We start from the raw sequence: 57,671 nt of genomic DNA, 5'->3' as shown, positions 1-57,671 counted from the left end.
CTTTTGCCCTTTATGATTCTGCCTCTGTACTCTGTGTTTGAGGATTTGCGGCAAGATGTTCTGCTCGCCTCTCACGATTTGGGCGCGGGCCGCTTGGCAACGTTTAAAAATATAATTGTACCCTTGACGCTGCCGGGTGTACTGGCAGGCGTTATGCTGGTATTGCTGCCTGCCATGGGGCTATTTTTTGTGCCCGATATTCTGGGTGGCTCACGCAATTTGCTAGTGGGTAACGTAATCAAAAACCAGTTTTTGGATGCCCGTAACTGGCCGTTCGGCGCGGCTGCCAGCATCGTATTGACCCTCACCATGGCTTTGTTGATGTTCGCGCACCGGCTGAGTAAGCGACGCTTGGGCGAGGAGGATGCTTAATGCGTTGGCTTGCCCGTAGTTATTTGGCGCTCGTGTACTTGCTGCTGTACGTGCCGATTGCGGTGTTGATTGTGTTTTCTTTTAATGACTCGCGCACCGGGTACAATTGGGGCGGCTTCAGCCTGCGCTGGTACGAATCACTATTCAACAACCACGCCATGGTGCAGGCCATGTGGAACTCGCTTTGGCTGGCGCTGACAGCAGCTACGGTGTCTACCTGTATTGGCGCGCTCACGGCTTTGGCTTTGCACCGTTACCGCTTTCGTGGCAAAAAAGTGCTGAATGGCATGCTCTTTGTGGTGATGATGTCGCCTGAAATAGTGTTGGCCATTTCACTGCTCGGCCTGTTCCTGTTGCTGGGCTTGAAGCTTGGTTACGTATCGCTGCTACTGGCTCATGTAACCTTCTGCTTACCGTTTGTCGTGATTACCGTTATGGCCCGACTTAGCGGTTTCGATGAACGTTTGCCGGAAGCAGCTCGGGATCTCGGTGCCAGCGATTTCACCATGACCCGAACGGTTCTGATACCCGTTATTATGCCGGCGTTGATGGCCGGCTGGCTGCTCGGCTTCACGCTCTCCATGGACGACGTGGTAGTGAGCACGTTTGTGAGTGGCCCCAGTTACGAAATTCTTCCTCTGCGCATCTACTCCATGGTGCGTGTGGGGCTCAAACCCGAAGTAAATGCACTTGGCACTCTGCTACTGGTGTTCTCACTGGTCATGCTGATGTTGTCGCAATGGATTCTCTCAAGGAGCAAACAATGAAAAAACTCGCACTGGCTGGCCTGTTGGCCTTGGGTCTGACAGGCTGCAGTTCTGACGATCCGCAGGTACTGAACTTGTATAATTGGTCAGAGTACATGCCGCAGGAAGTGCTGACCCGCTTTGAGGAAGAAACCGGCGTCAAGGTGGTCTACACCACCTACGACAGTAACGAAGCCATGTATGCCCGGCTAAAACTGCTAGATGAAAGCGCCGCTTACGATCTAGCGGTGCCATCGACCTATTATGTGAGCAAAATGCGTAATGAAGGCCTGCTTTTGCCTATAGATCACAGCAAAATCAGTGGCTTTGACCAGCTCGACCCCGAACTCACCGGCCTGAATATCGATCCTGAAAACCAGTATAGCGTGCCCTATTTGTGGGGAACGACGGGCATTGGTGTCGATACTGCCGATATTGAAGGTGAGCCAGTGACAGCTTGGGAAGATCTTTGGGATGAGCGCTTCAAGGGGCGGGTGAACCTGACCAACGATATGCGCGAAGTGTTTCACATGGGCCTGCGCGTTCTGGGGTACTCAGGCAACAGCACTGACCCGCAACAAATTGAAGAGGCTTATGAAAAGCTGACCGAATTAATGCCCTCTGTGCGCACCTTTAACTCAGATGCGCCCCGTATGCCGTTCCTAGAGGGAGAGGCTGATGTGGGCATGATCTGGAACGGCGAGGCTGTTATGGGTAAGGACAGCATGGAGGCGCTGGAATATGTATATCCGAAAGAGGGCGTTATCGCCTGGTTGGACAGCTTTGTGATTCCCAAGAACGCTAAGAACCCGGAGGCTGCGCACCAGTTCATCAGCTTTGTGCTGCAGCCGGAAATCGCGGCGTTGATCAGCGAAGATATTGGTTACGCTACGCCGGTGTTGTCAGCAAGAGAGCTTTTGGGTGATGAAGTCGCCGGGGATCGAGCCAGTTACCCTAAGCCAGAAGATATGGTTAACGCTGAGTTTCAGGCCGATATTGGTGACGAAGCTTTGCAGGTATACGCCAAGTACTGGGAAAAACTGAAATCCGGTCTTTGATGCCGGGTTCCCGCATTTGAATGTGCAGGGTCGCCATCCGACCCTGCTGTTTGAGTTTTTTGTACTTCCAACTGTCTTTGGTTTGTACACGTAGAGGCATTGATGTTCTATACTTTCGAGTGTAGTTCATAACGGCAGGACTCTAGTGTCAATGCCCGCACACTTTTTGAAAATCCTGATTATCTTGCTCGGTGCTCTTTGCGGGTTTGAATCTGCTGCTGTTGCAGCACCACAGCCCGTGACTGAAGGCTGGGAATACCGCTGGGGAGACCTTCCTTACAAGGACTCAGGCGTACCAGACTGGTCGGTTGCGCAGCAACCCGAGCAATGGCAGGCTATTGATTTCCCTTCTAATCCGCCCGGCCGCAATGGCCGCGACCAAGTGTGGTACCGGGTAACGCTTCCGGCCGGTGACTGGCAAAATCCTGTTCTATATATTCTCAGCGTCGATCTGATTGTTCAGGTTTGGCTGAATGGTGAAAAGATCTATCAGTACGGCACTTTCGACAAAGATGGACGTGGCGAATTTGAAGGTTGGCCCTGGCATGAGATTGTGCTGCCGGAGGGTTACGAGAACACACCGTTATATTTCCGAGTGTTTTCTAATTATACGGATATTGGTCTCTGGGGCGAAATCAGTGTGATGGATCACTCCGAGCTTGTTCTTTATGTGCTCAAGAACTCTCTGGAAGCCTTATTCGTTGCCGGGTTTACGCTACTGGTGGCCTTGCTTGCTCTGATGTTATCGCTGCTTCAGGGAGGCAGAAAAACCTTTTCCAGCATTGCCCTGTTCGCACTGGCTTCCTCGGTTATGCTTCTTGCCGAAAGCCAGGCTAGCCTGCTCGTTGTTCCTGCTCCGCTGCTTTGGGATTATTTGGCCGCTGGAAGCTACTATCTCCTGCCCGTAGCGCTGTGGCTGATGTTTGAACAATGGCTGGCGGATCAGCGGCTCCGGGCGATTAGCTGGATTTGGCAACTACATCTCGTTTATGCGGTTGGTGCGATCAGTTTGGCTTTGGCAGGTGTTATAGACCTGTCGTCCACTTTCCCTCCTTTTGATGCTTTGTTCCTGCTATCCCTATGTTTGATGACATTCATCACAGTGCCCCATATTGGGACAATGACCAGAGAACAACAGGTTCTTGTGCTGGCGTCCGGTGTTTTTAGTGCGCTTTTGGTTGTTGATATGGCTGTGGCCCACGGGGTTCTACCTTGGGGGCAGGTGCCCGTGAGCTATGGTTTGCTGGTTTTTACCTTGGCCGTTGTGACCATTTCGCTACGATATTATGCGATGACCCAGAGGGCCTTACATGAATTGACGGTGACGCTAGAGCAACAGGTGGCCGAGCGAACCGCAAAGGCTGAAGCACTTTTGCAGCGAGAGCAGGCAAGGGCCAGCTTGTTGGCATTCGAAAATGAGAAAAGCCGAGTGTTTGCAGCGGTTATTGCGGAACTGCAGACCTGTGTGAGCCTCGATCAGGCATTTCAGCTGCTCACTGAAGCCATGCCTCGCCTCTGTGATCCCATTAAAGGCATGATATATCGACGAACGGACAGCGGCGGTTACGTGCGGCTTGCTCAATGGGGGTACAACGGTGTGCCTCCTAAGTTGGAATTGGAACTGGCGACGCTCGACAGGTTTCCAGCTCCGGTTCGGCAGCTGGCCAGCACGGTTGAAGAAGCGGAGGCGGCCTGCAAAACCTGTCAGGGGTTGGTGTGCTTCTCCATCAATGTAGAGTTCATGAGCCACGAAACCACGCCGGAAGGCTTGTTGCTTCTGGAAGCCGACAGCATCAACAGTTCCGCGAGCACGGACGATGGCGCAGCAAGACTAATATCCTCAATCAAGTTGGTAGCGGAGCGTATTGGCGTCACGCTCTCGGGTATTTCGCTCAGGGAAGATTTACAGCGTTACTCCTATGAGGATGCTTTAACGGGGCTTAAAAACCGTCGATATTTCGATCAACTATTTGAGCACGAAGCCTCCGTGGCTTTGCGCAAGAATTCGCCTCTGTCACTGTTGTTATTGGATATCGATTACTTCAAGCGTTTCAATGACACCCATGGCCATGAGGCCGGTGACGTGGCATTGCAAACCTTTGCTTCGCTTTTAGAGTCTCGTTTTCGTGGCAGCGATGTTGTTTGCCGCTATGGTGGCGAGGAGTTCGTTGTCATTCTGCCTGCCTCCGATTTAGCAGGTGCCAGAGAGCGCGCTGAACAGCTGCGTGAGGCCGTGCGAAATGAGCCGGTTGTCTATGAAGGGCAAAATCTGGGCTACCTCACCATTTCCGTTGGTGTTGCTTCATGGCCGGGTAGTACCGATAAACCTCGGCAACTGTTGCGGCTTGCAGACCAAATGCTCTACCGAGCGAAAACAGGCGGGAGAGATAGTGTTGAGGTGTTCTCTGAACTCTAGCCGGCCAGCGTAGGGCTGATCCGGCTAGAAAAATACGGCCTAAACCACCAGTACCGGGCATTTGGCGTGCGCGGCGACACGGTGCGAAACACTGCCGAGAAACATCCCGTCTTTGTCGCTGTGGGTGCCTCGGGTGCCGACAACAATTAGATCAGCTTCTTTGTCTTGAGCCAATTTTATAATCACCTTGGAGGGGCGCCCGGCTTTTACAAAGCCGCGAACATGGGTTGCGCCATGATCCTTCGCCATCTCCTTGGCGTGATTGACCACCTCTTTGGCGTACTCTGATAACACCTTATCCGGAATGTCCATGTCATCGGGCCTGCCGATGGACAGTGATGCTTCAAACAGGCTGTGGTGCTTATACACGCAGAGAATGAAAATCTCTGCCTCCGGTATAAGCCTTTGCAGTTCAATGGCCTTGTCCAAAGCTCCAAGAGACGTCTTGGAGCCGTCCACCGCCACCAGTATCCGTTTGAACATGGTTTTCTCCTTAAAAATCCAGACCCGGGTGCGCGTTAGTCTGCAAAGGCAAGATCACGCAGGAAAAGGGCAATCTGCGGAAACGCAATAATCAGACCGGCCGCTACGATCAGCATGATGATAAACGGCGGCGTACCCCGGATAACTTCCAGATAAGGCCGTTTGAAGATCGCGATGGCGGTGAATATATCGCAGCCGAAAGGCGGCGTTGCCGAGCCGATTGCAACCTGCAGAGTTATGAGTACACCCACGAGTACCGGGTCCAGCCCTGTTGCCTGAATGGCAGGAGCGAAAATCGGCGTCAGTACCAGAATGACGACGATCGGATCCACAAACATACAGGCAACGAAGAAGGCCACACAGATAGCGATCAGTACGCCTATCGGACCCGCTTCGTTTACACCCACCGACTCCAGAATGGCCTGAGGGATTTGCGCAAAGGAAATGATCCAGGAAAAGCCGTTGCCTACAGCCACCAGAATGAATACGACAGCGGTAATCAGGCCGGTAGATTTGGCGATCTTGTAAATCTCACCAAGCTTTAGCGAGCGGAAAACAATGAATTCCAATAAGAAGGCATAGAGAACGCAAACGGCAGCCGCTTCGGTTGGGCTGAAAATACCGCCGTAAATACCACCAACAATGATAACCGGGAAAAACAATGGCCAACTGGCATCGCGCACGGAGAGCGCGCGTTCGCGCCAACTTGCCTTGGGCTCTGTGGGCACGTTGTTTTTGTAGGCGTAAAACAGGCAGTAGAGCGAGAACATAAACAGAATTAGGATGCCGGGGCCAACACCCGCAATAAACAGCTCCGCAATGGAGGTTTGTGAGATAACCCCGTAAATAATCATGCCGATGCTAGGCGGAATCAGGAAGGCAATGTCACTGGAGTTGATGATAAGCGCCAGTGTAAAGGAATCGGAATAGCCAGCTTTGAGCATTTTTGGGCGCAAGGGCGAGCCTACGGCCACTACGGTTGCCTGAGTGGAGCCCGAAACTGCACCGAAGAGTGTGCAGGAAGTTGCGGTACTAATCGCCAGACCACCTTTTATATGGCCAATAAAGGCCATAACCATGTTGATGAGTCGGTCTGCGGATTGGCCGCGGGTCATGATATCTGCGGCAAGAATAAACATGGGTACTGCAATGAGTGAGGCCGGTCGAATCCCCCCCATCATCTGCTGAATGAAGGTGCCCATCTGGCCAAAGCCGTCGAACATCATTACAAAGCCAACGACAGCGGCGGTCGTTAGCGGGATCATCATCGGGAAGCCAAGCAGTAGCAGCCCGATCATGATGAGCATTAAAATAGTCGCCATAGGTATGCCCTTTTTTTATCGTTTCCGGAGCGAAACCGGATCAGACTTCCGATTCTGAATCTGCGTAACCATCGATAACACCGGTTGAGAGATAAACATCTTCACTGGTGAAGTTCTTGACGGCGGTAAGGAGGTATTGAATACCGGTCACCGCGAACCCCACGGGAACCCAGATATAAATCCACCAGATTTCAAACCCCAGTGCAGGCAAAATACGGCCCCGGCTATACAGTGTTTCTATATAACCGTACGAGTGGTAGCAGAGGAAGAACATCACCGCTGACGTGAACAGGGCAATAAAAATCATAAGCACTTTGCGGCCCTTGGTAGGGAGCGCGTCGTAAACGGCAGACATACGTATGTGCCTACCGTAGCGAGCGGCGTAGCCAATGCCAGCAAAGGTAACCAGAATAATCAGGATGCGGTTTATCTCACCGGAGAAGAAGAACCCCTCTCCAAATACAAAACGCGCAACAACGTTAACGCAGGTGTTGATAGCCATGAGGATGATGCCAGCAGCCAAAATCACGGCCTCGGCATTGGCAATCCACCCGTCTATGGTTCCCAAAAACCCGGGCAGACCGGACTCAAAAGTAGCGGTGTCGTCTTCTAACTCCGGGATGTTTTCGGACATGGGTTCTGCTCCAGATCATGTCGCTCCCGACCGGACATTGAGGCTTGGCGGGGCGGGGTTAGTTCATTGGAACGTCCGCCGGTGGATACCGGCGGACGGAAGAAGTGCAGTACTGGTATTAGTTGCTCTGCACGTCTTTTAGGTCTTTCTTAAACTGGTTAAGCAGGTCTTTACCGCCCTGACCAGTCATCTCAATGAACTTCTTCTCAACCTGTGGAGCCCGTGCCTTGAACGCTTTGATCTGCTCGTCATTCAGTCGCGTTACAGTAACCTCGTCACTGGCCGCTTGAATTTTTGCGAGCGCTTCGTCTGCCAGACCATCAATGTGTGTGATGATTTTCTCGAAGGCGTAATCTGCGGCGTCTTGAATGAGCTTTTTGTCTTTCTCAGGCAGGCCATCGTAGAAGTCCTTGTTGGCCATGGCAGCCGTAGTGAACCAACCGTGACCGGTATAGATCAAGTTTGGGGATACCTCATACAGTCCGCCGGATTCGATCCAGAAAATCGGGTTTTCCTGACCGTTAATCATGTTGGTTTGAAGTGCGCCGTAAACCTCACCCCAGGGCAGCGGCGTGGGTGTTGCGCCGAATGCGGAATAGGTTTCTGACAGTAGCGGGTTGGTCATAACCCGGATCTTCTTGTTCTTCATGCCTTCTGGAGAAGTGACCGGCTCATCCAGGGTGATAACAAATTCGCCCTCCGGATACATCTGCAGAAGTTCAAGGCCGTTTTCCGCATAGAGCTTCGGAAAGTCTTCGTTGATGGCCTTACTTTCCCGGAAGAACTCAATGACCGTGTTTATGTCGGTGGGCATCAGATAAGGAATGAAGAAAATTTGCGCTTCAGGAATCAAGGCGCCTGTGAAACCGGGTGACTGGTTTACAAAGTTCAGGATCCCCGCCTGGGTTTGTTCCATAATGTCATCAGACTCGCCGAGTTCACCAAAACGATATATTTGTAGGGTGTGATCGGAGTTGTCTTCGATATATTCCTTAAATTTGTACGCGTATACATCCTGTACGTCGCCTTCATATTCTTCGTGAGCATAACGCCAGTTGGCTGCATTCACGGAGTTTGCTGCGGTCATAGCCGCGAAAGCGAACGCTGAAATTCCGGCCAGTTTCTTGAATTTACTCATGCTACTCATCGGGTTTTCTCCGTTCGTTTTTTTTCGGACATTTATTGTTACATTACTAAAGACTGGCAAAACTTGTCGACTTTCGCAAGAAATTGACCGATTTGGTTTATTTTCGAGCAGCGCCTGTTGAATTAACGCCGACCCTTGCCAGAAAGGCCCGGAACTCTTCGGTAATTCGTTGAAGGCTGTTTGCGAGGCGATGGCCATCGGGAAGCATCAGGACAGGGAGCGTCTGTTGCCGGGCCAGCTCTATCACTGGCATTGGCAGAACAACATCGTCATCCCATCCGTGGATAATCTGAATATGTTTGGCCTGAATGCAAGGGCTGGATTGCGGGTAGTCAGGCATAGCCAAAGCAGGTGCGAGCAGAAAGCACCCGAGAACGGCCCTCCGCGCACTGGTTTGGGCGCAGACCCAGCCACCCATGCTGGAGCCTGCAAGAATAATTTTGTCTGGACTCGCGCCACTGGCAGAAATCGCATCGTGCATTTGGGCAAGACGAACTTCCGGGTCTTTGCTACTGCGGTGATCAATGGCGTGGACCTGTACCTGTTCAAAAGACTCAGCTACCGCTTTCAGGGCCTGAATTTTTGTGCCGCCAGGACCGCTCTCAAGACCGTGAGACAGAAAAACGTGGATGATGTTTTTTTGCATAGTGGCTTAACCCCTGCGGGTTTCATCAAGTATATCGAGCGCATGGCGGCGCTTTTTCGGGTCGTGAATGTCCACTGTGAACATCACCTCATCCACCGTTGCGCTCGATAGCAATTCGTCAAGCTGGCTCCGGATAGCTGCGGCATCGCCGAGCAGTTGAAGCGCCAGAAAATCTTTTACTCCGGCCCGCTCACCTGCATTCCACAGCCCATCCATGGACTCAACGGGCGCCTTCATCCACAGAGGTTGTCCACGAAAAAGCGCGAGGATGCGCTGGTAACTGGTGGTTGCCAAGTATCTTGCCTCTTCCACTGTGTCAGCAGGCACTGCGGGAACCGCCAGAATGGTGTAGGGGTGTTGCAGTTGTTCGGAGGGTTGGAAGTTGTCCCGATACACCGCTAGGGCTTCGCGGTAAAGTCGCGGAGCAAAGTGCCCCGCAAAGGCATAGGGTAATCCCCGCATGGCCGCTAGCTGGGCGCTGTAAAGACTGGAGCCGAGCAACCAAATAGGCACCTTGGTGCCAGCGCCGGGAATGGCTTTGACTGGTTGACCGGGCTTTAGAGGTCCCAGCAAAGATTGCAACTGTGCTACGTCTTCCGGAAACTGTTCAGCACCCAGACCGTTTCGGCGCAGGGCGCGAGCTGTAATCGGATCTGTGCCCGGGGCTCTACCAAGGCCTAGATCGATACGGCCGGGGTACAGGCTTTCCAGAGTTCCGAACTGCTCGGCAATCACCAAAGGTGGGTGGTTGGGCAGCATCACACCACCGGAACCAACTCGAATGGTTTGGGTTTTACCGGCAATATGGCCAATCAGTACCGAGGTGGCAGAACTGCTGATGCCCTCCATATTATGGTGTTCAGCCAGCCAAAATCGTTTGAAACCCAGCTTTTCAGCGTGCTGGGCATAGGCCACGCTGTTCGCCAGCGTATTGCCCACGGAGTCGCCTTCGCGAACCGAGGCAAGTTCGAGTAGTGAGTAGTCAGGATGGTTGCTCATAATGCTAGGATAGCACTTGAAGCCGGTGCTACCCCAAACCATCTCAAATTGGGTGGGGTACTGATATTCGTGTAATGCATGCCCACTAATGTGAAGGAAGCGATCTTGCAGCAAAGCGCCTACTACGAAGACGACACTACTCTGGCCCAGTATCTGGAGTTTCACTTTGGTGAACAGTGGCACGGTGAAGCCAATTTTCCGAAGGGGCTGGCAAAAGTGGCGCTGGATGCCATGGACGGTCGCACGTTGGGGCGGGCTTTGGATATTGGCTGTGCCTGTGGGCGTACCACTTTTGAGCTGGCGCGGGCATTTGCCCATGTGGACGGTATTGATTTTTCCCGCAAGTTCGTCGAGCAATGTCAGGTGATGGCCCGAGACAAGGTGGTTCGCTACGCCCGCCCGGAAGAGGGGGCGCTGGTGAGCTATCAGGAGCGTACTCTGGCGTCACTCGGCCTTGAAGATACCGCCGGGAAAGTGGCCTTCCATCAGGGGGACGCCTGTGACCTGAATCCTGAATTCACCGGGTATGATCTGGTTCTGGCCGGTAATCTGATCGACCGGCTCTATGATCCCTCCCTTTTTCTGACCCGCATTCACGAGCGACTCAATGATAACGGGCTACTGCTGATTGCCTCACCTTACACCTGGCTGGAAGACTATACGCCAAAGGAAAAATGGGTGGGCGGCTTCGAGAAAGACGGGGAAGACTACACCACCCTCGACGGGCTGCGTGACATGCTGGCACCGCATTTCACTCTGGCACTGGAATCCAGAAGCCTGCCATTTGTTATCCGCGAGACGCGCAACAAGTTTCAGCACAGCTTTTCGGAGCTGACGCTTTGGCAGAAGATTAGCTCCTGATGAGGTTTCTACTGCATTTTGAACCCTTTTCCCTGCAGAAAGTCTTTCATGTGCGGCCGCAGTTTGGTGGTAAACAGGGGCTTGAGTTGCTCTGACCAGGTCGTATTCTTGTTGCCGCCAGTGCGCTCCAGATAATACTTCTTCATGGTCTCGTCGAAGCGCGCAACCTGAGCTTCATCCTGTTCGTCCTGATAATAGTCTTCTTTGAGGATGGTCTCTACCGGCAAACGGGGCTTCACTTCCGGGTTCTGGTCGGGATAACCAAGGCACATCCCGAACACCGGGTATACGTGTTCTGGAAGGCGGAGTATCTCACTGATTTCGGCAGGGTTGTTCCTTATTCCGCCGATATAACAAATCCCTAGGCCTTCGGACTCGGCAGCAGTGGCAACGTTCTGAGCCATGAGTGCAGTATCGACACTGGCAATCAGCAATTGCTCTGTCATACCGCGAACCACTTCTGCCCCCGCCCTTTCAGCTGCTTCTGTGGATCGCTTCATGTCGGCACAGAACATCAGGAAATCCGAGCTCTCGGCAACGTAGGTCTGGCCACCAGCTAAGGCTGCGATCTTCTGCCTGTTATCCGGATTTACGACGTGAATCACGGAGTAAGCCTGGACATGGCTGGAGGTAGCGGCGCTCTGGCCGGCACGAATTAGCTCTGCGAACAGCTCTCGGGGGATCTTCTGCTCTGTGAACTTGCGAATTGAGCGGTGGGATTGCAGTAGTTCGATGACCGGATTCATGATGCCTCGCATTGAGTGGAATGGTGTTGTGTGCAACCGCTTTGTTAATGCCTCAGGAAAGTGATTCTACTGGCCGGAAAAAGTAGCGGGTCGCTTGGCGAGAAACGCCGATACACCTTCGCCGAAATCGCCTGTGTGCGCAATCTTGAGAAAGGCCTGTCTCTCAGCCTCAAGTTGTTCGGCCAGGGATCGACCACCGGCCTGATCAACGAGTTGGCGAAAGGCACCAAACGCCTTGGTCGGGCCGCTGGCAACCTGCTTGATTGTGCTTGCCAGAACTTCGTCATAAGAATCTGAGGGCGCGACACGGGTTATCAAACCCCAGCTTTGCGCCTCTTCAGCGGTAAGTTGTCGGCCAAGCATCATCATTTCAGTGGCCCGGGTAGCGCCTGTCTTGTGCGGCAGGAACCAGGTGCAGCCGCAGTCGGGCACCGCACCTATCCCATTGTAGGCGATAAGAAATTTTGCCCGATCTTCCGCCACGATGATGTCTGCCATCAGCGCTAGGCTGAGCCCGGCGCCGGCCGCCGGGCCCCTCACTGCGGCAACCATCGGCGCATCAATGCTCCGCAACAGAAGAATCGCTTCGTTGAGGGGCACCAGCAACCCGTTGATAAAGTCTCTTTTCTGTTCCTGTGTGCCCGTCATGCTGGCAACGTCGCCACCGGCCATAAAGGCTCTTCCGGACCCTGTCAGCACAATACAGCGTAACTCTGGCTGGCTGCGCAGTGTTCTTACTGCCGCCAGAAATGCTTCCGCCATGGGTATGCTGATCGCATTAAGTACTTCGGGGCGGTTAAATGTCAGGGTTGCTACGCCGGTTTGGGCGTCAAACTCAGAGATTAAAGGGCTGGTCGTCATAGTTCTGGATTCCGTCGCAAAGCCTGTTCGAAAATTCATGGAACAGACAGTCTTGGTTTTTGTGATGAAATTAGGCTACTTTAAACTTGCTCAGGAAGATAACCTGACGTTGACGTAAACAACAATAAACATAATCGCTCATGTGCGGGGAATAATGTCCAGTATCCTCGAAATAAGTAATCTTTCGCTGTCGTTCGGTGGTGTGAAGGCACTTCAAGGTGTCAGTTTCCGCGTGCCAGAAAACACAGTGACAACTGTGATCGGCCCCAATGGCGCTGGCAAAACCTCTCTCTTCAACTGCATCTCGGGCTTCTATAAACCCCAGCAAGGCACTATCAGCTATCAGGGCAAGGCACTTACGGGAGTAAAGCCACCGGTACGTGCTTCCATGGGGTTGGCTCGCACCTTCCAGAATATTGCACTGTTTCGAGGCATGACGGTGCTCGATAACATCAAGCTGGGTGCTCATGTACACATGAAGAGCGGCCTGCTGGGCTCTCTGGCCTATTTTGGCGCTGCGCGTCGCGAGGAAATGGCGGTACGCGAGGAAGTGGAGCGCCATATCATCGATTTTCTGGAAATTGACCATATTAGGCGCCAGCCGGTCGCCAACTTGTCTTATGGTTTGCAAAAGCGCGTAGAGCTGGCCCGCGCTCTGGCTATGCGGCCCAAGGTGCTTTTGCTGGATGAGCCAGTCGCCGGGATGAACCGTGAAGAAAAAGAAGATATGGCCCGGTTTATTCTGGATATTCGGGAAGAGTGGGGTGTAACCGTGCTGATGGTGGAACATGACATGGGCATGGTCATGGATATTTCCGATCACATCGCCGTGCTTAATTTCGGTCAAGTGATTGCAGAAGGCCTGCCTGCAGACGTGCAGAACAACCAACAAGTTATTGAAGCCTATCTGGGCACTAGTGATATGGACAGTCTGCGTAAGAAACTGAACCCAGAACGCGAGGTGGCTTGAGTGGACTGGTTATTTTTTGGGGAAATCAGCCTCGCGGGTCTGGCGATGGGCGGTCTTTACGCCCTGATAGGGCTGGGCTTCGTCATCATTTATAAAGCTACCCGGGTCATCAATTTCGCCATTGGCGAGATCATGATGTTCGCGGCCTACCTATTTCTAGCCTTTGCCGGGGGCATGGAAATGTCGCCTTGGGTCGCTCTGCCGCTGGCGGTTCTTGGCGGAAGCCTCCTCGGCGGCGTGATTGAAAAAGTCATGATCCGCCCGATGCTGGGGGAATCCTCCATTTCCGTGGTTATGGTCACCATCGGAATCGCCAGTATTCTGGTGGGAGTGGTAGAGATGATCTGGGGAGCGGATCCTCAGCTTTTGCCAGACTTTCTGCCCCGCAAACCGGTTTTCATCGGTGAAATGTATTTGGCCCCAAAGATTGCCTACGGCTTTCTCATCGGTGCAGCAATGCTCATCATTTACTTGCTGTATTTCCGCTTTTCCCGGGGTGGCGTTGCGCTGCGCGCTACCGCTTCGGATCAGGCCGCCGCTTACTCCATGGGTATCAACGTGCGCCGGGTGTTTAATCTGGCCTGGGTGTTTGGTTCTCTCGCTGCTTCGCTGGCGGGCGTTCTGGTGGCGGCAACCGGTGGATTGAGCCCACAGTTTGGCGCCATCGGCCTGAGTGTTCTGGTGGTAGTGATTGTTGGAGGGCTCGACAGCATCGTTGGTGCTCTGGTTGCCGGTGTATTCATAGGGTGGCTGGAAACCGTTGCAGGCGCCTATTTGGGCGGCGAGTACCGTATGCCAGCAACCTTCGCGGTGCTGGCGGTCATTCTGGTTTTCCGTCCTTATGGCCTTTTCGGCACCCACGATATAGAGCGAGTATAAGATGCGCATTGGTGACGCAAAACAGAGCTATGAGGCCGATGAGTCTATCTGGAAGAGTTCTACCCAGAAAGTCTGGTTCGCTGTTTTACTGCTGGTGCTGGCAGTGTTCCCGTTTATGGCCGACGCCTACCTGTTGTATTTGGGCTGTATGGTGGGCATTGCGGTTATAAGCACCACAGGCCTTAACATCCTTACCGGTTTTACCGGCCTGATTTCTCTCGGGCAGGCGGGCTTTATGGGGGTGGGTGGCTATACGGTGGCTTGGTTGTCTGCGAACTCGGCGTTGCCTTTCCCTGTAACGCTTTTGCTCGCAGGGCTGCTTGCCGCAGCAGTAGGCATTCTGGTGGGACTTCCATCTTTGCGCGTAAAGGGGCTTTATCTTGCGATTGCGACTCTGGCCGCCAGTGTTTTCCTGCACTTTATCTTTGCCGAGTGGGAGTCTGTAACCGGTGGAATGGGCGGGTTGAGTCTGGAGCCCGCCCACTTATTCGGGCTCAGCTTCCAAAGCGATTTTGAGATGTACTTCATCATTGTACCGTTGGCGGTACTCATGGTTTTTGGTGCCACCAACATATTCCGAACCCGCACGGGCCGAGCGTTCATCGCAATCCGGGATCGGGATATTTCGGCGGAAATACTCGGCATTAACCTTTTGCGCTACAAGCTGATGTCTTTCGCTCTAAGTTCGTTTTATGCCGGTGTGGCGGGCGGATTGTTTGCCTATTTTTATCGGGTGGTCACGCCAGAGAGCTTCCCGCTCTCTATGTCTATTTTTTATCTGGCTGCCGTAATTGTCGGCGGCATGGGCAATCTATTGGGCGGTATTCTGGGCGCGGCCTTTATGACGCTGATTCCTGAAGCTCTGAAACTGCTCACAGCAGCTTTGACGCCATTTTATCCGAACGCACCGATATTCATGTCACCAATGCTTGAGATCATCTTCGGTGTTTTGATCGTCGGTTTTCTTATTTTTGAACCGCATGGGCTGGCGGAGATCTGGCACCGCATTCGGCGCTTTTTCAGTTTATGGCCTTTCAAGAACTAGTGGATTAAACAACAAGAAGCCGCAAGGAGAAGTAACATGTTCAAAAGCATTCTCGACAAAAGCCGCAGGCTTGTAGGTGTCGGTAGTATGGCCGCTGCTCTTGCAGTTGCGGCGCCTGTTATGGCTCAGGACAAAGAGCCCATCGTATTCGGTGGCTCCATTCCTCTGTCTGGTGTGTTCGCCTTTGCTGGCGTGCATCTTCATGCAGGCCTTACGGATTACACAACTTGGATCAACAGCGAAGGCGGGATTAACGGTCATCCGGTGAAGTATGTAATGGAAGACACCGGCTATGAGGTTGACCGCTCCGTAGCTGCCTTCAAGAAAATCACCGGCAGTAACAAAGTCCCGGTTTATTACGGTGACAGTACCGGGTTCATGAAAACCATTGCCTCCGAACTGAACAGCAGAGGCACTACGCTGATGAGCGGTGCTTCCTTTGCCACTGCATTGACGGACAATGAGCAGTATCCGTATCAATTCATTCCCGGCCCGAACTACAGCCAGATGTTCGGCATTATTCTTGAGTACATTGCTACCCAAGGAAAAGATGGCGACATGCCTACCATTGCCTTTGTGTATAGCGATACCGAGTTCGGCAAAGACCCTATTGAAAACGGCAAGGCCAAGGCTGCCGAGATGGGTATCAAAGTTGTAGAGGAAATCGTTACCAAACCCGGCAGTGTGGATGTGTCTGCAGAAATCCTGAAACTGCGCAGGGTGCGCCCGGACTTTGTGGTATTCCACGGCTATGTGCTGTCGCCCATAAACGAGTTCATGGTGCAGATGCGCCAGATGGGGTTGGATACCCAATTTATGGGTACCTTCTGGTCCAGCGACAAGCTGATTATCAACAAGATGGGCGCAGATGCTGACGGCTATATGGGCGTTATGCCTTACAACTATTATGACAGCGCCGAAAGCGGGCCAATGCTCGACGCACTGCGCGCTACGGCAGAAAAGAGCGATCCGGATGCAGGCTACCGTCCGACCGGTTATATGCAGGGCTGGTTCAACGCGATGGTCTGGACCGAGGTGATTAAGCGCACCATGGACGCCGGTAAAGAGCTCACCGCTGAAAACATGGCTGACTCTCTAGCGTCTATCGAAAATTGGGATACCGGCGGCATTATCGGCGTTCCGGTTACAGTGCAAGACATGTCCTTCCCGGTGGGTCGTATTTGGCGTGTAAACGCCAAAGAAGCCCGTTATGAGCCGGTATCTGACTGGATTCACCTCGACTGAGACGCTCTATGGAAGCCTTGCTGGAAATCGATAACATAGAAGTGGTTTACAACAAGGCGGTGCAGGTTCTCCGGGGCCTGTCACTGCGTGTTCCCCGTGGCGCCATTGTGGCGCTGCTGGGTTCCAACGGTGCTGGCAAGTCCACCACGCTGAAGAGTGTCTCCGGGCTGCTGGCGTTGGAGGATGGCGAGGTGACTGCCGGAGAGATCCGCTTCAAGGGCCGCTCCTTGAAAGGAATGGCACCGGAAAAACTGGTACGCGATGGCCTCTTCCATGTGATGGAAGGACGCCGTGTATTCGAAGACCTGTCCGTTGAGGAAAATCTCGTTGCAGCAACCTACGCCCTTAGCGGGCGTAAAACCTCTCTGAACGACTCTTACGAACTGGTTTATGACTACTTCCCCCGTCTCAGGGAGCGCCGCAAGCAGCTTGCGGGCTATCTGTCTGGTGGCGAGCAACAGATGCTGGCACTTGGTCGCGCACTGATTGCTCAGCCAGAGTTAATCATGCTGGACGAACCGTCGCTTGGTCTAGCGCCGCAGCTGGTGGAAGAAATCTTCACTATTATTGCGCGAATAAACCGAGAGCAGGGTACAGCCATATTACTGGTGGAGCAGAATGCGGCAGTGTCTCTGGCCATCGCCTCATACGGCTACATTATGGAAAACGGAAAAATCGTAATCGATGGTGCGGCAGACAAACTTTCGTCCAATGAAGACGTTCAGGAGTTTTATCTGGGCGTTGGCGGCAAAGAAGGCGAAGCCCGAAGCTACCGGGACATCAAACACTACAAGCGTCGCAAGCGGTGGCTGTCATGAGCACACCGAAAATTCGTGATCTTACGCTGACACAAATGCTACGGGCGCATGCAAAAGAACGCCCCGACACGCTCGCGCTCAGGCAAAAAGATTTTGGTATTTGGCAGGCCTGCTCCTGGCAGGATTATTACCAACGGGCGAGGCATTTTGGTTTAGGCCTGCGAGCACTCGGTCTCTCCGAGGGTGGCCACGTCGCCATAATTTCCGAAAACAGGGTTGAGTGGGTTATTGCCCAGATGGGCATAGGGCTGGTGAAAGGGATCTGTGTGGGGGTGTATCCTACCAGCCCATGGAATGAAGTGGCCTATGTGCTTGAGCACAGTGATGCAGAAATGGTGGTATGCGAAGATCAGGAGCAGACCGATAAAGTTCTGGAAGCCTGGCCCGAGTTACCTCAGCTCAAGCACAACATTGTTATTGATCCGAAGGGGCTCCGGTCTTATTCGGAACCACCCTCATCGTTCGACGACATCGAGAAAATGGGGCGGGAATTCGAGAAAAACCACCCCGGGTTGATTGACGCGTTGCTCGACAGCCAGCGAATGGACGAGATTGCCTTGATGATCTACACCTCGGGCTCTACCGGTCGACCCAAAGGTGCGATGATCAGCTGGGGCAACCTGCATGCCGCTGCGCCCGGCCTTGTAGAGCTTTTAGGCGTAGACCAACATAGTACCAGCCTGTCCTATCTGCCACTGTGTCATGTGGCAGAACAGGCTCTGACCAATATTGCCCCTGTTTATGTGGGCAGTGCCGTGAGCTTTGGTGAAAGCCTGCGCACGATACAGGAAGACCTTCGGGAAATTGCACCGACATTTTTTCTGGGTGTTCCGCGTATTTGGGAAAAACTCCATTCCTCCATCTACATCAAGATGCAGGAAACCGGGCGTTTGCGACAGGCCCTCTTTGCCCGCGCTATAAAGGCCTGCGAGCCTATGGCAACCAAGCCCAAAGCAAACTGGAGCCTTGGTGAACGGCTTACCTATAGCCTGTACTACTGGCTGGTATTCCGTGCTTTGCAGAATTTCATCGGACTGCGCCGTTGCGCCATCGCATTGACCGGTGCAGCCCCCATTTCAACAGGTATCCTGCAGTTCTTCCGCACTTTAGGTGTGCCTTTGGTTGAGGTGTTTGGCCAAACCGAGAGCACCGGTGTTGCAACGGCTCAACGCCTAGACAAAGTGTGCCTTGGCACAGTCGGTACGGCGGTTTCCGGGCTTGAAGTGACACTGGGTGAGCACGATGAAATACTCATGCGGGGCGGCACGGTCTTCAAAGGGTACTACAAAAATGATGAAGCAACGGAGGCTACTCTAAGAGACGGCTGGCTGCACACGGGGGATGTGGGTGAATGGCAGGATGGGCAACTGAGAATCGTTGATCGCCTCAAAGACATCATGATTACCGCTGGCGGTAAGAACCTCTCCCCCACGGAGATTGAAAATACGATTAAGGCGAGCCCATACATCAAGGAATGCATTGTCATCGGTGAGGCCCGGAAATATGTTTCAGCGCTGATTCAGGTGGATTTTGAAACTGCGGCAAAATGGGCCGAGCAGGAGCGGATTGCCTACACCACGTTCCGCAGCCTGACCGAGCATGAGAAAGTGCAGGAACTGATTCAGGCAGAGGTGGATAAGGGTAACGGTAGACTGCCGCAAGTGGCCCAAATCAAGCGCTTTCACCTGCTGAGCAAAGAGTTGGATCACGACGATGACGAAGTGACTGCCACCATGAAAGTACGCCGTAGCAAGATCTATGAGAAGTACGCGGACGTGATCGAATCGTTGTATAGCTGACCAAGTTCCAAATCAGCCCTTGGGGAGAATAGGGATCAGAGTAACTGTAAACGACATTGATCAAGTCGACTTGACGGAAGCTATGGTTTGCCGGGTGCACTTTGATTAATAATGTGCGCCCCTAACTTTTGAGCCAGATGTCATGACCGAAAATCACAGTTCTGAAAAGCTTCCCGTCCGGCGTTGCTGCACGCAAGCAATCGCCTCCCGTAATCTCGTCGCGAAAATGACTGTGTTCATTCTCGCGATTTTTTCTTTTGGGTTTAGCGCATTTGCCAGCGCAGCCGAATCTGGCGCCCAGAGCCTGACTCACCATCCGGTGGGTTACATTGCGGTTGTAATCTTCGTTATTGCTTATGCGTTCGTCATGCTTGAAGAAAAGCTGCACCTACGCAAGTCCAAGCCGGTGCTACTGGCAGCGGGCTTAATCTGGTTTCTGGTCGCTGGCGCGGCGGCCATGAACGGCGATACCGAGAGCGCCAATGCGGCTTTGAAACATAATTTATTGGAATACTCTGAGCTGCTCCTATTTTTGCTGGTGGCAATGACCTATATAAATGCGATGGAGGAACGTCAGCTTTTTGATGCACTTCGTGGCTGGCTGGTGAGCAAAGGTTTCAGCTATCTGAGCCTGTTCTGGATCACCGGTTTATTGGCATTCTTCATCTCGCCCATTGCCGACAACCTAACCACAGCATTACTGATGTGTGCAGTGTTGATGAAAGTGGGTGAGGACAGCCCGCGTTTTATCGGCCTTGGTTGTATTAATATCGTGGTGGCGGCAAATGCCGGTGGAGCGTTTTCGCCGTTCGGGGATATCACTACCCTGATGGTCTGGCAGAAAGGCGTCGTTGAGTTTACTGAGTTTTTCAGGTTGTTTATTCCCGCCGCAGTTAACTTCCTTGTGCCCGCTGTAATCATGAGTTTTGCGATTCCGAGTGAGCCACCAAAAGATACATCGGATCCTGTGATTATGAAGCGCGGCGCTCGCCGCACTGTGGTGCTGTTTCTCCTCACCATCACGACTGCGGTGTTGGGCCACAACTTCCTTCACCTCCCTGCGGTGGTTGGCATGATGATGGGCTTAGCTTACTTGCAGTTTCTGGGCTATTACCTGCAGCGTAGCTTCAAGCGAGGTGTTGCACGCGAGCGAGTGTGGGCTGAAAACCACAAGAATACCCGCCTGCTTGAGCGGCTCGACAAAGCGGTACCCTTTGATATTTTCAACCCGATGGCACGTACCGAGTGGGATACGCTACTGTTCTTCTACGGCGTTGTATTGTGTGTGGGCGGGCTTGGCTACATCGGGTACTTGTCTGAAATATCCCAGTTGCTATACAACGACTGGAACGCAACGGGCGCCAACATTGCCGTGGGCGTTATGTCGGCTATCGTGGATAACATTCCGGTGATGTTTGCTGTGCTCTCTATGGAGCCAGATATGTCTCACGGTCAGTGGCTGTTAGTTACCCTTACTGCCGGTGTCGGTGGCTCCATGCTGTCCATCGGCTCCGCGGCCGGTGTGGCTCTAATGGGGCAGGCCAGAGGCTACTACACCATCATGTCGCACTTGCGCTGGGCGCCGGTTGTCGCGCTTGGGTACGTCGCGTCGATTGCCACGCACATGTGGTTGAACGCTAGCTTGTTTTGACCCTCCTAACACGGAGCCCGCTCAGGGCTCCGTTGTTGAGGCTGTTTCGTGCACGCGCTGCTCCAAATCCTCTGCCGTCATGGGTTTGCCAAACGCCCAGCCCTGCGCGAATCGGGCACCCATTCCACGAACAATAGCGGCATGAGCCTCTGTCTCGACCCCTTCGGCAACGACCTCCATACCCAACTCGCTGGCAATACGGACCATCAACGGCACCAGCACTGCGCCAAGACCTCCAGAGTCGATATCAAACACAAAGCTGCGGTCGATCTTTAAGGTGTTGCAGCCCAGATCACGCACCTTGGATAGGTTGGAGTAACCAGTGCCAAAGTCATCTACAGCCAGCTCAAATTTCTGCTGCTTGATCCAGTCAATGCAAGCTCTGGCCGCTGCCGAGTCAAGCTGCTCATCTTCGGTGATTTCGAAGGTAATATGAAAGCGAGATGCAGCAAGCGCCAATGAAATATCCGCACCTTGTACTCGGCTTTGAGCGATATCGGAAGGGAATAGATTGATGTTTACTTTGAAACCTTCGGGCAAGTCGGTTTTAAGGTTCAGGTCCTCCAAGGTTTTTTGCATGATTTGCTGGGTAAACGGCCAGCTAAGTTTGGCTCGGGCCAGCACCGGAATAAACTCATCGGGATAGATAGCGCCATAGGCATCTTGAAACCGAGCTAAAACTTCGCATCCGATAACCTTTCCGCTCTCCAAATCGACAATCGGCTGATACAACGGGAAGTAGGCGTTTTGTTTTATGCCTCTGATTATTCGATTCTCAGTGCTCAGTCGCTTTTTAAGAGCGGGCCTCACTAAAAGGCTGGCTCCAACACCTAAAGCTATGCCAATCAACAACGCATAGGCCGAAAACGCTTGATTGCGTTTGATAACATCTTGGTGCTTTGTTTCCATGCCCGCGCAGTAGGGGATGGTTGTGCTACAGGCTTCGGAATATGTGGATGTGAGGGTCACAGCCTGCGCTGATTTTTCAGCCAAATTCCGAAACAGTCCCTTGTCGCCGTAGGTGTGCCGAGTTTCGGATCGATTGTTGCGGTATACAAGTTCCCAATGGGTACTGATGGCAGCCTGCTGTTCCAACCATCGGGTATCAAAAACAACGTTGAACTGGCCTCTTTCTGCAATTGTGGCGGTAATATCTCCATCAAAAAGAACAAGGCGGGCTTCCGGCCAATGCTTGATCCCGCGTTCGTTAATGAAATCCCACGGCGATTGTTTGACCGGCGCTTCAAGAACTCCCTGACCCGTTGTACAGATTAAGTGCTTGTCTTTGATAAATCCGATGTCTCGTATTCGGCTGGCGAAAAACAGTTCTTTTCGCATAATGTTCAGCAGCTCATCTGTGCAACTGTCGACGGCAAGAGCATTCAGCCGGTCAATGATTTCGATACTTTCGGCCCCGATTTTTTCAGCCTCGGAAATCAAAGCACTGAGCTTTTCATAGTGCGATGTCAGCAGGCCTTGAACCACCAAGGCGACAATTAAAACGAAATAGATACAGAAGGTACTGATGCCGATGAATATACTGATAAGGGCGTTGGCCCAGCGAGTTTTTTTAGCAGCATCGAACATCTGGTAGCGAATTCCTTACAGACTTTTCATCACTATAGCTGATCGCTTTTGCTTGTCACATGCCTCACTTCGCTAACGCTTCAGGGCATTACTTTTGCCGAGTTTCGATAACGCAAACCTACCCGCGACAACCTAAACAAAAACTTCAAAATCCATCATTTAAAGAATTCGTCAGTGAAAAAAAGTTGCCGTGAAAGCCTTGCAGCACAGCGCATTGAAGAAATTGCACAGAGGCTTGGGGTTTCTGATTGCTGTTTGTTCTCGCTTTGCTTATTGCTCATGAATAATGTTGGTGTGGCGCGTTGTTCATTTTTATCAAGAATGCGCATGAGTAAAACTAACAATAAGCAAGAAGGGGACTCCTATGCGTCATAGAACGAAGCTCTCGAAAATTTTCACGATCTCAGCATTAGCCAGCGGATTGCTGTTGGCAGGTTGTGGGGATGACGGCAAAGACGGTAAAGACGGCAAAGATGCCCAAAGCGTTGTTGGAACAACCACCTCCGGATTTGTAATTCCTGAAGGTGCCATCTTCGTAGCCCCGGATGCTGCAGACGGCGAAAACATCACCGAAGCGCTTTCATTAGCCCTGTTTGAGGCCCCGGAAGATGCGTTGGTAGTGCTGCCGAAAGGCCGATTTGTTGTGACTGAAAGCATTGTTGTGAACAGTGCAAGAGGGCTTACGGTTGCTGGCCATGGTATGAATGAGACGATTCTCGATTTCAGCACATCCAATGGCGACGACGCGTTTCGTTTTCAGGGTGGCAACGGCATTACCGTTCGCGATTTGGCTGTTTACGAGGCGCCTAAAAACGGCATCAAAACGACCAACGTAAACGGTATTCACATCACTAACACCGCGACCGTTTGGGAAGGCGAGCTGGAATCAGATAACGGCGCCTATGGTTTGTACCCGCTTAAAAGCCAGAACGTGCTGATGGAGAACAACTACGCCTATGGCTCGGCGGATGCGGGTATCTACGTTGGCCAGTCAGAGAACATTGTTGTGCGGAACAACACCGCGAAAAATAACGTTGCTGGTATTGAAATCGAAAACTCCAGCATGGCCGATGTTTACAACAATATTGCAGTTGGAAACTCTGGCGGTATTTTGTCGTTCGATCTGCCGGGGCTGGACAAGGCCTATGGCAGCAATGTGCGGATCTTCAATAACCAGATATACGCAAACAACGCCGATAACGTAGGTGCGGGTGTGGTTGGAGCTGTGCCGCCGGGTACAGGGGTGATTATCCTTGCCTCCAGTGATGTGGAAGTTTACAACAACCAGATTACGGACAACGACACCACCGCAGTTGCTATCACCAGCTACTTCTTAATTGAGGATGATGTGGCGAGCTACCCGACGAGCTTCGGCGCAACCATAGCTGATGGTTGGAGCCCGATACTGAAGAACGTCTATCTACACGACAACACGATCGCCCGTAATGGCGGAGCCCCACGTGGCGACCTGCTAGCACCCATTATTGGTGGCTACACGTCTGCTCAGAACAGCACAGGCATGGCACAGACCTTCCCGGCTATTCTCTATGATGGCATTGGCGAGCTGCTGTCAAACACCACGGATCTTGCCGGGTTCAATATGATTGTGGGGGCAGATGCCGCTGCCGACGGCGTGAACTACGATCCGTATGGTCCTGAAGACCGGATTTGTGCGAACCGCAATATCAACGGCAATCCGGCGCCTGAGTATGAGGACGTTAACACTGGTCTGGTTTACCCGACCAGCCCTGCGGACGTGACACAGGTTGATGCTGAGGGTAATCCGCTGCCTCACTTGTTGATTGATCAGATGGTCAACAATACCTACCTCAACTGCACCCAGCCGCGCTTGCCGCCTGCGGTGGTGAACTTCAGAAATAATATCTACGGTTGTACTGGGGATGATTTGGCGGAAGCGGCCTGCGCACTTTAATCTGGTCCTTTGAGCATTAATCTACCTTGTAAGAGAGTCAATACGGCGTATCACCGGGGAGCTTTGCCCCGGTCATACGCCGCGGCACGAGAGCATTACCTATGAGAAGTAACAATAAAACGACAATAGCGATGATGGCAGCCTCTTTGTTTTTGGCAGCGTGTGGCGGCAGCAGCAGTGACAGTGGTGGCGGAGCACCCGATGGTGGCACACCCCCGCCAGCCAGCAGCGCACTGAATGCCGGAGCGGGCGCGCCGACGGGGGCAGAGGGAAGCTGCGATGCGAACACTTCCGGAGTTAACTGGAACGCGTTGATGAGTGAGGCGTGTCCCAAGCTGTCGGACTACAACCTGTTTACCAATGCCAGTGACCCCACCGCTGCACCAACTCGGGGCGGCGTTCCTTATGACTTGTCTACGGCTTTGTTCTCTGACTACGCCAGCAAGTATCGTTTCATATTTGTGCCTGAGGGCAAGACGGTTAGCTACAACGCTTCGGAAGTGCTCGATTTCCCGGTGGGAACGGTCATCACCAAAACCTTTGCGCTACCTGAAAACACCGCCTTCCGTGATGGCGATGAACAAGTTATTGAAACTCGGTTGCTGATCCATCGCACCAGCGGTTGGGTTGCGCTGCCTTATTACTGGTCCTCAGAATCCGACGCCACTCTGGCCATCGCCGGTAAGCGCCTGAATGGCCTCAAAACCATTAATAATCAGGGGCAAGAGATTACTTTTGATTACTCGGTGCCAAATGCTGCGGATTGCAGCTCGTGTCACTCTATTGTGCCCAATCTGGCAGGTTCGGGTGACGACCGCGGACAGATTTTCCTGCCTATTGGCCCGAAAGCACGCTATCTGAACAAAGACTTTACCTATGCAGATGGAACCGTATACAACCAGCTGCAATATTTGGCGGAAGGTGAGCTGTTAACGGGCTTGCCGTTTGATTTGCAGAGTGTGGAGAAAGCGCCAGTGTTCAATGATCAGGTGCCCGTTGCTTCGCTCAGTGGCGATGCATTAAACAGCGCTGCGCGTGCCTACCTCGACATTAACTGCGCCCACTGCCACCGGGCAGACCTAACATTGCCAGCCGATTACGCTGGGCCTGCTGGTAGCAGTGGTGTGCAACTGGAGTACAACCGAGTTTATGCAGACTCTCCTAGCAAGTTTGGCGTTTGCAAAGAGCCGGTCGCTGGAGGCAAGGTGGGGTACCCATACGATGTCATTCCGGGCAGCCCAGATAATTCTTATTTGCTGTTCCGTATGTCGACTGACGATAACCGCCATAAAATGCCAGAACTTGCGCGCAACACCGTGCATCAAGAAGGCGTAGCGCTTGTAAGTAGCTGGATTAACCAACTGCCTTCGGCAAGTTGTTCTCCCGCTCCTTAATGCTATGACACCGTGTTATTCCGACGAAATTCGGTAGGCGTAGACTGCTTGATTTCTCGGAATGCACGGTTGAATGAGCTGAGAGTTCTGTATCCGACATCCAGCGCAATGTTGAGTACCGGCGTCTCCGGGTCCGAGATCAAGCGTTTTGAAGCCTCCGCAATTCGAAGTTGGTTGATGTAATCGTTGAAGTTGCGATAACCCAATTGCTTATTAATGAGTGCCCGGGTGCGGTACTCCGGGAGCTCCAGCCGTTCGGCCAGCATTTTTAGGGTCAGATGCTCTGTTCGGTAATAGCCTTGCTGCATCAGGCTGGAAAGGCGCTCTGCGTGTTCGAGTTGGACATCTGTTTGAGGAGGGCTGTCATCGACCGGATCACAATGCTCGGGCTCAGCGGGCGGCGTGGGCCCATGGCGCAATGACAGTTCGTTGAACCTGCCTTGCAACAGGAACGTAGCTATTGCAACACCGGCAATGGAGACCACCAGCGCCCGGTTTATCGCGTAAGCCGTACCCAAGTTGAATGCCAGCGCAACCAAGAGCACGGCGGTACCTGCGATAAATAAAACAAGGGCTCTAAGCTTTCGGCGTGGCTCTACAAGGTCGGCAGGCCAGTCTGCGAGTACAACCCAGAAACCGTTGGCGATGATAAAAAATTCAAATAACTCGCCCAGTTCCCAGCCGAAAAACAGCAGCATGCCTTCGGCGCTTTGGTGGCTGGTGAAGAGTCTTGCTGTCCAGGGCGCAACAACGCTGTAAAGCGCCATCGCGCCCCAGCCTGACCGTAGATTGATACGCTGGCGGAATGTGGCCTGACAAAGCAGCCAGAATAAAGCCGGAACCATCACTTCCAGATTCAGGGTGAGCCATTGCCAACTAGGGGGGGTGAGCGGGTGGAGCAAGAACCCGGCGCTGGCAATGAGAAAAACCGCAAACACCCGCGCAGCGGATGAATGGTGTAATTCGTGGGTTGTGGTAATCAGTAGAATGACCAGACAAGCCAGACCAAAACCGGTCAAGATCAACATGCTTGGAGTACTCGGCGCTGTTATTGTTGTTTGCACTAAACGGATGCAAACATGTCACTCGGGCGCGCCAGTGTCAATTGCGGGTGGTAAGGGAGTCCCTTAATGCTATGCCCGAGTGACCGAGTTTCAGCTCGATCGAGTCAGCTTGATACTTTTAGCACTACAGCATGGCCTTCCTCGTTGGACAACCCTAACTTAACCACGCTGCCCGGCTTGGTGCCCAGTAGTGCAAGGCCGAAGGGGGAGCCTATGCATACGTCATCTTTGTCGCCGTCATGGCCGGTGCTGGAATCCGTTAAGCGGAAGGTGAGCACGGAAGAGTCCAAGCAGTTAATCAGCGTAACTGTGCTGCCAATCAAAGCCGTATTTTTAGGCGATGTGACAGGGTTGCGGTAAATCCTTCCCAGCTTTGCGTTAAGTGTTTTGATATCACGTGAACCCAGGTTAAAACCTACATTCATCATCATGCCAGTATCTCTACCTACTAAAAAATTCTGTTGTTACGGGTGCCACAAACGTTTTGTCGATTGTGTTCTACAAAAACATAGGAACGCACGCGAGCACCGAATGGCGGGGCTCGCCGACTAATGGAAGGTAATCGAAAGTGGGATTAAAGAAACCATGGAAAGCTCCTTCATTGAGGTTGACGGCACCATAGCAGCTTTGGAATTAAAGGCAAGGATGTGTCTGCTTTTGCATGCGCAGGCTGTTGAGCAGAACACAGAGGCTGCTGAGCGACATGGCAATGGCGGCAATCACCGGCTGAATCCAGCCCGTAACCGCCAACGGTATCACCAGAGCGTTGTAGCCCACTGCCCAGAAGAGATTCTGGTACATAAGCTTGCGTGCCCGTTTTGCCAACTGCAGGGTCGCGGGCACCTTGCCGATGCTTTCTGTGAGGTAAATAGCTGCTGCGGCACCCGTGGCGGAAGCGGCGTTACCTACGGCGACACCCAACCTTGCACCGGCCAGAGCCAAGCCATCGTTGAGGCCGTCACCCACAAATACGGTGGGAGTCTGTTTTTCCAGATTGTCGATAAAGCTGTGTTTCTGCTCGGGTGAGTACTCTGAGAGCACGTGCTCGGGGGCAATGCCAAGGCGCTTGGCCAGATCGAGACAAGCCCTGCGGGTATCGCCACTGAGCAAATAGATGGCATAGCCCTGACGCACAAGCTGGCGAATCGTTGCTATCGACTCCGGCCTAAGGGTTTCCTGAAAGCCAATTTTGCCTGCATAAAGCCCATTACAGGCCAGATGAACGCTCATTCCGGTATCTTCGCTGGGAGGTACCTCGACACCCTGTTCCCTTAGCCAACTCGCGCGACCTGCCAGAGTGACATTTGCATCGCTTACCCAGCGAGTACCCGCACCGGCAATGCTTTCTCGTGTACCCTCGGGGGCTGCTGCAAGTGACGAGGGCATGTCCGCCATTAGACCTCGGGCAACCGGGTGCGTGGAGTCCCTGAGTGTGTCCTGAGCCAGCTGCAATAGCTGTCTTTGGGCCCATTGGCCGACCGGTGTGATGCTGTCTACGCTGGGCTCGCCCGTGGTTAATGTGCCGGTTTTGTCGAATACAATCGCACCTACGTAGGCGGCAGCCTCAAGAGCCGCCGGATCCTGCAATACAATGCCGTGTTTGATCATATTGGCGTGGCCCATGGTGATCACCAGAGGTATGGCCAAGCTGAGGGCGCAGGGGCAACTGATGATCATAACCGCCAGCCCACGGGCCGCTGCCTCTGGCACCGGAACGCCTTGAGCAAGGGCAAGCCCCACGGCCAGCGTGGCTGCAACCAGAATAGCCGGGAGCAGAATGCGGGCAATACGATCGGTGAGTCGCTGTAAGGTGGTTTTGCGGCTGAGCAAAGCGCTGATGGAGCGGGATAATCGGTCGATACGGCGCTCGCCAGTGCTGGCGGTTACCGCCAGTTCAAGCTCACCTTCAAGCAACTGGCAGCCTGCTAGCAATTCGGCGCCCGGGCTAAGTGGCTGAGGCATGTGCTCGCCCGTCAGCATGGCGAGATCGGCTTGACCTTGCCCTTGTACAACCTGACCATCCAGCGCCAATTGTTCACCGGCCCGGAGAACAATACGTTCGCCGATTTTAATATCTTCGGCTGGCCGGGTTTCCAATTTTCCTGTCGCGGTTTTTAGGGTGACCTGCTCAGGTACATGCTGAAGATAGCGGCGAATGATCTCGGAAGCGCGCCGACGCACGCTGGTATCCAGTAATCTCGCGATCAGTTGAAAAGTGATCAGCATAACCGCGGCGTCGAAGTACACGTGGTAGCTGCCTGCGGCGAGTTGCCAAGCGGAGATGATGCAGGCCGCGAATACCGCCAGAAAGATCAGGCTATCGAGGCCCGGCGCACCTGCAATAAGGGTTCGCCAGCCCACCCGGTAGAAGTGGGAGCCGGAATAGAGCACAACGGGCGCAGCAAACAGGCCGCTGGCCAGCGCAAGTGGCCATAAAACTTCCGGCTCTACTGCACCCAGTGGTGCCAGATAAATCAGCAGGGCTGGCATCATGCTCCACATGCCGAAAACCACCGCAACGGCGAGGCGCCTTTGTAGATGCTTGCGTACCGACTCTGCTTGCAGCTTGCTGCGGTCTGGGTCCACCGAGCTGTGCAAACGGTAGCCTAGGCGGGCAACAGCTTGCTGGAGTTTGGCCAAGGGTGGCTTCTCTTCATCCCAGCAAACCATAGCAACATCTGCCGCGAAGTTAACAGCGGCATCACTAACGCCCGGCTGTTTCTTCAACAAGGCTTCAACAGCGATAGCACAGCTGCCACAGCGCATCCCCTCAACCATCAGGATGGTCTGGTTTTGCTCTTTTTGTGCTGTGCTACCGTTGCTGTCGACCATCTCAGGGCTCCCCGAAAACCTCCTTCAGTTCCTCGGCAGACCAATCCCCGCGCTCGCCGAAGCGTTCCACATGTTCAGTGACTGCAGCCGGGTCTATCTCGTTGGCGCTATTGCCCCACTCGCTGCGGGCATAGCTCAGAACAGCAGCCAGTTCTGCATTGGAGAGTGTGCCGCCAAATTTAGGCATAACGCCTTGAAAACTGTTGCCCGCAACCTCAATGGCACCTTGCAGGCCATCGTGTACGATCGCCACCGGAATCGCGGCATCTGCTAGCAGCCATTCGCTTTCGGCCAGTGGGGGGAAGGCACCCGGAACACCTTGCCCATTAGCTTGATGGCAGGCACTGCATTGAGCGCTGTAAATGGCCTTGCCGTTTGGCTTTGCAGCGGCTGTTTTGTTGCCAGAACCTGAGCTTCCTGACGCTTCAGCGTCGCTGTTGTCTGCAGAATTGTCGGCAGGTTTTGATTCCTGCTGAACCATTTCCACAGCCGAGCGGCTGTCACCACCCAGCATCGGCTTGCCAATCTGCCAGGCGTAGTAGCCCACACCCCACACAATCAGTATGGCGATCCACGCCAATACAATTTTTGGCGTGGCGCGTGTGCCTTCTTCCGGTTCTGGCGCTTCGCGGTATTGAGCGCGATGATCATGCTGGTTCATGGCGCGCGGTTCTCCTTGGGCTCATCGGATTTGGGCGGCCGTTTCGGTAAGGTCGGCGCCGGGTAGGTGTGATCAAGGGCGAGCATGTATTCCGCCAGCGCCAGTGCATCCTCTGTGGCAACGATTGTGCCGGACTCGGGGCCGTAGGGTGGCGGTATATTCACCACCTTGTCGCCTTCGACCGGCTCATCCACATGGCGGAACAGGAACGGGTAAGACGGCATGATGCTGCCTTTGATGATTGCCCTGGGGTTGTACAGGTGCATCAACTGCCAGTCGATGCTGGGCTGGCGGGCGCCAATGTTGAACAGGTCCGGGCCGGTCCGCATGGTGCCCAGCAAGTGAGGCTCATCGTACGCGTAGTCTCCGGGCACCGATGGGCGGCCCCAACCTCGCGCTTTATCGCCAGGCGCAAAACTTGGATCGCGCGGTTGCTGGCTATGGCAGTAAACACAGCCATTGGCGATATAGACTTGCCGGCCCCGCTGTTGCTGCTCGGTGTATGGTTTGAGGTCTGGCGGCACCTGTTCAGCAGACATTTGCAGGTAAGGCATAACCACCAATGTAAGCGTGGCCAGCAACAGAATAAGTGCTGCACCGACCATGATTGCGAGAGCACGTTTCATTGAGCGTTCTCCTTGACGGCTGGGCGGAAGAGTGTCGGCTGCTCAGTGGCCGCGCCTTGGCGCATTAGCATGGCGATGAAATGGAACGCGAACACCAGATGCCCCAATGTCATCAGAGCGCCACCCAGAGTACGGGCCTGAAGAGCGGGCAGTGTCATTTTTACAATGTCCATGAAAGGCATTGCCGCATCGAGCAATGCAACGCCTTGTTTCCAGCCAGCCACGGTCAGCGATACCACGTAAATCAGAATGCCGATGCTGACAAGCCAGAAATGCAGGCTAATCAGTTTGCGCCATGGCCATTCCCAGTTTGTAAGGCGGGGCATGATGAAATACACGGCGCCAAACAGAATAAAACTCAGGAAGGCGTACATACCAAGGTGCGCATGGGCCACGGTGTAGTGTGTAAAGTGGGTAATCACGTTTATGCTGCGCAGTGCCTCCATAGAACCCTGAAGCGATGCCACCGTGTACATGAGTGCGCCGATCCATACAAAACGCAGAGTTGGCGAGTCTTTGAGGCGCCCGAAGTTGCCCATCATGGTGCCGTGGTGGTTGATGGCAACGGTAATCACCGGAATCGACATCATCACACTGTGGACAATCGAAAGCGTGACCAGCCACGTGGGAATGGGGCCGCCAATCAGGTGGTGAATGCCCACCTGGCTATAAAACAGCGCCAGCGACCAGAAGCCGATCAGCGATAATTGATACGAAATGATTGGCTTGCCGAGAATCTTCGGAATCATGTAGTAGGCAATGCCAATGCCGATGGGTGTTACCCAAAGCCCGAGCACGTTATGGGCAAACCACCAGTTAACCGTGGCGCCAGACGCCCCGGGAAAGGCAAAGGGAAGGTTGGCAATAAGAAACAGAATGGGGAACCACACCAGCGCCGCCATCAGGTACCAGCTGGTCACGTAAAGGTGTTCAACGTTGCGGTTGGCGGCGGTTAGCAACAAGGGAGCGGCGCACATTGCCCCGCCCACTACAAACAGAAGATCGATCTGCCAGGGAAACTCCAGCCATTCCTCGCCATCGGACAGGCCCAGCGTGATGGCACTCAAGCCCAGAACCAAACCGATATTCCAGATAAAACCGCCGATAACGGCATACTTGCCGCCCACCAGCGAGGTTTTAAACAGCCGTGGAATCAAAAACAGCGCTACACCAATGCCCGCCATGGACGCCCAGCCATAGGTAACTGCATTAAGGTGAACGGGGCGAATTCTGCCAAAGGTAAGAAACTCACTGGCCGTCAAAAATTCCGGTAGGTGCATCTTTATGGAAGAGGCTAGGCCGAAAAACGAGCCCAGAAGCAGCCAGAAAACCGATGAACTTAGCCAAGTAAGCACCGCTGTTCTGGAGGATTGATCGGCAGTCCAGCGGGCCTCAATGGCTTCGGCCTGCTCAATGGTGTTACCGGTGAAAGGTTCGTCGGCGGGCCGCGCAGGGTCTTCACTGTGACCTTCTTCGCCCGGGGAGAAGATGGTGCGGGCCGCAGCCTGACCGTGGCTGAACTGATTGTTGGCAATAGACCAAATCAGTAGCAGCAAACCAACCGTGGATAGCACGAAGGTAATGATCAGGAGAATGGCGATGGTAGGCGTCATAGTCTTTCCTGTTGATTCATTACAAATACATCTTAATTAGTCCCGACATTCCTTTTCAATAGAATGCAGGCTTTAAAAACAGTATTTGTATTCGCTTAGAAGATATCGAAGAGTTGCAATACAGTAACGCGGCTGGCCCCATTGGACGATGGTTGCAGTTGTTCTAAGTCAAGTCGAGGCCGTTCGAGGGGCTGAGTGGGCAAGGCGAAAGGGTCAAGCTGACTCTTTCGCTTCCGCTATTTTGGTGTCGGTGGGGTTGTCATCTGTTAGGCCGCCGAACCGCCGATAGAATCCGGCGGCAGGGCCGGGTAGTGGGCCGGAGGCGTTTTCAAGAGCACTAGCCAAATATGCATCAGAACGGCTGTAAATGGCGCGGTATAGGTTGCGGCACAGCTGCTTGGCACTACGCCCTTCCCAGTCTCCCGGTAAGAGCTCATCCGGTAGTAGAGGGTCTCTGAGCAACACTTTGCGGTATTCATGAATCAGCAGAATGCGCGCGGTGACACAGTTCTCAGGGCTCAGGTTGTCGTTGGTGCTCAGCTCGCGCCAGAGCGGTCGGAATTTTTCAAGAAACCGCTTATAACGAAAACCCAGTTCGTCGAGGTTCCAGCTTTCTTTTACCTGCCTACGCAGGGCCTTTGGGCTGCGCTGCTCCAATGGCTGAGTCTGCATAACAATGGTGTCTTCCAGAGCGCCCCATTCCTGCAACAGCGGCACCAGTTCATGGCGCGTGAAGCGCGGATGTTCCATAACGCCCGAAGCCATATTGCCAAAGCTTAGCCACTTCAGTTCCTCCCGCACTTTGGCGCGGGTTTCCGGCTCCAGTTGGTTGAGAAAAACCAGGCACCAACTGCCGTTCCAGTCGTCTGTGCCAAGGGTGTAAACGTGTTCGAAGGCCTGCTGGAATCGCCGAAGGCCAGCCCCGGTAACGCTGTAATAGCTGCAGCGCCCCACTTTTTCGGTTTGTAGCCAACCTTCCTGAACCAACCGGTAAACGGATGTGCGCACCAGCCGCTCACTCACGCCCATTGGGGTGAGCAGTTTCATCAGGCTGCCCAGCCACACATTACCGCCGCGGGGATGAATGATATCGCCGTAGATTGTGATGATCAGTGAGCCTGCCCTTAAAGGGCGTTTTTTCTGAAAATCGTGAATTAGGCTTTCAAGCTGTTGTTTTGCTGACATAGTCTCTTATCTCTTCAAAACTTACGGCCCGGCGATAATGGCAGGCTTGGCGATGGTCCGGCGCCATTATCCTGTTTACAGCCACCGCGTAAAGCCGCTTACCTTCCCTGCCGTGTGCGATGACCAACTCTTCATACATTGGTCTATACCCGCCCCGTTTGGCCTGCTATCTAGTTGACAGGGGTGTAGTGATACAATATTTTCCATTGATATTCGTCAACGGTATCGTATTATTGGAATGGCGAATAGAAGATTATTGTGATGATAGACCAATGTCTGTCGCGCTGCGCTGAATTCAGACTATTGTGAAAGGGTACGTGATACAAAAACGTACCCATTCTGCATGAAATACCGTTCTGTTTTCGGAAACTCTAGGGCATATAAAACCAAAACGCCCTGATAACATTCGGGAGAACAACAACAATGTTCAAGAAAATAACGCGTCGAGCAAGTAAGGTTGCCGCTATTGCAGCAGCCGGTCTATTAGCGATGAACGTTCAGGCTGCGGATCCCATCCGCATAGGCTCTTTTCTGTCTGTAACCGGCCCTGCGTCCTTTCTGGGTGATCCGGAGTTGAAAACTCTGGAAATGTACGTTGAAAAAATCAACAAAGAAGGCGGTGTTCTAGGTCGCCAACTGGAACTTATCCATTACGACGACGCAGGCAACGCGTCAAAAGCCCGTAACTTCGCAAGCCGTCTGATCCGTTCAGACCGGGTTGATATTATCGTTGGCGGCAGCACCACGGGGGCCACCATGGCGGCTGTGCCCATGGTCGAACAGGCTGGTGTTCCTTTCATATCTCTAGCGGGCGCGGTTGTTATCACCAACCCTGTTAAAAAGTGGGTTTTCAAAACTCCGCAAACCGACCGCATGGCGGCAGAGCGCGTGCTGATGGATATGAGAGAGCGTGGCCTAACGAAAGTTGGGCTAATCTCTGGTACAGGTGGTTTTGGCAGTTCCGGGCGTGAGCAAACGCTTGCTGCAGCCAAGGCGATGGGCGGTATTGAAATTGTTGCGGATGAAACTTATGGCGGTTCCGACACCGACATGACCGCTCAGCTTACTAATATCCGCGGCACCGACGGCGTTCAGACTGTTCTGAACTTCGGCTTCGGGCAAGGCCCAGCAATCGTTACACGTAACTACGCCCAGTTGGGTATCGAGCTACCTTTCTACCAGTCCCACGGTGTTGCTTCCGACGGTTTCCTGGAGTTGGCTGGCAACAGCGCCGAAGGTTTGAGATTGCCCGCGTCGCCTTTGCTAGTGCCAGAATCCCTGCCGGAGTCTGATCCGCAAAAGCCGGTAGTTGAAGCCTACAAGAGTGAGTACGAAGCCCATTGGAGCACCAAAGTGTCTACCTTTGGTGCTTACGCTTACGATGGCTTGATGCTGGCGGTTGAAGCCATCGAGAAGGCCGGCTCTACCGATAAGGCAGCCGTGCGTGATGCGCTTGAAAACATCAAGGGCCACGTGGGTGTAACCGGTACGTTCAACATGACACCTGACGACCACAACGGTTTGCAGGCGAATTCCTTCCGCATCCTTGAAGTTCGGGATGGTGGTTGGAAGTTGATTGACTAAGCATTTCCTTATCCGTACCACAGGCTGCCAGCTATTCCCCTGAAGCTGGCAGCCGCTGCGCGAGCGGACCCGATTATGTTCTCTGAATTCCTGCAGTACCTGTTTACGGGTATCACCATTGGTGCTACCTACGCCCTTATTGCTTTGGGCTTTACCCTGATATACAACGCCAGCCACGTTATTAACTTCGCTCAAGGCGAGTTTTTGATGATCGGCGGAATGGCGACCGTTTCCCTGACCGCCATGGGCGTACCCATGCTCCTTGCAATCGTGCTGGCCGTAGTGCTTGCGGGCGTGTTGGGTGTTGCGCTGCAGCGTCTGGCTATTGCACCCGCAAAAAATGCGGATGTGGTTACGCTGATTATCATCACCATTGGTGCGTCTATCTTTATTCGTGGCCTTGCCCAGTTGGTATGGGGTAAGGAATACCACGTTATGCCCAACTTCAGCGGCGATGAGCCGATTCAGATTTTTGGCGCTGTACTGAATAGCCAGAGCCTTTGGGTTCTGGGTGTTGGCTCCGTTCTTGTGGCGGTACTGGTGTATTTCTTTACCCGCACACTGACTGGCAAGGCCATTCTGGCGACATCAATGAACAAAGACGCCGCACGCCTGGTGGGTATTCGTACTCAGGTTGTGTTGATGCTGGCGTTCATGGTGTCTGCGCTGCTGGGCTCCGTGGCCGGCATTGTTGTGGCGCCGATCACCTTTACCTCCTATGACATCGGCATCATTCTAGGGCTGAAAGGCTTTGTGGCGGCAGCCATCGGTGGGCTCGGCAGCGGCATGGGTGCTGTTGTAGGTGGCTTGGCGTTGGGTGTGGTGGAGGCCATGGCCGCGGGCTATTTGTCGTCTGATTACAAAGATGCCGTCGCCTTCTCGATGATTCTTTTGGTGTTGTTCTTCATGCCCCGGGGCCTGTTTGGCGCCAAAGTTGTGGAGCGGGTGTGATGATGGCTCAATTCTCGCAGTTCCGTCTCAAGGGTCTGGTATTTCTGGCCCTCGTGGTATTTGCGTTACCACTGTTCATTTCCAACCCGTTCCACTACAGCCTTGCGACGCAGATTGCGTTGATTGCCGGGGCGGTGGTTGGCCTCAACCTGCTGGTTGGCTTTGCTGGCCAGATCAGTTTGGGCCATGCCGGGTTTTTCGGCATAGGCGCTTACTTCAGTGGCATCATGACCAGCAATTACGGTTGGTCTGCCATTCCCGCTTTAATTGTGGGCGCCGTTGGAGTGGCCATTATTGCGTGGGTTGTCGGTCGCCCCATTCTGCGGCTTAAAGGCCATTATCTCTCTATGGCGACCCTTGCAGTTGGCTTCATTATTGCGATTATCCTGAACAACGAACGGGAAATAACCGGCGGGCCGGATGGCATGCCAGTGCCCTCCTTTGATGTATTCGGTTGGGAACTCAGTGTTTTTGGGCAGTATTCGTTGTTCGGTATGGAGATCAGTGGGGATCTGGCCTGGTACCTGTTTGCCGGTGTGGTATTGCTGGTTGCGGTTTGGTTGGCACAGAACCTTATTGATTCACCCATAGGCCGCGCCTTGCGCTCTGTGCATGGTTCGGAAGTTGCCGCCAGTGTGGTCGGTGTAAACACCGCCAAGTATAAGAGTCTGGTGTTCGTGATCTCTGCGGTCTACGCAAGTGTGATGGGTGCACTTTACGGACATTTTCAGGGTTTTATTACGCCGTCGGTGGCCAGTTTCGACTTCTCTATTCTGTTGATCACCATGGTGGTTTTGGGCGGCATGGGCTCAACCATTGGTGTGATTATCGGTGCTGTGGTGCTGGAACTGCTGCCGCAACTGCTGGCCGATTTTCAGGAGATGGAAATGGTGTTGTTTGGTCTGATATTGATGTTGACCATGATCTTTATGCCCAAGGGATTGCTGCCGACTGCTGCAAATTTCTTGGCAAAACGCCGCTCAAAGGCTGCCGGAGGTGACGCATGACGGCTCTGGTGGAAGTCAATAATCTGTCCAAGGCGTTTGGCGGTGTACACGCTGTTGAAGGTGTTAGTTTTTCAGTGGAGGCTGGGCAGGTGTATTCGGTGATCGGCCCCAACGGCGCCGGTAAAACCACACTGTTTAACCTGATTACAGGCTTGTACACGCCCACCAGTGGTGAGGTGAAGCTCAATGGAGAAAGCATTGCCAAGCTGCAGCCCAACCAGTTGGCTGAGCGTGGTATGTGCCGAACTTTCCAGCAGATGCAGATTTGCATGAATATGACGGCCATTGAAAACGTAATGCTGGGCCGACATCTGACATTAAAAAGCAATTTGTTGACCACGCTATTCCGCTTGCCTGCGCTCACCCGTGGCGAGAAGGCCGCGCGCAAGACCTCCGCAGAACTGATGGAGTTTGTGGGTTGTGGTGAATACCTCGATACCGAGGCTTCTGCCATGTCTTACGGGGCGCTGAAGCGTCTTGAGATTGCCCGGGCGCTGGCGGCCGAGCCCAAGGTTGTGTTGCTGGATGAGCCAGCGGCAGGCCTGAACGCTGTGGAGACCGCCGCGCTGGAAGATCTTATCCGCAAGATAGCAGAGCAGGGTATTACCGTAATGCTGGTAGAGCACGACATGAAGCTGGTGATGGGAATTTCCGACCGTTTGCTGGTGCTTAACTATGGGCGCGTACTGGCCGAAGGCACACCGGAACAGATCCGCACGAATCCGGATGTGATTGCAGCCTACCTGGGCGGTTAAACGGAGCGAGGAATAATTACAATGACACAGACACCGACCAACGTCGCGCCTGAAGACAGCTACAGCCTGCAAGCCATAAGCACGATTGTTCAGGAACATCAGGCCCTATGGCGCATACTGGATTTGCTGGATCAGCTTCAGCACGACATGAATATCAATGAACAGAAACCCGATGAAACGCTGTTCAGCACCATCTTCGATTACATCCAGCACTTTGCACGGCGAGTACACAGTTCTCCCGAAGAAATTGTGCTGTATCGTGTTCTGGGTGAAAAGTCGCCGGACACCAAGCCGTTGTTGGATAAGCTGGCACACGGGTATGTAATTGGTGATCAAAAAATCAATGAGCTGCGCCATCTACTGATGGTGTGCATGGAGAAGTGGCCGGATGGCCGCGAAGACTTCAGCCACGCGCTGGCACGGTTTACCGAGGCCTTGCGCAAGCACATCAAGAAAGAAGAAGGCGTGGTTATTCCTCGGGCGCGCAAGCTCCTGAGTGAAGATGATTGGCGCCTAATTACGGAATCCCGGGATCAGTCCAACGATCCGTTGTTTGGCGAAAGGGTGCGGGACGAATTCCGCGAATTGCGTCATCGGATTGTGAGTTACACGCCGGAACGCCTCGGTGGGCTAGGGCTACACCATGCCCCGCGCAGAACCGCTCAGCGCGCGACGGAGGAAATGCTTTCTATCAAAGGCCTGAAGACCTCTTATGGCCAGATAGAAGCTCTTCACGGCATTGATATCCGCATAAACAGCGGTGAGATTGTGTCTCTGGTAGGCGCCAACGGCGCGGGCAAGTCGACGTTGCTGATGACCATCTCCGGACTGCAGCCGACAGACAGCGGCAGCATTAATTTTGAAGGCAAAGACCTGCTGAAAATGAGCACGGACCAACGGGTTGCCAATGGCATTGTACAGGTGCCCGAAGGTCGTCAGGTGTTCAAGGATCTGAGCGTTGAAGACAACTTATTGTTAGGCGCCTACACCCGTGGGCGCAGCCCGGAAGTAGAAGACGATATTGAACGCATGTATGAGAAGTTCCCCATACTGCGCCAGAAACGTCGTAACCTGGCGGGTGAGCTATCCGGCGGACAGCAACAGATGCTGGCAATGGGCCGCGCGCTCATGGCTAAGCCCAGGCTCTTGCTATTGGACGAGCCCAGTATGGGGCTGGCGCCGCTGATTATTGAAGAAATATTCAATATTGTTAAAGAGCTTAAAAACGAAGGCATTACCATTTTCCTGGTAGAGCAGAACGCCTCTCAGGCGCTCGCACTTGCCGACCGGGGTTACGTGCTGGAAACCGGCCGTGTGGTTATTGAAGGCACTGGCCGCGAGTTGCTGAGTAACGAAAAAGTACGCGAGGCGTATTTGGGTATGTGATGGGACACTAGGCACAAAAAACCGCCAGAGCATTTAGCTGCTGGCGGTTTTTTTATGGCCGGAGGAATCACTCCGGCTTTTTGGCACCTTTTTGTTAGAGACTAGCCTTTTTAAAGACCACCCTTTTTCGCGACCAGTGTCAGTATGTCGTAGCTGGCAACCAGCTCGTCATTCTGATTGGTTACCTGAACATCCCAAACAACCACGCCTTGCGGGTGGCCATCGGGTGAGGTTCGGCCCTGATCGATCTTACGCTTGCACGTCAGGCGGGCGCGAATGGTATCGCCCGGTGCGACCGGCTCGATAAAGCGTAGGGTATCCAGACCGTAGTTCGCCAGTACCGGCCCTTCGGCCGGGTGAACGAACATGCCAGCTGCGGCAGACAACACAAAGTAGCCATGGGCAATACGCTTGCCGAATTGGCTGTTTTTGGCGGCTATCTCATCAAAGTGCATGTAGAAGTGGTCGCCAGACAGGCAGCCGAAGTTCACCAGATCTGCTTCCGTAACCGTGCGGCGATGGGTCAGCAGCGACTGGTTAATCTGCAGGTCTTCAAAGTGGTAGCGGAACGGGTGTATGTCGTTCTCGATCACCTTGGCGCCACGGATGTACTCGCCGGTAACGGCGGCCAACATGGTAGGCGAACCCTGAATGGCGGTGCGTTGCAGGTAGTGATATACAGCGCGGATACCACCTAGTTCTTCACCACCACCGGCGCGTCCCGGGCCACCGTGTTTTAGCATGGGTAGGGGGGAGCCGTGGCCCGTGGACTCCTTCGCTGCTTCTGCATCCAGCAAGTGTAGGCGGCCATGATAGGCAGCCAGCGCCGGTGCTAGCTTGGCAATCGTAGCCGCATCGCGAGTGGTAACCGTGGTGACCAGTGAGCCGCGGCCCTTGGCAACCAGATCAACGACATCGTCTAGCGAGTTGTAGGGAATAACCGTGGCAACCGGGCCGAACGCCTCTATGTCGTGAGCGCCACAGCCGTTCTCCGGATTGCGGCACAGCAGCAGGTGCGGCTCGATGAAAGCGCCTTTTTCCGTGCCTTCGCCTGTGGGCTTGAAGCTGCCGTCGCCACCGACAACCAGCTCACTGGTTTTCAGCAATTCCTGAATGTTGGCTTTTACATCTTCCAGCTGATCAATAGAGGCCAGAGCACCCATGCGCACGCCTTCCACCGAGGGGTCGCCCACCGTGATTTTCGACAGGCGCTCTTTAAGCTTGTCGCACACAGCCTGTACGTGTTCCTGAGGCACCATTACACGGCGGATGGCGGTGCATTTCTGGCCAGCCTTAGCCACCATTTCACGACCGATTTCCCGTACGAATAGATCAAACTCTTCGTGTTCGGGTGTCACATCCGGAGCCAGAACGGCGCTGTTAAGCGAATCGGCCTCGGCATTGAACGGAATGGAACGGTTGATGATGTTTGGATGGTTGCGCAGCATGCGGGCGGTTTTCGCCGAACCGGTAAAGGTAACCACATCCTGCTCTTCGAGATGCTCGAACAGATCACCCGTGCTGCCGATGATCAACTGCAGGCTGCCTTCAGGCAGGGCGCCGGATTCGTGCATCAGGCGCACCGCTAGCTCGGTGACATAACAGGTGGATGTTGCTGGCTTCACAATGGAAGGCATGCCCGCCAAAAAGGTAGGTGCAAACTTTTCCAGCATGCCCCAAACAGGGAAGTTGTAAGCATCGATATGAATGGCTACACCACCACGGGGCACCAAAATGTGTGTGCCCGCGAAGTGGTTGTTCTTGCCGAGCTGGGTAACCGGGCCTTCGTGAACCACATTACCTGAGGGCAGCTCGCGCCGCCCCATGCTGGCGTAGGAAAACAAGGTACCGAACCCGCCATCGATATCGATGCCGTTATCGGATTTGCTGGAGCCGGTGTGCAAGGATAGAGCATAGAGTTCCTTTTTATGCTCCTGCAAGTACAGGGCCATGGCTTTGAGAGCCAGTGCGCGTTCCTGAAAGTCCATAGCCATCAGGTTTCTGCCGCCAACCTTGCGTCCGTATTCAACAGCGTTTTTAAAATCGAGTGTATCGCCGTGGGTATGGGCAACAATCTCGCCGTTAATGGCGCTGGGCAGCGCTTTTGCTTGCTGCCCACCAATCCATTCACCGGCAATAAAACTCTTAAGAACTGACATTAACATTAACTCCAGAATTACTAAGCGTCGTAGTCGAGAGTGACCTTGTCACTTACGGGGTAGCACTGACAGGACAGCACATAGCCTGCGGCTACTTCGTAGTCTTCTAGGGCAAAGTTCTGGTCCATTTCCACTTCGCCTTCTACTACCTTCGCGCGGCAGGTTGAGCACACACCAGCCTGACACGAGTAGGGCAGGTCGGCGCCTTCGTCGATGCCAGCCTGAAGAACACTCTTGGTGTCGCGCACCAGATCAAAGGTGAGAGAGCGACCGTCTGCTTTAACGGTGACAACGCTAACGGCGTCCGGATTGATGTTGGTGTCTGCGCGGTCTTTGCGTGCCTGAGGCACACCACCGGCCGGGGTAAAGAGTTCGTAGTGAACTTTCGACTTGTCCAGACCATGACGCTCAAGGGATTCCCGTACTACTTCTGTCAACATCTGGGGACCGCAAAGGAATGCGCCGGTTAGGTTTTTAGCGTCAATCCAGTGGTCGAATAACTGATCACACTTGTCGCCATCAATGCGCCCGTTGTACAGGTCTATGTCCTGCTCTTCCCGGGTGAAGATGTACACCAAGTTAAAGCGGGTCATGTATTCGTTTTTCAGATCTTGCAGCTGGTCGCGGAACATAGTGCTGCTGGTACCTTTGTTGCCGTAGAACAAAGTGAACTGGCTCTTGGGCTCGGTTTCCAGCGTCGTTTTTATAATGGACAGAATCGGGGTGATACCACTGCCAGCCGCAACTGCCAGGTAGTTGCCTTCCCGCTCGGGATCCAGATCGATACCAAAAGTACCTTGGGGCGGCATGACTTCCAGAGTAGATCCGGGCTTCAATTGTTCATTGGCCAGACTGGAGAATACGCCACCGGGCACACGCTTGATGGCGATGCGCAGTTCCGCATCGTTCACGCTGGAGCAAATGGAGTAGGTGCGGCGAACTTCTGCGCCATCTACTTTGGTGCGCACCACAAGGTGTTGGCCCTGCTTGTACTTGAATTTTTCTGCCAGATCTTCCGGCAGATCAAAGCACAGGGATACGGCGTTTCTTGTTTCCGGCCTGACCTCTTTGAGGGCCAGTGAGTAGAATTTATTCATGATCGTATCGGCTCTATATGCATTTGAAGTAGTCGAAGGGTTCGCGGCAATCAAGGCAACGGTATAGCGCCTTGCAGGCTGTGGAGCCGAATTCGCTAAGGCGTTCAGTGTGTTCGCTGCCACATAGAGGGCAGGCAATCACATCGTCGGCGCCCAGCAGGCTCATTTTGCTGGCACTGCCCTGAGGCGGCGCTATGCCAAATGCCCGGAGTTTCTCCCGGCCTTCTTCGGTTATCCAGTCTGTGGTCCAAGCGGGTGTCAGCACGCGGTTGATCTGTGGGTCGCGAATGCCAGCAGCGCGCATGGCCTCGGCAATCAGCTCTTCGATCAGCTCTGTTGCCGGGCAACCAGAGTAGGTTGGCGTAACATCTACAGTCAGATGCGTGCCATCCCAGCTCAGGTCACGAACAATGCCCAGCTCTACCACGCTTACCGCGGGCACCTCCGGATCCAGAACGTTATCCAGCAATGCCCAGATTGCGTCTTCTGTCAGCAGTTCCGGGCGGGCGTTGGCCGGCACCCGGTCGCTAGCAATCAGTACGTCTACAGACGACGGTTCATGTTCGTTCACCGGAGATGCTCCCCTTAACAGACAGGCTTACCAGGTAGTTGCGTCTGGGTAGGCGCGAGGCAGGAACTGCATCACAGCCAGAATGTGCCCCAGATGCTCGGTGTGCTCACCAGTCTTTCCGCCCATGTACATCCAGGCATCTTCCTCACCGACAGCTAGAGTGGCTTGTGCTGCAACTTCACGCACCATGCCAAACCAATCTTGCTTCAGCTGCTGAGGGTCCGGGCCTATACCCGCCTCGAACATGGCATGGTCGATGTCATCCGGGGTTATCAGCTCGCCTGTGAAGCGCCACAGAAGGTTGAACGCATCCTGAATACGGCGGTGGCTTTCTTCCGTACCGTCGCCCATACGCTTTACCCACTCAGAAGAGCGACGCAGGTGGTAGGTTGCTTCTTTGACAGCTTTGGCCGCAATGTTGGCAATGCGCTCGTCTTTTGCATTCACCAAGGCTTTCAGCGTGAAGTAGTGCCATACGTCGAAGAAAAACTGACGTGCCATGGTGACCGCGTAATCGTCATTTGGCTGCTCAACCATCAGCAGGTTGCGGTAGTCGTGGGCATCCCGCAAAAACACCAGCTTGTCGGCATCGCGGCCGTCGTCAATTAATTCGGCGGCGTACTCGTACCAGTTGCGCGCTTGGCCGATCAAGTCGAGAGCTACATTTGACGATGCCAACTCTTCTTCCAGAGCCGGCGCCTTGCCGACCAGCTCGCTCAGGCGCTGTGCCAAAATCATTCCGGAATCTGCCATTCGCAGCAGGTATTCCTGTAAAGCTTCTTGCTGTGTCATGGGTTGCTCCTCACATGTGTCCGACTTCGTCAGGCAGCTTATAGAACGAAGCGTGCCGATAAACCTTGTCTTCAGAAGGATCGAACAACGCTTCCTTCTCGTCGGAAGCGGAGGCCGTAATGGTGGCTGAGGGCACAACCCAAATGCTGACCCCTTCGCTACGACGGGTGTAGAGCTCGCGGGCATTTTCCATGGCCATTTCGTTATCTGCAGCGTGCACGCTACCCACATGCTTGTGGTTTAGGCCGTGCTTGCTACGTACGAATACTTCGTAAAGGACCCATTCAGACATTGTTGTTACTCCTGTTTACGCGGCTTTAGCTGCGCGTTGTTTTTGTTTTGCGGCGTAGGCAACGGCAGCTTCCCGTACCCAGGCACCCTCATCGATAGCTTTGCGGCGTGTGGAAATCCGCTCGTGGTTGCAAGGGCCGTTGCCCTTCAGCACATCGTAAAACTCTTTCCAGTTGATCTCGCCGAAATCGTAGTGACCACGCTCTTCGTTCCACTTCAGGTCCGGATCCGGTACGGTGCAACCGAGGAACTCGAGCTGTGGAATGGTTTGGTCAATGAACATCTGGCGCAGTTCGTCGTTACTCTTGCGCTTGATCTTCCAGACCATGGACTGCTGGGAATTCGGAGACTCGTCATCGTGCGGACCAAACATCATCAGCGCTGGCCACCAGAGACGGTTGATGGCGTCTTGCACCATATCCTTTTGCTCTTGGGTGCCTTCGCGCATCATGTCGAGCAAAATCTGATAGCCCTGACGCTGGTGAAAGCTCTCTTCCTTACAGATGCGTACCATGGCACGGGAGTAAGGGCCGTAAGATGTACGCTGCAATACCACCTGATTCACAATGGCGGCGCCATCAACCAGCCAACCAACAGCCCCCATGTCGGCCCAGTTTAGGGTTGGGTAGTTGAAGATACTGGAGTACTTGGCTCTGCCGTCGTGCAGCTTTTGCACTTCTTCATCGCGGTCCGCACCCAAAGTTTCCATAGCGCTGTACAGGTAAAGGCCGTGGCCAGCTTCGTCCTGAATTTTGGCCATCAACTGTAGCTTGCGCTTAAGAGTTGGGGCGCGCGTTACCCAGTTGCCTTCCGGCAGCATGCCGACAATCTCTGAGTGCGCATGCTGGGAAATCTGGCGCACCAGAGTTTTGCGGTAGGCGTCAGGCATCCAGTTCTTTGGTTCGATCTTGGTTTCGGCATCAATTTTTTCCTGAAAGTCCCTTTCTTCGGGAGACATCTCTTCCAGGGTCTTGAGGCGCTTGGTGCCGGTATCAACCATTTGTGCGTACATAGTTCTCTCTCCGAATATCACTTATATGGCCTGCTGGTATTGACCAGCAGTGCTTGCGACAGAACGCAGGCATTGATTTCATACTATATGATACTGAATAAATATCAAGGCAGATCATTTTGTATCATGTTGGTCGTATTAGACTTTGGTGGACAATATAACCTTATGAAAATAATGCCTTTTGTTTTATCTATTAATGATTGCTTTCGCTTTCTTGTTTCGCTAAGTAAAAAACAATAACCGGGGTTGAGCGCGTCAGCCCCGGCTGAAGTGATCAGTCCTTGCGGCGGTCAAACACATGATTCGCCTTGCCTTCCGAGCGGCTCAGGGTACCTGCGTCGAACACCTCAACTTTGGTGCTTATGCCAATGTAAGATTTGATGTGATGGCTAAGTTCTTTGGCTGCGTTTTCTTTGATGTTTTCGCCTTCTGCACCTGCTTTCAGCTCAACCCGCACATCCACGCAGTCCAGATTGCCCTTTTTGTAGACCACAATTTCGTAGTGGGGCGCCAGAGCGCGGCATTTCAGCACTTGCTCTTCAATCTGTGTGGGGAACACGTTAACGCCGCGGATGATCAACATGTCGTCGCTGCGACCGGTAATTTTGTCGATCCGGCGCATCGGGCGGGCTGTGCCGGGCAGCAGTCGCGTGAGATCGCGGGTGCGGTAACGCAATACCGGCATAGCAACTTTGGTAAGGGAGGTGAATACCAACTCTCCGTACTCACCGTCTGGTAATACTTCGCCGGTCTCGGGGTTGATGATTTCGGGGTAAAAATGGTCTTCCCAGATGGTTGGGCCGTCTTTGGTTTCCAAGCATTCCATACCAACGCCGGGGCCCATCACTTCAGAAAGCCCGTAGATATCCAGCGCCTGAATGCCCAAACGGTCTTCCAGCTCTGTGCGCATTTCGTTGGTCCACGGCTCGGCGCCAAAAATCCCCAGACGTAGCGGAAGTTTTCTCGGGTCGATACATTGCCTGTCCAGTTCGTCTGCAATGTTGAGCATGTAGGACGGTGTAACCATGATGATGTCTGGTTCAAAATCCTGGATCAGCTGAACCTGCTTCTCGGTTTGCCCTCCCGACATGGGAATAACGGTACAGCCCAGACGTTCAGCACCATAATGGGCTCCCAGACCCCCGGTAAACAGGCCGTAGCCGTAGGCCACGTGGATTTTGTCTCCGGCGCTGCCGCCACCGGCGCGAATGGAGCGGGCAACGATGTCGGCCCAGGTTTCTATGTCACTCTGAGTGTAGCCAACAACGGTAGGCTTGCCGGTGGTGCCACTGGAAGCATGCACCCGAACGACTTTCTTCATGGGCACTGCAAACATATTGAACGGGTAGTTATCCCGGAGGTCGTTTTTACCGGTAAATGGAATCTTGGCAATATCTTCCAGAGTGTTTATGTCCATTGGCTTGAGGCCGATGGCGTCAAAAGCCTTCCGGTAGTGGGGCACATTTGTATAGGCGTGCCAAACACTCCAGCGCAGACGCTGAAGTTGCTCGTGGCGGAGCTCATCCACACTGGCGGTTTCCATTCGGTCCAGCTTGCCGAGTTTTTGCATGGGTAGATTCATTGTTGTTACCTGTCTTGTTCTTGTTGCCCCGACTTGGCGCCGGGCCAGCTAAAGTTCGTTGTTTCAGGCCCGTAGCCCGGGCCAATGCCATTACGCAGCGCTGTCTACGCGTTCGATAATCAGTGCAATGCCCTGACCCACACCGATGCACATGGTGCAAAGTGCGTAACGGGCGCTCTGGCCCTGTTGGTGGCGGCGCTCCAGTTCATTCAGTGCGGTGGTTACAAGGCGTGCGCCACTCATGCCCAGTGGGTGGCCCAGAGAAATAGCGCCACCGTTCGGGTTTACATGTTCGGCGTCGTCGGGCAAGCCCAAATCGCGCAGCACGGCCAGCGCCTGTGCGGCAAAGGCTTCGTTAAGCTCGATGACATCCATATCTGCCAGCTCAAGGCCCGCCGTTTTCAGCACTTTGCGGGTAGCCGGTGCTGGCCCCATGCCCATAATGCGTGGCTCAACACCGGCTGTGGCCATGGCAACTACCCGGGCACGGGGCTTGAGGTTGTGTTGTTTTAGAGCGTCACCGCTGGCTAGCAGAAGCGCGCAGGCACCGTCGTTTACACCAGAGGCGTTGCCAGCGGTTACGCTGCCATCTGCGCGGAAAGGTGTGCCTAGACTTGCCAGCTTTTCCAGAGTGGTTTCGCGGGGGTGCTCGTCGGTATCCACAACAAGCGGATCCTGTTTGCGGCGGGGTACGCTCACTGGAACGATCTCGTTATCAAAGTGTCCGGCTTTCTGGGCTGCGGCTGTGCGTTGCTGGCTGCGCAGGGCGAAGGCGTCCTGATCTTCCCGGGAGATATTGAAATCAGCCGCGACGTTCTCGGCAGTTTCGGGCATCGAATCAATGCCGTACTGCTTTTTGAGCACCGGATTCACAAACCGCCAGCCGATGGTGGTGTCGAACATTTCGGCGTTGCGGCTGAAGGCAGAGTCGGCTTTGCCCATCACAAACGGCGCCCGGGACATGGACTCCACACCGCCTGCCAACATCAAGCCAGCTTCGCCGGTGCGCAGAGCTCGGGCGGCGCTGCCAACGGCATCCATACCGGAGCCGCACAAGCGGTTGAGAGTGCAGCCAGAAACGTCAATCGGCAGCCCCGCCAAAAGGAGAGACATGCGCGCAACGTCACGGTTGTCTTCACCGGCTTGGTTGGCACAGCCGTAGAGCACATCGTCGATTGCCGACCAGTCCAAGCCGCTGTGGCGCTCCATAAGGGCCTTCATGGGAATTGCGCCCAGATCGTCGGCGCGCACGGCAGACAAAGCGCCGCCATAGCGGCCGATGGGGGTGCGAACTGCGTCTACGATATAGGCATCTTGCAAGCGTTTTTCGTTACTCATTAATCATTCTCCGACTGGATAACTTCGCCGCGCACCTGATAGGACTTCCCGCGAAACAGGGCGACTACATGGCCGTTCTGGTTGGTGACAGTAATGTCGTAAACACCGGTGCGGTTGCCTCGGGATTGCTCGACCGCGTGAGCGGTGAGCATGTCACCCTCACGGGCCCCGAGCATGTACTCAATGGAACAACCGGATGCCACGGTGGCTTTGTTGTAGCTGTTGCAGGCAAAGGCGAACGCGGAATCCGCCAAGGCGAACAGGTAGCCGCCATGGCAGGATCCGTGGCCCTGAATCATGATGCTGGTCACCGGCATGGTTACTGTGGCTTTGCCCGGGGCTACGTGGGTAATTTTCATGCCGAGGTTGCGGCTAGCCTGGTCCCGTTCGAACATGGACTCGGCGCAGTCCTGCGCCAGTTTTTGTGCATCGGGTGCGTGATGTTCGTTGCTCATGAGTAGAACCCCTTTTCAGCGAACCGGTTTTTCCTCAACAGCAATGCGGGACGATAACGGTCCTCGCCATAGCTTTGCTGGAGGTGCGTCAGCACGGTGTGCAGAAGACTGGAGCCAAGGTTGTCGCTCCAGCGCAGCGGGCCTTCCGGGTAATTGAGGCCGGCTTTCATCGCAAGATCTATATCGCTTACAGACGCCACCCCATGCAGAGCGGCATCGGCGGCTTCGTTGGCCAGAGTTGCAAGAGTGCGCATGATCACCAAAGCCGGGCGGTCGGCGATTTGGCTCACGGCAATGCCCGCCTTTTGCAATAGGGCGCAGGCGTCGGCAGTTGCTTCCGGTGACGCCTGATCTGCAGCAGCAATCGCAAGGCGGCTGGCCTTGGCGTAGTCAAACGCAAGATCCACCAAAATCAGGTTGTTGCAGGCTTCTGCCGCAGCGCGCTCTGTTGCCATGCGGCCATCGGTCAGCGCCAGAACTGCTTCGCCAAACCGCAATCGGCCGGGGCCGTCCCGCTCGATGATTTTGAGACCGCTTTCACTCAGGCGTGTTACCAGTGCGGCCATTGGGCCGGAGCTGCCTTCAACAATGAGCGTGTCTGCATCGCTGCTTGCGGCTTCAACGGTTGCTGGCTCCGGCTTTTGAGAGTCTTCCGCATAGCTGTAAAAACCCTGTCCGTTCTTGCGGCCCAAACGACCTGCTTCCACCAGCTCTTTCTGCACCAGTGAAGGTAAAAAGCGGGTGTCCTGATAGTAGGAATTGAACACCGAGGAGGTTACCGCGTAGTTCACATCGTGGCCGATAAGGTCGGTCAGCTCGAAAGCCCCCATACGAAAGCCTCCGGCTTCGCGCACGATGGCGTCTAGAGTTGCGCTGTCCGTTGCCTGTTCTTGTAACAGGCGCAGACTCTCTGCGTAAAAAGGCCGTGCTACCCGGTTAACAATAAAGCCGGGAGTAGAGGTTGCGGTTACCGGTTTTTTGCCCCACTGAGCGGCCGTTGCGTAAACGCACTGTGCAACCTCGTCGCTGGTGGCCAGACCTTTGATAACCTCTACCAGAGCCATCAACGGCGCCGGATTGAAGAAGTGCATGCCTACTAAACGCTCAGGGTGCTTCATGTTGGCACCCAGAGCGGTCACGGATATGGAGGATGTATTGGTGGCCAGAATCGCGTTATCGCTACAGACCTCTTCAAGGTCTGCCAGCAGGCTGCGCTTGATGTCGAGATCTTCGATAATAGCTTCGATCACCAAGCCCGCCTCGGCCAGCTCAACGAGTTTCTCGATCGGCTTGATGCGAGCCAGAAGCGCGTCCAGCGCCTGCTGGTCCATTTTCCCTTTGTCGACCCTACGCTGCAGTTGTTTGGCAACACTCTGGCGCCCGGCTTCTGCGGCGCCATCGCGCTGGTCGAGTAAAAAAACCTGATGGCCGGCTTGCGCGGCTACTTGAGCAATGCCGGATCCCATAGCTCCAGCGCCGATAACCGCAATGGGAGTGTTGGTGGTCATTGACTGCATGCTTATTGTCCTTTGAATTCAGGCGTGCGCTTTTCCATGAAGGCGGCAACACCCTCACGGTAGTCGTCTGTGCGCCCGGCCTCGCGTTGAAGATCCCTTTCCAGCACCACCTGCTCTTCAAAACTGTTGTCTGTGCTGGCGTGCAACGCGCGCTTGATCATCGCCAGGCCTTTAGTAGGCTGAGACGCGAAGTGGCGTGCCAGCTTCATGGCTTCATCCTGAAGTGCGTCGTCTTCCACGCACTGCCAAATCATGCCCCACTGTTCTGCTTTCTCGGCACTGAGTTTGTCTCCCAACATGGCCAAGCCTTTTGCTCTGGCCATTCCCACTGCGCGTGGGAGTGTCCATGTGCCGCCGGAGTCTGGAATCAGGCCAATCTTGCAAAATGCCTGCACAAAGTTTGCGGAGCGGGCAGCCAGTGTGATGTCGCAGGCGAGGGCAATGTTTGCGCCAGCACCGGCAGCCACGCCGTTCACGGCACAGATAACCGGCATGGGCAGGTCCCGAATGGCTTGCAGCATCGGGTTGTAGTAAGTCTCAATGGAGTGCCCCAAGTCCGGCGACTCGGCACCGGGTTTAACATTGCGATCCGACAGATCCTGCCCCGCACAAAAGCCGCGACCATTCCCGGTAAGCAACATGACCCGCACACTGTGGTCGTTACGAATGGTTTTAAGCGCAGCGCGCATTTGCTCATGCATTTCAACGTTGAAGCTGTTTAGGCTTTTGGGGCGGTTCAGGGTTACTTTGGCAATTCCCTGATCGATATCGAGAAGTACACTCTGCTCTGTCATGGAGGAGTCCTTGTGATAGCAGTGAAACCCGTTTTGATCGCTTCGGGCGGGTGTTTAAACCAGGCAGACTACCGCCTTTACCCGGTCTGTCCGGGAGCAGTATCTGTGGTGTAGCGGTTCCGGCATTGCGTTGTTCTAAGAATTTGTCGGTAAGGTCTGACAGTTATCAAGGCGGTAGCCGCAGGGCGGTGATCCGCCTTATTGATTTAAGGAAAGAGTATAGGTTCGAATTGATACCGGTCAAGAATCTCAAATCGAATTTTTGTATCACGTTGTGGGTGATGTAAGTGTTGCTCTTATAGAGCTATGATTTTAAAGGCTATTTTGTTTGTTAGCCTTTAGTCTTAGAAAGGCTTGAAAAGGGCTATAACCTCCACCACCACTGTGTAAGCTATGCAATGCTTATTCTGATACAAAAAATGTAGCTCAAAATTCCAAAAACAAACACGTTATAAGGAGGCTTTATGCCTTGTTACCGAATTGACGGTGTAACGCCAGTGGTCCACCCCACGGCTTATATCCACCCGAGTGCTGTGCTTATCGGAGATGTGCATGTGGGCCCTGATTGCTATGTAGGACCTTGTGCGTCTTTGCGCGGCGATTTTGGCCGAATTGTGATGGAACAGGGCGCCAACCTGCAGGACACCTGCGTGGTGCATGCCTTTCCCGGGCGTGATGCCATTATCCGGCGCAACGGACACATTGGTCACGGCGCTGTGTTGCATGGCTGCGTGATCGAAGAAGATGCCATGGTAGGAATGAACGCCGTTGTTATGGATGAAGCTGTTATCGCGACAAAATCCATCGTGGGCGCTGCCGCATTTGTGAAAAGCGGCTTCACCTGCGAACCGGCCTCCCTGATTGTAGGCTCTCCAGCCAAAGTGCTACGCCAGCTAAGCGATAAGGAAGTCAGTTGGAAGCAGCAGGGCACTGAGGAGTATCAGAGGCTAACCCGCCGGTGTCTGGAAAACATGCGGGAGTGCGCGCCGCTGGCTGAGGTGGACGCAGATAGGCCGAAGCTTCAGATTGGCGAGCATGATCTGAAGGATCAGTAGGCACCCGCCTGCAGTTAGCCATCAGGCGCTTCTAGTGAGCGGGGGGATTAATAAACGTGTCGATTGGCTGTGGTGTGCCGAAGAAGTACCCCTGCAGGTACACTTGCGGGTGCCGGGAAGCCAGAAAGTCCGCATGGGCTTGGGTTTCCACGCCCTCAGCCACAACCCGGGCACCCATGGTTTCGCCAATTCGCACAACCATCTCAACGATGTTGGCGTTCATAGGATCCCCCGGCGCTGACAGTACAAAGCTCCGGTCGATCTTTACCTCGGAAATAGGCAGGCGCTGTAAGCGGGAGAACAATACCGAATTCATCACCAGAAAGTCTGGCTATGGAGTCGTCTGTGAACACAGCACCGCGCAGGCGCTTGGCGAACGCTCTGATTACCAAATCACCGCACTTAAAGCCGAAGGTTTCGTTGATATAGCGAAAATTGTTGATGTCCACCACGAGGACAGCGGTAGATACACTGCCACGGGTACAGAATTTCAGCACAGTTCCAAGCTGATTCAGAAATAGGGCCCGGTTTGACAGGCCTGTAACCGGATCGCGCCACTTCAGTTCTTCCAGCCGTTGCTCTGTCTCTTTTACGCTGGATATATCATTAAACACGACAACGTAATGCGTGACTTCATTGTTGGTTGAGCGAATGGTGCTGATGGTTCGGAGCTCTGGGTAGAGCTCTCCGGATTTTCGGCGACTATGAAGCTCTCCAGACCAGTGGTCGTGCTCTGTCAGATGCTTGCGGATGCTGTCCAGGCTCAGTTGAGTATCAATATCCTTACTCAGATTCGCGTAGCTTTCATTGAGCACGTCTTTTTCGGAATACCCCGTAATGCGGGAAAATGCAGAATTCACTGCGATGATGGTGTTGCTGGCGTCCAGGAGGATAATGCCTTCCGACGTTGCCATGAAAACTCTTTCGAACAGGTTGTTGTCGGGCTGTCCGGAGTTGCTCTGCTTTTCAATCTGTTCTTTGAGCTCTTTATTGAGTGCCGTGATGTGATCAAGCATCCCGCTGAGGGAAATATGCGTGCGCACCCGGGCTCTCACCGCAGGTAAGCGGATTGGCTTTTGGATATAGTCAACGGCACCGGCCTTAAATCCCCTCTCTTCCGATCTGGAGTCGCTCAGGGCCGTGATAAATATAACCGGTATGTGCTGCAAATCGCGTCTGGCTTTCAGGTCGCGGCACATCTGGAGCCCATTCGTTCCTGGCATCATGATGTCCAGCAGAATCAGATGGGGTTTATCGCCTTGCTCAAGAATGCTCATGGCTTCCGCAGCGCTAGATGCGACCACGAGATCGTAGTCCCGGCTGAGAGCATCTGTAAGGACGCGAATGTTGGTCGGCTCATCGTCAACAACCAGAATCTTTGGTTTGCCACTTAACCTGAACAGCTCTGACTTATCTTGCATAGCTAGTTCATAGTAAGGGTCTGATACAGTTACGGCCTCCATCTTCCTTGGCTTCATAGAGATGCTTGTCTGCAGCTTCGACCAACTCTTCGGCAGTTGACAAAGATGACGGCTGAATTGCCGAGCAACCTACCGATATAGTGAAAGGCGTACAGGTTTTCGCAAATTTGGGGCAGCTCTGACACTCTGCCTGTATGGACCTCATTAGGTTGTTTGCTGCCAGCACTGTGCTTCGTTGATCAGCCCCGGGTAAAAGCGCGACAAACTCGTCACCTCCGAGGCGTGCAACCACTTCACCAGCACGTGCGAAGCTGGTATTCATGGTAGCTGCCAGCTTTTGCAGGCACAAATCGCCCTGGGCGTGACCGTGCTGATCATTGATCTGTTTGAAGTGATCCAGATCAACCAGCACCAGTCCAAGGGTATTGTTCTGGCGTGAAGCTCGTCGCCATTCCAGATCGAGCTGTTGATAGAACAGTCGCCTATTGCCAATCCCGGTTAAGGGGTCAAGAAGAGCGGCTTCTGCCAGCATGTCAGTTTTGCGCTTAAGGTCAATAAACGTGGATACTTTGGCGCTTAGGATGGTTTTGTTGAACGGCTTCAGTACATAGTCTGTGGCGCCATGCCGGAAAGCTTCCTCAATATCCTGTGTGTTGTCCGAAGCAGAAACGCAGATGACGGGCACGTCCAAGTAAGGCTCTGAAGTTCTCAGCTCGTTCAGAAAATCGAGCCCGGAACCATCGGGCAGGTACAGATCGAGAAGGACGATATCGATCTCTCCAGACAGCAGCTCCCTTGCTTCAGCTAGATTCTGGCTGATGATCAGCTCACAGGCGTCCCCCAGAATGCCAACGAGGCTGGCAATGCCTACGGGTTCATCTTCTACGATCAGCACCGTTGGTGCTCTATTTATACTCATCAGGCTAACTGCCTTGGCATTCAGGTTTGATCTTCGACAGCAAATCGGTGGCCTCGCTAAATTTGTAGGTTTCAAGCGCCCGGCGCAGGCGGGTCGCTACGCTGGTTTCGCCATTCTCTCGCAGATATTCCAGCACTTGATCAATATCACTGTCACTCGCAATTCGGTTGCCGCTCAGTCGCTGAATCATCCGCTCAATGACCTGGTTCAACGGATCGCTCATCTTGGTATCGGCCGAAGCGGTGGATTCTGCAGCGCTGGTCACTTCAGAAAGCTGCCGAGCATGCTCCACCAGAGTTGCCAGAAGTACATCTGGTCCGGGTGCTGAGTTGCCCGATTCGGTAGCTTTTTCAACCTCATCAGCAACCCTCGCCAATTCCGTGTCAGCGATATTGGCCGCCGCTCCTTTAACCTTGTGAGCAATGGCCTTGGTCGCTGCCGGATCGTTATGTTGCAAGCAGTGTTTCAGGGCAGCAATCATCTCTGTGGAGCTGGCTAGAAAGCTGCGCAGGCAACGGTTGAACAGGGCGGGATCGGCTCCGAATAGGGTTTGGTGCGCAGATCGGGATATAAAATTCGGCAATTCAACGTCGGATGTTTGATTCAGCGGGTTTGTTGCCTCAGCCGGAGGTGATAGTTGGTTGCTGGCGGCATGCTCTTTGAAAAAGGCTTGCAGCAACCTTTGAATGTCCCCGGGGAGAACAGGCTTAGTCAGGTAGTCGTTCATACCCGCGCTGAACGCGCTGCTGCGGTCGTGTTCAGATATTGAGGCAGAAAGCGCGGCTATGATTGGCTGACTGATACCCTCGTGGGCTCGTATCTGGCGGGTAATGTCTTGTCCCGTTTCACCATCCAGATGAAGATCCATCAGAACAAGATTGAATGGGCGGCTTTTCAGGCGCTGCATAGCGTCGGCACCGTTGTGGACAGACTCGGACTGCACGCCAAACGAACTAAGGTAGCTTTCAACGATTTCGCAATTGAGTTGCACGTCATCAACAATCAGTACGCTCAAATTGTGGAACAAGGGGCGAGGAGACGATGAGAGCGTGTGTTCTTCCAGCTGCGTCGGCGTGAGATGCTCGAAAAGCTTGGAGGGCGTTAGAGGTTCATAGGCTGTGCGCCCGCCGGCATCCTGAAACTCAATCATCCAGCTATGCTTGAAGCCAGCAGGTACGACTACCAGAAGCCCCTTCATTTGGTATTGCGCCGGTGCCGCCAGCAGGTCCTGCACGAAGCCTTTAGCGACCTCTGTTTCGACATCCTCCATATCGACGATCACCATTGACGGCTTGGCACTCCCTTCCTCAGACCCTGTTGCCAATACGGATTTTATTTCATTCAGGGTTGCGGCTTTTGTCAGTTCCAGAGACCAGTGCTCGCGGTAGGTTTCCAGAAGGGAAAGGTTGTGGTTCATGCCATAGTGATAGACTTGGATAGGGCTTGTAACATGGCGAGTGCCGATATTTTCCTCGTTCTCGGCCAGAGCAACAGGGATCGTCAGGGTAAACTTGGACCCCTGGTTTTCGGCGCTTTCCAGGCTGAGCGTTGCGCCCATGAGTTTTGCGAGATGGTTGCTGATTGCCAAGCCAAGGCCCGAGCCGCCGAATACGCGGCTGGTGGATTCATCGGCTTGACGAAAGTTCTCGAAAACCCGCTGTTGGTCCTCTTCTCTGATCCCGATGCCGGTATCTTTTACCGTGACTTTGAGAACCCCGTGGGTCTTATCGGTACTGTTAAATCCGATACTCACACTCACGCTGCCTTCCTGAGTGAACTTGATTGCATTCCCGACCAGATTGGTACATATCTGGGAGATTCGCAGGAGGTCGCCTGTGACACGCCTAGGCGTGGACGGCGCAATGTTCACCCGCAGTTTCAGCCCTTTCTCTTCGGCAGTGATGGCAAACAACTCAATACTGCGTTGAATCAGCGCTTCGATTTCAAAGGGCTGATAGTCCAGTTCGATATGGTCTGCTTCAATTCTCGACAGATCCAGAATGTCATTCAGAAGCTGCAACAACACCTCGGAGGCTAAGAATGCTTTACTTACCAGGCGGCGGGAGTAGTCGTTGAGGCGGGCCTCTTTTAGAAGCACCAGCATGCCGATAATGGCATTCATTGGCGTACGGATTTCATGGCTCATGTTGGCAAGAAATGCTGTTTTCACCTTAACAGCCGACTCGGCTTCAAGCTTCTGCATGTTCAGTTCTGCTGTCTTCTCGATAACTTCTTGCTCGGCCCGCCGTTTGCCGTTGGAGAGGAGTAGGAATGCAAGCAGGATAAGGCCGTTGATGATCAGGCCACTCACCAGAATGGCTACGGGTTGCCTGCTGGCGTTGTATTTGTCGAAAAGCCGGGTTGTCTGCACGTCAAATTGCCACTCCCGCCCATAAATATCGAGAGAATAGGAGATTTGGAACATAGGTGAGGTGTCGTAGTTATTCTCTCCAGTTTCATTGAACTCGCTGTAAAGCTGGTGATCGCCATCACTGATCTGAAAGTGCAGCAGCCGGTTTGTGTTTGCCAAGGTGCCTTCCATCAGCCGGGAAACAAGAAAAGGCGCGTACACAAGGCCAAGGAAATCAGCTTCCTTATTCCCTTGTTGTTGCGCGCCTTGGGTGCGGTAGAAGGGATGAAAAAACAGAAAGCCTGGCTTCTTCTCATCGTCCTGAACCAGAGCTATGGGCCCAGTAATTTGCGTTTGGCCTGTGCGCATCGCTTTTTGAGCCGCAGTGAAGCGGTTTGATTCGTGTGCCATATCGAGACCAATGGCGGCTTCGTTTCCGGCGAGAGGTTCGAGGTAGGTGATGGGCCAAAAGTCCGAACCTGTGTGAGGCGGGTGAATACGAAAACCAGGTCGCTCTTTTTGCTCTTCTGCCAGATAGGCTTCTAGTTTACTCTCTGGCACCCTTTTGATAACGCCAATGCCGCGAACGCCGGGCAACCGGTCTTGCACGGCAAGAACTTCTGCAAATTGCCGCCACTGGGTGAGTGAGAGGTCGTTGTTGTTTGCACGGATAGCACCTGCTCCGGAAATCAACGCAAACTCGTACTTTTGCATCCGGTCCATTAACAGTTCGTTGAGCTGCTCAACCCGTTGATCAAAGTGGTCTTCGGCTCTGGCATCTGCGATCTGTGACGAGATTTGCCAGGCCGCCACCGTCAGCAACAAGGAAAGGCAGATCACTATCCAATGCAGTTTGGTTATCTGGGCTGCGGCGCCCCGGGTCTTTCCCATATACTGGTCTGTTAAACGGTGAGTTTGAGTACTAAGACTCAGGTTAGCTGAGGACTCTGGGAACTACTAGTAAGACAAACAGTTAGGAGGCTGGACGTGAAACTGTATCGATGTGCAATAAAGGAAGCTTATGGGCCCTGAAGAGTGGCAG

52 protein-coding genes and 1 pseudogene (2 of these 53 only partly in view) are annotated in these 57,671 nt (G+C 53.8%); 22 read left to right on the top strand and 31 right to left on the bottom strand.

Annotated elements, in window-relative coordinates; translation table 11 throughout:
- The 4 genes from potB to FE845_RS07840 form a co-directional block, all read left to right on the top strand.
- Positions 1-372, top strand: partial view of a spermidine/putrescine ABC transporter permease PotB gene (gene potB, locus FE845_RS07855; RefSeq protein WP_200363192.1) — the final stretch only. The gene continues 489 nt to the left of window position 1, outside the view; the window shows 372 of its 861 coding nt (coding positions 490-861); its start codon lies off the left edge, out of view; it ends in the stop codon at positions 370-372.
- Complete coding sequence (gene potC / locus FE845_RS07850) at positions 372-1,139, top strand: spermidine/putrescine ABC transporter permease PotC (RefSeq protein WP_200363190.1); 768 nt, start codon at positions 372-374, stop codon at positions 1,137-1,139. The genes potB and potC overlap by 1 nt, the downstream gene beginning before the upstream one ends.
- Positions 1,136-2,176, top strand: coding sequence for an extracellular solute-binding protein (locus FE845_RS07845; RefSeq protein ID WP_200363188.1), 1,041 nt, complete (start codon positions 1,136-1,138; stop codon positions 2,174-2,176). Before potC ends, FE845_RS07845 begins: the two co-directional genes overlap by 4 nt.
- A 151-nt stretch (positions 2,177-2,327) precedes the next feature.
- A complete protein-coding gene (locus tag FE845_RS07840) occupies positions 2,328-4,592 on the top strand; it encodes a GGDEF domain-containing protein (RefSeq protein WP_200363186.1) in 2,265 nt (754 codons plus the stop codon).
- Between the two features lie 39 nt (positions 4,593-4,631).
- Here FE845_RS07840 and FE845_RS07835 read toward each other — a convergent pair whose 3' ends face one another.
- From FE845_RS07835 to FE845_RS07810, 6 genes are all read right to left on the bottom strand, one after another.
- Complete coding sequence (locus tag FE845_RS07835) at positions 4,632-5,075, bottom strand: universal stress protein (RefSeq protein WP_200363184.1); 444 nt, start codon at positions 5,073-5,075, stop codon at positions 4,632-4,634.
- Positions 5,076-5,110: 35 nt separating this feature from the next.
- On the bottom strand, positions 5,111-6,397 hold the full coding sequence (locus tag FE845_RS07830) for a TRAP transporter large permease (RefSeq protein WP_200363182.1): 1,287 nt from the start codon (positions 6,395-6,397) through the stop codon (positions 5,111-5,113).
- 40 nt (positions 6,398-6,437) lie between these two features.
- A complete protein-coding gene (locus FE845_RS07825; RefSeq protein WP_200363180.1) occupies positions 6,438-7,031 on the bottom strand; it encodes a TRAP transporter small permease in 594 nt (197 codons plus the stop codon).
- 118 nt (positions 7,032-7,149) lie between these two features.
- Complete coding sequence (gene dctP / locus FE845_RS07820; RefSeq protein ID WP_200363178.1) at positions 7,150-8,178, bottom strand: TRAP transporter substrate-binding protein DctP; 1,029 nt, start codon at positions 8,176-8,178, stop codon at positions 7,150-7,152.
- 97 nt (positions 8,179-8,275) lie between these two features.
- Positions 8,276-8,824, bottom strand: coding sequence for a YqiA/YcfP family alpha/beta fold hydrolase (locus FE845_RS07815; protein ID WP_200363176.1), 549 nt, complete (start codon positions 8,822-8,824; stop codon positions 8,276-8,278).
- A gap of 6 nt (positions 8,825-8,830) precedes the next feature.
- Positions 8,831-9,823: an LLM class flavin-dependent oxidoreductase gene (locus FE845_RS07810; RefSeq protein ID WP_200363173.1), complete on the bottom strand. Its 993-nt coding sequence runs from the start codon at positions 9,821-9,823 to the stop codon at positions 8,831-8,833.
- Positions 9,824-9,928: 105 nt separating this feature from the next.
- Here FE845_RS07810 and FE845_RS07805 point away from each other — a divergent pair, with 105 nt between their 5' ends.
- Positions 9,929-10,684: a putative 4-mercaptohistidine N1-methyltransferase gene (locus FE845_RS07805; RefSeq protein WP_227714185.1), complete on the top strand. Its 756-nt coding sequence runs from the start codon at positions 9,929-9,931 to the stop codon at positions 10,682-10,684.
- An 8-nt stretch (positions 10,685-10,692) separates the two neighbouring features.
- Here FE845_RS07805 and nfsA read toward each other — a convergent pair whose 3' ends face one another.
- Both nfsA and FE845_RS07795 read right to left on the bottom strand, forming a co-directional pair.
- Positions 10,693-11,430 (bottom strand): oxygen-insensitive NADPH nitroreductase, encoded by a 738-nt coding sequence (gene nfsA, locus FE845_RS07800; RefSeq protein ID WP_200363169.1) that lies wholly within the window; start codon positions 11,428-11,430, stop codon positions 10,693-10,695.
- 66 nt (positions 11,431-11,496) lie between these two features.
- Positions 11,497-12,291, bottom strand: a complete 795-nt coding sequence (locus tag FE845_RS07795; RefSeq protein WP_200363167.1) for an enoyl-CoA hydratase/isomerase family protein — start codon at positions 12,289-12,291, stop codon at positions 11,497-11,499.
- Between the two features lie 154 nt (positions 12,292-12,445).
- Between FE845_RS07795 and FE845_RS07790 the strand changes: the two genes are divergently transcribed.
- The 7 genes from FE845_RS07790 (at position 12,446) to nhaD (ending at position 20,698) form a co-directional block, all read left to right on the top strand.
- The gene (locus tag FE845_RS07790; RefSeq protein ID WP_200363165.1) at positions 12,446-13,261 is read left to right on the top strand and encodes an ABC transporter ATP-binding protein; all 816 of its coding nucleotides are present in this window, start codon (positions 12,446-12,448) and stop codon (positions 13,259-13,261) included.
- Positions 13,262-14,140, top strand: a complete 879-nt coding sequence (locus tag FE845_RS07785) for a branched-chain amino acid ABC transporter permease (protein ID WP_200363163.1) — start codon at positions 13,262-13,264, stop codon at positions 14,138-14,140. It abuts the gene before it with no gap.
- A 1-nt stretch (position 14,141) separates the two neighbouring features.
- Positions 14,142-15,185, top strand: coding sequence for a branched-chain amino acid ABC transporter permease (locus tag FE845_RS07780; protein ID WP_200363161.1), 1,044 nt, complete (start codon positions 14,142-14,144; stop codon positions 15,183-15,185).
- Positions 15,186-15,221: 36 nt separating this feature from the next.
- Complete coding sequence (locus FE845_RS07775; RefSeq protein WP_200363158.1) at positions 15,222-16,430, top strand: ABC transporter substrate-binding protein; 1,209 nt, start codon at positions 15,222-15,224, stop codon at positions 16,428-16,430.
- 8 nt (positions 16,431-16,438) lie between these two features.
- Positions 16,439-17,248, top strand: coding sequence for an ABC transporter ATP-binding protein (locus FE845_RS07770; RefSeq protein ID WP_200363156.1), 810 nt, complete (start codon positions 16,439-16,441; stop codon positions 17,246-17,248).
- Positions 17,245-19,047, top strand: coding sequence for an AMP-dependent synthetase/ligase (locus FE845_RS07765; RefSeq protein ID WP_200363154.1), 1,803 nt, complete (start codon positions 17,245-17,247; stop codon positions 19,045-19,047). Before FE845_RS07770 ends, FE845_RS07765 begins: the two co-directional genes overlap by 4 nt.
- A 142-nt stretch (positions 19,048-19,189) precedes the next feature.
- Positions 19,190-20,698, top strand: a complete 1,509-nt coding sequence (nhaD, locus tag FE845_RS07760) for a sodium:proton antiporter NhaD (protein WP_200363151.1) — start codon at positions 19,190-19,192, stop codon at positions 20,696-20,698.
- A gap of 21 nt (positions 20,699-20,719) precedes the next feature.
- Here the strand turns inward: nhaD and FE845_RS07755 are convergent, their stop codons facing one another.
- The gene (locus FE845_RS07755; RefSeq protein WP_200363149.1) at positions 20,720-22,285 is read right to left on the bottom strand and encodes an EAL domain-containing protein; all 1,566 of its coding nucleotides are present in this window, start codon (positions 22,283-22,285) and stop codon (positions 20,720-20,722) included.
- A gap of 364 nt (positions 22,286-22,649) precedes the next feature.
- On the opposite strand from FE845_RS07755, the gene FE845_RS07750 reads away from it, so the two are divergent.
- Together FE845_RS07750 and FE845_RS07745 are read left to right on the top strand one after the other, a co-directional pair.
- Complete coding sequence (locus FE845_RS07750; RefSeq protein WP_200363147.1) at positions 22,650-24,218, top strand: parallel beta-helix domain-containing protein; 1,569 nt, start codon at positions 22,650-22,652, stop codon at positions 24,216-24,218.
- 101 nt (positions 24,219-24,319) lie between these two features.
- Positions 24,320-25,612, top strand: a complete 1,293-nt coding sequence (locus FE845_RS07745; RefSeq protein ID WP_200363145.1) for an SO2930 family diheme c-type cytochrome — start codon at positions 24,320-24,322, stop codon at positions 25,610-25,612.
- 2 nt (positions 25,613-25,614) lie between these two features.
- Here FE845_RS07745 and FE845_RS07740 read toward each other — a convergent pair whose 3' ends face one another.
- The 7 genes from FE845_RS07740 to paaX all read right to left on the bottom strand — a co-directional run bounded on the left by FE845_RS07740 (position 25,615) and on the right by paaX (position 33,593).
- On the bottom strand, positions 25,615-26,640 hold the full coding sequence (locus FE845_RS07740) for an AraC family transcriptional regulator (RefSeq protein ID WP_227714184.1): 1,026 nt from the start codon (positions 26,638-26,640) through the stop codon (positions 25,615-25,617).
- Positions 26,641-26,780: 140 nt separating this feature from the next.
- A complete protein-coding gene (locus FE845_RS07735; RefSeq protein WP_200363142.1) occupies positions 26,781-27,107 on the bottom strand; it encodes a GreA/GreB family elongation factor in 327 nt (108 codons plus the stop codon).
- Between the two features lie 202 nt (positions 27,108-27,309).
- Positions 27,310-29,508: a heavy metal translocating P-type ATPase gene (locus FE845_RS07730; protein ID WP_200363140.1), complete on the bottom strand. Its 2,199-nt coding sequence runs from the start codon at positions 29,506-29,508 to the stop codon at positions 27,310-27,312.
- Position 29,509: 1 nt separating this feature from the next.
- Positions 29,510-30,169, bottom strand: coding sequence for a c-type cytochrome (locus FE845_RS07725; RefSeq protein ID WP_200363138.1), 660 nt, complete (start codon positions 30,167-30,169; stop codon positions 29,510-29,512).
- Positions 30,166-30,795 (bottom strand): cbb3-type cytochrome c oxidase subunit II, encoded by a 630-nt coding sequence (locus FE845_RS07720; RefSeq protein ID WP_200363136.1) that lies wholly within the window; start codon positions 30,793-30,795, stop codon positions 30,166-30,168. The genes FE845_RS07725 and FE845_RS07720 overlap by 4 nt, the downstream gene beginning before the upstream one ends.
- Complete coding sequence (locus FE845_RS07715) at positions 30,792-32,408, bottom strand: cbb3-type cytochrome c oxidase subunit I (protein ID WP_200363133.1); 1,617 nt, start codon at positions 32,406-32,408, stop codon at positions 30,792-30,794. Before FE845_RS07715 ends, FE845_RS07720 begins: the two co-directional genes overlap by 4 nt.
- A 213-nt stretch (positions 32,409-32,621) precedes the next feature.
- Positions 32,622-33,593 carry a phenylacetic acid degradation operon negative regulatory protein PaaX gene (paaX, locus tag FE845_RS07710; RefSeq protein ID WP_200363131.1) on the bottom strand — a complete coding sequence of 324 codons (972 nt, stop codon included), beginning with the start codon at positions 33,591-33,593 and terminating at the stop codon, positions 32,622-32,624.
- A 423-nt stretch (positions 33,594-34,016) separates the two neighbouring features.
- Here paaX and FE845_RS07705 point away from each other — a divergent pair, with 423 nt between their 5' ends.
- From FE845_RS07705 to FE845_RS18590, 6 genes and pseudogenes are all read left to right on the top strand, one after another.
- Entirely contained in the window at positions 34,017-35,177 is a 1,161-nt protein-coding gene (locus FE845_RS07705) for an ABC transporter substrate-binding protein (protein ID WP_200363129.1), read from the top strand.
- Between the two features lie 75 nt (positions 35,178-35,252).
- On the top strand, positions 35,253-36,128 hold the full coding sequence (locus tag FE845_RS07700) for a branched-chain amino acid ABC transporter permease (RefSeq protein WP_200363127.1): 876 nt from the start codon (positions 35,253-35,255) through the stop codon (positions 36,126-36,128).
- A complete protein-coding gene (locus FE845_RS07695; RefSeq protein WP_200363125.1) occupies positions 36,128-37,135 on the top strand; it encodes a branched-chain amino acid ABC transporter permease in 1,008 nt (335 codons plus the stop codon). Before FE845_RS07700 ends, FE845_RS07695 begins: the two co-directional genes overlap by 1 nt.
- Positions 37,132-37,890: an ABC transporter ATP-binding protein gene (locus FE845_RS07690; protein ID WP_200363123.1), complete on the top strand. Its 759-nt coding sequence runs from the start codon at positions 37,132-37,134 to the stop codon at positions 37,888-37,890. The genes FE845_RS07695 and FE845_RS07690 overlap by 4 nt, the downstream gene beginning before the upstream one ends.
- A gap of 21 nt (positions 37,891-37,911) precedes the next feature.
- Positions 37,912-38,361, top strand: a pseudogene (locus FE845_RS18595) (hemerythrin domain-containing protein); the annotation flags it as partial.
- Between the two features lie 210 nt (positions 38,362-38,571).
- Positions 38,572-39,276 (top strand): ABC transporter ATP-binding protein, encoded by a 705-nt coding sequence (locus tag FE845_RS18590; RefSeq protein WP_227714222.1) that lies wholly within the window; start codon positions 38,572-38,574, stop codon positions 39,274-39,276.
- Positions 39,277-39,386: 110 nt separating this feature from the next.
- On the opposite strand, the gene paaZ is transcribed toward FE845_RS18590, so the two are convergent.
- The 11 genes from paaZ to paaG all read right to left on the bottom strand — a co-directional run bounded on the left by paaZ (position 39,387) and on the right by paaG (position 50,884).
- Complete coding sequence (gene paaZ, locus FE845_RS07680) at positions 39,387-41,435, bottom strand: phenylacetic acid degradation bifunctional protein PaaZ (RefSeq protein WP_200363118.1); 2,049 nt, start codon at positions 41,433-41,435, stop codon at positions 39,387-39,389.
- 20 nt (positions 41,436-41,455) lie between these two features.
- Positions 41,456-42,532, bottom strand: coding sequence for a 1,2-phenylacetyl-CoA epoxidase subunit PaaE (paaE, locus tag FE845_RS07675; RefSeq protein ID WP_200363115.1), 1,077 nt, complete (start codon positions 42,530-42,532; stop codon positions 41,456-41,458).
- A gap of 13 nt (positions 42,533-42,545) precedes the next feature.
- Positions 42,546-43,103, bottom strand: coding sequence for a 1,2-phenylacetyl-CoA epoxidase subunit PaaD (gene paaD, locus FE845_RS07670; RefSeq protein ID WP_200363113.1), 558 nt, complete (start codon positions 43,101-43,103; stop codon positions 42,546-42,548).
- Between the two features lie 27 nt (positions 43,104-43,130).
- Positions 43,131-43,895 (bottom strand): 1,2-phenylacetyl-CoA epoxidase subunit PaaC, encoded by a 765-nt coding sequence (paaC, locus tag FE845_RS07665; protein WP_200363110.1) that lies wholly within the window; start codon positions 43,893-43,895, stop codon positions 43,131-43,133.
- Between the two features lie 10 nt (positions 43,896-43,905).
- Positions 43,906-44,187, bottom strand: a complete 282-nt coding sequence (gene paaB, locus FE845_RS07660) for a 1,2-phenylacetyl-CoA epoxidase subunit PaaB (protein WP_200363108.1) — start codon at positions 44,185-44,187, stop codon at positions 43,906-43,908.
- Positions 44,188-44,202: 15 nt separating this feature from the next.
- Positions 44,203-45,198 carry a 1,2-phenylacetyl-CoA epoxidase subunit PaaA gene (paaA, locus tag FE845_RS07655; RefSeq protein WP_200363106.1) on the bottom strand — a complete coding sequence of 332 codons (996 nt, stop codon included), beginning with the start codon at positions 45,196-45,198 and terminating at the stop codon, positions 44,203-44,205.
- 274 nt (positions 45,199-45,472) lie between these two features.
- On the bottom strand, positions 45,473-46,780 hold the full coding sequence (paaK, locus tag FE845_RS07650; protein ID WP_200363104.1) for a phenylacetate--CoA ligase PaaK: 1,308 nt from the start codon (positions 46,778-46,780) through the stop codon (positions 45,473-45,475).
- A gap of 90 nt (positions 46,781-46,870) precedes the next feature.
- Complete coding sequence (pcaF, locus tag FE845_RS07645) at positions 46,871-48,118, bottom strand: 3-oxoadipyl-CoA thiolase (RefSeq protein WP_320159673.1); 1,248 nt, start codon at positions 48,116-48,118, stop codon at positions 46,871-46,873.
- Positions 48,118-48,573 (bottom strand): hydroxyphenylacetyl-CoA thioesterase PaaI, encoded by a 456-nt coding sequence (gene paaI / locus FE845_RS07640; protein WP_200363102.1) that lies wholly within the window; start codon positions 48,571-48,573, stop codon positions 48,118-48,120. The genes pcaF and paaI overlap by 1 nt, the downstream gene beginning before the upstream one ends.
- Positions 48,570-50,090, bottom strand: a complete 1,521-nt coding sequence (gene paaH / locus FE845_RS07635; RefSeq protein ID WP_200363100.1) for a 3-hydroxyacyl-CoA dehydrogenase PaaH — start codon at positions 50,088-50,090, stop codon at positions 48,570-48,572. Before paaH ends, paaI begins: the two co-directional genes overlap by 4 nt.
- Before the next feature lie 2 nt (positions 50,091-50,092).
- The gene (gene paaG / locus FE845_RS07630; protein WP_200363098.1) at positions 50,093-50,884 is read right to left on the bottom strand and encodes a 2-(1,2-epoxy-1,2-dihydrophenyl)acetyl-CoA isomerase PaaG; all 792 of its coding nucleotides are present in this window, start codon (positions 50,882-50,884) and stop codon (positions 50,093-50,095) included.
- A gap of 464 nt (positions 50,885-51,348) precedes the next feature.
- Here paaG and FE845_RS07625 point away from each other — a divergent pair, with 464 nt between their 5' ends.
- Complete coding sequence (locus FE845_RS07625; protein ID WP_200363096.1) at positions 51,349-51,939, top strand: phenylacetic acid degradation protein PaaY; 591 nt, start codon at positions 51,349-51,351, stop codon at positions 51,937-51,939.
- Positions 51,940-51,970: 31 nt separating this feature from the next.
- On the opposite strand, the gene FE845_RS07620 is transcribed toward FE845_RS07625, so the two are convergent.
- From FE845_RS07620 to FE845_RS07605, 4 genes are read right to left on the bottom strand one after another with little or no spacing between them, the layout of a single operon-like run.
- Entirely contained in the window at positions 51,971-52,255 is a 285-nt protein-coding gene (locus FE845_RS07620) for an EAL domain-containing protein (RefSeq protein ID WP_227714183.1), read from the bottom strand.
- Positions 52,143-53,360 carry a response regulator gene (locus tag FE845_RS07615; protein ID WP_200363092.1) on the bottom strand — a complete coding sequence of 406 codons (1,218 nt, stop codon included), beginning with the start codon at positions 53,358-53,360 and terminating at the stop codon, positions 52,143-52,145. Before FE845_RS07615 ends, FE845_RS07620 begins: the two co-directional genes overlap by 113 nt.
- Before the next feature lie 7 nt (positions 53,361-53,367).
- Positions 53,368-54,279, bottom strand: a complete 912-nt coding sequence (locus FE845_RS07610; protein WP_200363089.1) for a GGDEF domain-containing protein — start codon at positions 54,277-54,279, stop codon at positions 53,368-53,370.
- A 4-nt stretch (positions 54,280-54,283) separates the two neighbouring features.
- Positions 54,284-57,520, bottom strand: coding sequence for a CHASE domain-containing protein (locus FE845_RS07605; protein ID WP_200363087.1), 3,237 nt, complete (start codon positions 57,518-57,520; stop codon positions 54,284-54,286).
- 130 nt (positions 57,521-57,650) lie between these two features.
- Here FE845_RS07605 and FE845_RS07600 point away from each other — a divergent pair, with 130 nt between their 5' ends.
- Positions 57,651-57,671 carry the 5' end (the start) of a hypothetical protein gene (locus tag FE845_RS07600; protein ID WP_200363085.1) on the top strand. The gene runs 213 nt beyond the window's last position, so the window shows 21 of its 234 coding nt (coding positions 1-21); it begins with the start codon at positions 57,651-57,653; the stop codon falls past the right edge of the window.

The organism is Marinobacter sp. 1-4A (assembly GCF_016597725.1).
Taxonomy (GTDB): domain Bacteria; phylum Pseudomonadota; class Gammaproteobacteria; order Pseudomonadales; family Oleiphilaceae; genus Marinobacter.
This window is presented reverse-complemented; position numbering and strand designations above follow the sequence as displayed.

Bases quoted from the DNA above. Each gene is read 5' to 3' on its own strand.
- potC (WP_200363190.1), top strand. From the start codon at position 372: ATGCGTTGGCTTGCCCGTAGTTATTTGGCGCTCGTGTACTTGCTGCTG.
- FE845_RS07845 (WP_200363188.1), top strand. From the start codon at position 1,136: ATGAAAAAACTCGCACTGGCTGGCCTGTTGGCCTTGGGTCTGACAGGC.
- FE845_RS07840 (WP_200363186.1), top strand. From the start codon at position 2,328: ATGCCCGCACACTTTTTGAAAATCCTGATTATCTTGCTCGGTGCTCTT.
- FE845_RS07835 (WP_200363184.1), bottom strand. From the start codon at position 5,075: ATGTTCAAACGGATACTGGTGGCGGTGGACGGCTCCAAGACGTCTCTT.
- FE845_RS07830 (WP_200363182.1), bottom strand. From the start codon at position 6,397: ATGGCGACTATTTTAATGCTCATCATGATCGGGCTGCTACTGCTTGGC.
- FE845_RS07825 (WP_200363180.1), bottom strand. From the start codon at position 7,031: ATGTCCGAAAACATCCCGGAGTTAGAAGACGACACCGCTACTTTTGAG.
- dctP (WP_200363178.1), bottom strand. From the start codon at position 8,178: ATGAGTAGCATGAGTAAATTCAAGAAACTGGCCGGAATTTCAGCGTTC.
- FE845_RS07815 (WP_200363176.1), bottom strand. From the start codon at position 8,824: ATGCAAAAAAACATCATCCACGTTTTTCTGTCTCACGGTCTTGAGAGC.
- FE845_RS07810 (WP_200363173.1), bottom strand. From the start codon at position 9,823: ATGAGCAACCATCCTGACTACTCACTACTCGAACTTGCCTCGGTTCGC.
- nfsA (WP_200363169.1), bottom strand. From the start codon at position 11,430: ATGAATCCGGTCATCGAACTACTGCAATCCCACCGCTCAATTCGCAAG.
- FE845_RS07795 (WP_200363167.1), bottom strand. From the start codon at position 12,291: ATGACGACCAGCCCTTTAATCTCTGAGTTTGACGCCCAAACCGGCGTA.
- FE845_RS07790 (WP_200363165.1), top strand. From the start codon at position 12,446: ATGTCCAGTATCCTCGAAATAAGTAATCTTTCGCTGTCGTTCGGTGGT.
- FE845_RS07780 (WP_200363161.1), top strand. From the start codon at position 14,142: ATGCGCATTGGTGACGCAAAACAGAGCTATGAGGCCGATGAGTCTATC.
- FE845_RS07775 (WP_200363158.1), top strand. From the start codon at position 15,222: ATGTTCAAAAGCATTCTCGACAAAAGCCGCAGGCTTGTAGGTGTCGGT.
- FE845_RS07770 (WP_200363156.1), top strand. From the start codon at position 16,439: ATGGAAGCCTTGCTGGAAATCGATAACATAGAAGTGGTTTACAACAAG.
- FE845_RS07765 (WP_200363154.1), top strand. From the start codon at position 17,245: ATGAGCACACCGAAAATTCGTGATCTTACGCTGACACAAATGCTACGG.
- nhaD (WP_200363151.1), top strand. From the start codon at position 19,190: ATGACCGAAAATCACAGTTCTGAAAAGCTTCCCGTCCGGCGTTGCTGC.
- FE845_RS07755 (WP_200363149.1), bottom strand. From the start codon at position 22,285: ATGTTCGATGCTGCTAAAAAAACTCGCTGGGCCAACGCCCTTATCAGT.
- FE845_RS07750 (WP_200363147.1), top strand. From the start codon at position 22,650: ATGCGTCATAGAACGAAGCTCTCGAAAATTTTCACGATCTCAGCATTA.
- FE845_RS07745 (WP_200363145.1), top strand. From the start codon at position 24,320: ATGAGAAGTAACAATAAAACGACAATAGCGATGATGGCAGCCTCTTTG.
- FE845_RS07740 (WP_227714184.1), bottom strand. From the start codon at position 26,640: ATGTTGATCTTGACCGGTTTTGGTCTGGCTTGTCTGGTCATTCTACTG.
- FE845_RS07735 (WP_200363142.1), bottom strand. From the start codon at position 27,107: ATGATGATGAATGTAGGTTTTAACCTGGGTTCACGTGATATCAAAACA.
- FE845_RS07730 (WP_200363140.1), bottom strand. From the start codon at position 29,508: ATGGTCGACAGCAACGGTAGCACAGCACAAAAAGAGCAAAACCAGACC.
- FE845_RS07725 (WP_200363138.1), bottom strand. From the start codon at position 30,169: ATGAACCAGCATGATCATCGCGCTCAATACCGCGAAGCGCCAGAACCG.
- FE845_RS07720 (WP_200363136.1), bottom strand. From the start codon at position 30,795: ATGAAACGTGCTCTCGCAATCATGGTCGGTGCAGCACTTATTCTGTTG.
- FE845_RS07715 (WP_200363133.1), bottom strand. From the start codon at position 32,408: ATGACGCCTACCATCGCCATTCTCCTGATCATTACCTTCGTGCTATCC.
- paaX (WP_200363131.1), bottom strand. From the start codon at position 33,593: ATGTCAGCAAAACAACAGCTTGAAAGCCTAATTCACGATTTTCAGAAA.
- FE845_RS07705 (WP_200363129.1), top strand. From the start codon at position 34,017: ATGTTCAAGAAAATAACGCGTCGAGCAAGTAAGGTTGCCGCTATTGCA.
- FE845_RS07700 (WP_200363127.1), top strand. From the start codon at position 35,253: ATGTTCTCTGAATTCCTGCAGTACCTGTTTACGGGTATCACCATTGGT.
- FE845_RS07695 (WP_200363125.1), top strand. From the start codon at position 36,128: ATGATGGCTCAATTCTCGCAGTTCCGTCTCAAGGGTCTGGTATTTCTG.
- FE845_RS07690 (WP_200363123.1), top strand. From the start codon at position 37,132: ATGACGGCTCTGGTGGAAGTCAATAATCTGTCCAAGGCGTTTGGCGGT.
- FE845_RS18590 (WP_227714222.1), top strand. From the start codon at position 38,572: ATGCTTTCTATCAAAGGCCTGAAGACCTCTTATGGCCAGATAGAAGCT.
- paaZ (WP_200363118.1), bottom strand. From the start codon at position 41,435: ATGTCAGTTCTTAAGAGTTTTATTGCCGGTGAATGGATTGGTGGGCAG.
- paaE (WP_200363115.1), bottom strand. From the start codon at position 42,532: ATGAATAAATTCTACTCACTGGCCCTCAAAGAGGTCAGGCCGGAAACA.
- paaC (WP_200363110.1), bottom strand. From the start codon at position 43,895: ATGACACAGCAAGAAGCTTTACAGGAATACCTGCTGCGAATGGCAGAT.
- paaB (WP_200363108.1), bottom strand. From the start codon at position 44,187: ATGTCTGAATGGGTCCTTTACGAAGTATTCGTACGTAGCAAGCACGGC.
- paaA (WP_200363106.1), bottom strand. From the start codon at position 45,198: ATGTACGCACAAATGGTTGATACCGGCACCAAGCGCCTCAAGACCCTG.
- paaK (WP_200363104.1), bottom strand. From the start codon at position 46,780: ATGAATCTACCCATGCAAAAACTCGGCAAGCTGGACCGAATGGAAACC.
- pcaF (WP_320159673.1), bottom strand. From the start codon at position 48,118: ATGAGTAACGAAAAACGCTTGCAAGATGCCTATATCGTAGACGCAGTT.
- paaI (WP_200363102.1), bottom strand. From the start codon at position 48,573: ATGAGCAACGAACATCACGCACCCGATGCACAAAAACTGGCGCAGGAC.
- paaH (WP_200363100.1), bottom strand. From the start codon at position 50,090: ATGCAGTCAATGACCACCAACACTCCCATTGCGGTTATCGGCGCTGGA.
- paaG (WP_200363098.1), bottom strand. From the start codon at position 50,884: ATGACAGAGCAGAGTGTACTTCTCGATATCGATCAGGGAATTGCCAAA.
- FE845_RS07625 (WP_200363096.1), top strand. From the start codon at position 51,349: ATGCCTTGTTACCGAATTGACGGTGTAACGCCAGTGGTCCACCCCACG.
- FE845_RS07620 (WP_227714183.1), bottom strand. From the start codon at position 52,255: ATGAATTCGGTATTGTTCTCCCGCTTACAGCGCCTGCCTATTTCCGAG.
- FE845_RS07615 (WP_200363092.1), bottom strand. From the start codon at position 53,360: ATGCAAGATAAGTCAGAGCTGTTCAGGTTAAGTGGCAAACCAAAGATT.
- FE845_RS07610 (WP_200363089.1), bottom strand. From the start codon at position 54,279: ATGAGTATAAATAGAGCACCAACGGTGCTGATCGTAGAAGATGAACCC.
- FE845_RS07605 (WP_200363087.1), bottom strand. From the start codon at position 57,520: ATGGGAAAGACCCGGGGCGCCGCAGCCCAGATAACCAAACTGCATTGG.